The sequence below is a fragment of the Paraburkholderia ultramafica genome, assembly GCF_902859915.1.
GTDB lineage: Bacteria > Pseudomonadota > Gammaproteobacteria > Burkholderiales > Burkholderiaceae > Paraburkholderia > Paraburkholderia ultramafica.
The window spans coordinates 1-57,671 of sequence record NZ_CADIKK010000005.1 but is presented as its reverse complement, the minus strand read 5'-3'; the positions used below and the strand labels follow the sequence as shown (position 1 = coordinate 57,671).

The 57,671-nt window shown below is 64.3% G+C and carries 48 protein-coding genes and 3 pseudogenes (1 of these 51 running past the window's edge); 34 read left to right on the top strand and 17 right to left on the bottom strand.

Features of this window, described 5'->3' with window-relative positions:
- The 6 genes from HV744_RS06835 to HV744_RS06810 all read right to left on the bottom strand — a co-directional run.
- Positions 1-57: the beginning of a DUF2795 domain-containing protein gene (locus HV744_RS06835; RefSeq protein ID WP_175148780.1), read on the bottom strand. Its footprint begins 174 nt before the window's first position; 57 of the gene's 231 nt are visible here — the first part of the coding sequence; it begins with the start codon at positions 55-57; its stop codon lies beyond the left edge, outside the window.
- Between the two features lie 100 nt (positions 58-157).
- Positions 158-412: a hypothetical protein gene (locus HV744_RS06830; protein ID WP_175148961.1), complete on the bottom strand. Its 255-nt coding sequence runs from the start codon at positions 410-412 to the stop codon at positions 158-160.
- A gap of 285 nt (positions 413-697) precedes the next feature.
- Entirely contained in the window at positions 698-2,035 is a 1,338-nt protein-coding gene (locus tag HV744_RS06825; protein ID WP_175148779.1) for a C45 family autoproteolytic acyltransferase/hydrolase, read from the bottom strand.
- Positions 2,036-2,191: 156 nt separating this feature from the next.
- Entirely contained in the window at positions 2,192-3,925 is a 1,734-nt protein-coding gene (locus HV744_RS06820; protein ID WP_175148960.1) for a ClcB-like voltage-gated chloride channel protein, read from the bottom strand.
- Positions 3,926-4,037: 112 nt separating this feature from the next.
- Entirely contained in the window at positions 4,038-4,775 is a 738-nt protein-coding gene (locus HV744_RS06815; RefSeq protein WP_175148778.1) for a glutathione S-transferase, read from the bottom strand.
- 195 nt (positions 4,776-4,970) lie between these two features.
- A complete protein-coding gene (locus tag HV744_RS06810) occupies positions 4,971-6,071 on the bottom strand; it encodes a YeiH family protein (RefSeq protein WP_175148777.1) in 1,101 nt (366 codons plus the stop codon).
- Positions 6,072-6,188: 117 nt separating this feature from the next.
- Between HV744_RS06810 and HV744_RS06805 the strand changes: the two genes are divergently transcribed.
- The 8 genes from HV744_RS06805 to HV744_RS06770 all read left to right on the top strand — a co-directional run bounded on the left by HV744_RS06805 (position 6,189) and on the right by HV744_RS06770 (position 14,110).
- Positions 6,189-7,079: a LysR family transcriptional regulator gene (locus HV744_RS06805; RefSeq protein ID WP_175148776.1), complete on the top strand. Its 891-nt coding sequence runs from the start codon at positions 6,189-6,191 to the stop codon at positions 7,077-7,079.
- A gap of 187 nt (positions 7,080-7,266) precedes the next feature.
- The gene (locus HV744_RS06800) at positions 7,267-8,040 is read left to right on the top strand and encodes a sugar phosphate isomerase/epimerase family protein (RefSeq protein ID WP_175148775.1); all 774 of its coding nucleotides are present in this window, start codon (positions 7,267-7,269) and stop codon (positions 8,038-8,040) included.
- Positions 8,041-8,163: 123 nt separating this feature from the next.
- Complete coding sequence (locus tag HV744_RS06795; RefSeq protein ID WP_175148774.1) at positions 8,164-9,171, top strand: sugar kinase; 1,008 nt, start codon at positions 8,164-8,166, stop codon at positions 9,169-9,171.
- A 170-nt stretch (positions 9,172-9,341) separates the two neighbouring features.
- On the top strand, positions 9,342-10,625 hold the full coding sequence (locus tag HV744_RS06790; RefSeq protein WP_175148773.1) for an MFS transporter: 1,284 nt from the start codon (positions 9,342-9,344) through the stop codon (positions 10,623-10,625).
- A 4-nt stretch (positions 10,626-10,629) separates the two neighbouring features.
- Entirely contained in the window at positions 10,630-11,595 is a 966-nt protein-coding gene (locus HV744_RS06785; RefSeq protein ID WP_175148772.1) for an NAD(P)-dependent oxidoreductase, read from the top strand.
- A gap of 108 nt (positions 11,596-11,703) precedes the next feature.
- Positions 11,704-12,780, top strand: coding sequence for a LacI family DNA-binding transcriptional regulator (locus tag HV744_RS06780; protein ID WP_175148771.1), 1,077 nt, complete (start codon positions 11,704-11,706; stop codon positions 12,778-12,780).
- Between the two features lie 60 nt (positions 12,781-12,840).
- Positions 12,841-13,659, top strand: coding sequence for a YhfC family intramembrane metalloprotease (locus HV744_RS06775; RefSeq protein ID WP_175148770.1), 819 nt, complete (start codon positions 12,841-12,843; stop codon positions 13,657-13,659).
- An 85-nt stretch (positions 13,660-13,744) separates the two neighbouring features.
- A complete protein-coding gene (locus HV744_RS06770) occupies positions 13,745-14,110 on the top strand; it encodes a DUF3022 domain-containing protein (RefSeq protein WP_175148769.1) in 366 nt (121 codons plus the stop codon).
- Between the two features lie 6 nt (positions 14,111-14,116).
- Here the strand turns inward: HV744_RS06770 and HV744_RS06765 are convergent, their stop codons facing one another.
- Complete coding sequence (locus HV744_RS06765) at positions 14,117-14,554, bottom strand: PGDYG domain-containing protein (RefSeq protein WP_175148768.1); 438 nt, start codon at positions 14,552-14,554, stop codon at positions 14,117-14,119.
- A 311-nt stretch (positions 14,555-14,865) separates the two neighbouring features.
- Positions 14,866-15,375, bottom strand: coding sequence for a Spy/CpxP family protein refolding chaperone (locus HV744_RS06760; protein ID WP_175148767.1), 510 nt, complete (start codon positions 15,373-15,375; stop codon positions 14,866-14,868).
- A gap of 203 nt (positions 15,376-15,578) precedes the next feature.
- On the opposite strand from HV744_RS06760, the pseudogene HV744_RS06755 reads away from it, so the two are divergent.
- From HV744_RS06755 to HV744_RS06745, 3 genes and pseudogenes are all read left to right on the top strand, one after another.
- Positions 15,579-15,743: pseudogene (locus HV744_RS06755) on the top strand (LysR substrate-binding domain-containing protein); the annotation flags it as partial.
- Between the two features lie 118 nt (positions 15,744-15,861).
- Positions 15,862-16,320: an Lrp/AsnC family transcriptional regulator gene (locus HV744_RS06750; RefSeq protein WP_175148766.1), complete on the top strand. Its 459-nt coding sequence runs from the start codon at positions 15,862-15,864 to the stop codon at positions 16,318-16,320.
- A gap of 290 nt (positions 16,321-16,610) precedes the next feature.
- A complete protein-coding gene (locus tag HV744_RS06745) occupies positions 16,611-17,708 on the top strand; it encodes a saccharopine dehydrogenase family protein (protein WP_175148765.1) in 1,098 nt (365 codons plus the stop codon).
- Positions 17,709-17,850: 142 nt separating this feature from the next.
- Here HV744_RS06745 and HV744_RS06740 read toward each other — a convergent pair whose 3' ends face one another.
- Both HV744_RS06740 and cydX read right to left on the bottom strand, forming a co-directional pair.
- The gene (locus HV744_RS06740) at positions 17,851-18,471 is read right to left on the bottom strand and encodes a P-loop nucleotide/nucleoside kinase family protein (protein WP_175148764.1); all 621 of its coding nucleotides are present in this window, start codon (positions 18,469-18,471) and stop codon (positions 17,851-17,853) included.
- Entirely contained in the window at positions 18,468-18,617 is a 150-nt protein-coding gene (gene cydX / locus HV744_RS06735; RefSeq protein WP_175148763.1) for a cytochrome bd-I oxidase subunit CydX, read from the bottom strand. The genes HV744_RS06740 and cydX overlap by 4 nt, the downstream gene beginning before the upstream one ends.
- Before the next feature lie 559 nt (positions 18,618-19,176).
- Here cydX and corA point away from each other — a divergent pair.
- The 13 genes from corA to HV744_RS06670 all read left to right on the top strand — a co-directional run bounded on the left by corA (position 19,177) and on the right by HV744_RS06670 (position 38,822).
- Positions 19,177-20,154 carry a magnesium/cobalt transporter CorA gene (gene corA / locus HV744_RS06730; protein ID WP_175148959.1) on the top strand — a complete coding sequence of 326 codons (978 nt, stop codon included), beginning with the start codon at positions 19,177-19,179 and terminating at the stop codon, positions 20,152-20,154.
- A gap of 440 nt (positions 20,155-20,594) precedes the next feature.
- On the top strand, positions 20,595-21,557 hold the full coding sequence (locus tag HV744_RS06725; RefSeq protein ID WP_175148762.1) for a sugar ABC transporter substrate-binding protein: 963 nt from the start codon (positions 20,595-20,597) through the stop codon (positions 21,555-21,557).
- 324 nt (positions 21,558-21,881) lie between these two features.
- On the top strand, positions 21,882-23,477 hold the full coding sequence (locus HV744_RS06720) for a sugar ABC transporter ATP-binding protein (protein ID WP_175148761.1): 1,596 nt from the start codon (positions 21,882-21,884) through the stop codon (positions 23,475-23,477).
- Positions 23,474-24,541, top strand: coding sequence for an ABC transporter permease (locus HV744_RS06715; protein WP_175148760.1), 1,068 nt, complete (start codon positions 23,474-23,476; stop codon positions 24,539-24,541). Before HV744_RS06720 ends, HV744_RS06715 begins: the two co-directional genes overlap by 4 nt.
- Before the next feature lie 158 nt (positions 24,542-24,699).
- Entirely contained in the window at positions 24,700-25,740 is a 1,041-nt protein-coding gene (locus HV744_RS06710; RefSeq protein ID WP_175148759.1) for a LacI family DNA-binding transcriptional regulator, read from the top strand.
- An 84-nt stretch (positions 25,741-25,824) separates the two neighbouring features.
- Positions 25,825-26,754, top strand: coding sequence for a ribokinase (gene rbsK / locus HV744_RS06705; protein ID WP_175148758.1), 930 nt, complete (start codon positions 25,825-25,827; stop codon positions 26,752-26,754).
- Positions 26,755-27,211: 457 nt separating this feature from the next.
- Complete coding sequence (locus HV744_RS06700; protein WP_175148757.1) at positions 27,212-28,975, top strand: methyl-accepting chemotaxis protein; 1,764 nt, start codon at positions 27,212-27,214, stop codon at positions 28,973-28,975.
- 364 nt (positions 28,976-29,339) lie between these two features.
- Entirely contained in the window at positions 29,340-30,101 is a 762-nt protein-coding gene (locus tag HV744_RS06695) for a hydratase (RefSeq protein WP_175148756.1), read from the top strand.
- 809 nt (positions 30,102-30,910) lie between these two features.
- Positions 30,911-32,833, top strand: a complete 1,923-nt coding sequence (locus tag HV744_RS06690) for a PrkA family serine protein kinase (RefSeq protein WP_175148755.1) — start codon at positions 30,911-30,913, stop codon at positions 32,831-32,833.
- Between the two features lie 311 nt (positions 32,834-33,144).
- On the top strand, positions 33,145-34,416 hold the full coding sequence (locus HV744_RS06685; RefSeq protein WP_175148754.1) for a YeaH/YhbH family protein: 1,272 nt from the start codon (positions 33,145-33,147) through the stop codon (positions 34,414-34,416).
- On the top strand, positions 34,413-36,128 hold the full coding sequence (locus HV744_RS06680; protein ID WP_175148753.1) for a SpoVR family protein: 1,716 nt from the start codon (positions 34,413-34,415) through the stop codon (positions 36,126-36,128). Before HV744_RS06685 ends, HV744_RS06680 begins: the two co-directional genes overlap by 4 nt.
- Before the next feature lie 93 nt (positions 36,129-36,221).
- Entirely contained in the window at positions 36,222-37,379 is a 1,158-nt protein-coding gene (locus tag HV744_RS06675; RefSeq protein WP_246278967.1) for a GSU2403 family nucleotidyltransferase fold protein, read from the top strand.
- Positions 37,380-37,517: 138 nt separating this feature from the next.
- Positions 37,518-38,822 carry an MFS family transporter gene (locus tag HV744_RS06670; protein ID WP_175148752.1) on the top strand — a complete coding sequence of 435 codons (1,305 nt, stop codon included), beginning with the start codon at positions 37,518-37,520 and terminating at the stop codon, positions 38,820-38,822.
- A 139-nt stretch (positions 38,823-38,961) separates the two neighbouring features.
- Here the strand turns inward: HV744_RS06670 and HV744_RS06665 are convergent, their stop codons facing one another.
- The 3 genes from HV744_RS06665 to HV744_RS06655 all read right to left on the bottom strand — a co-directional run bounded on the left by HV744_RS06665 (position 38,962) and on the right by HV744_RS06655 (position 40,982).
- Positions 38,962-39,183, bottom strand: coding sequence for a hypothetical protein (locus HV744_RS06665; protein ID WP_175148751.1), 222 nt, complete (start codon positions 39,181-39,183; stop codon positions 38,962-38,964).
- Between the two features lie 327 nt (positions 39,184-39,510).
- On the bottom strand, positions 39,511-40,590 hold the full coding sequence (locus tag HV744_RS06660; RefSeq protein ID WP_175148750.1) for a glycosyltransferase family 2 protein: 1,080 nt from the start codon (positions 40,588-40,590) through the stop codon (positions 39,511-39,513).
- Positions 40,591-40,802: 212 nt separating this feature from the next.
- Positions 40,803-40,982 (bottom strand): hypothetical protein, encoded by a 180-nt coding sequence (locus HV744_RS06655; protein ID WP_175148957.1) that lies wholly within the window; start codon positions 40,980-40,982, stop codon positions 40,803-40,805.
- A gap of 320 nt (positions 40,983-41,302) precedes the next feature.
- Between HV744_RS06655 and HV744_RS06650 the strand changes: the two genes are divergently transcribed.
- Positions 41,303-41,554 carry a DUF1488 family protein gene (locus HV744_RS06650; RefSeq protein WP_175148749.1) on the top strand — a complete coding sequence of 84 codons (252 nt, stop codon included), beginning with the start codon at positions 41,303-41,305 and terminating at the stop codon, positions 41,552-41,554.
- Positions 41,555-41,558: 4 nt separating this feature from the next.
- On the opposite strand, the gene HV744_RS06645 is transcribed toward HV744_RS06650, so the two are convergent.
- Entirely contained in the window at positions 41,559-42,488 is a 930-nt protein-coding gene (locus HV744_RS06645) for a LysR family transcriptional regulator (protein ID WP_175148748.1), read from the bottom strand.
- 250 nt (positions 42,489-42,738) lie between these two features.
- Between HV744_RS06645 and HV744_RS06640 the strand changes: the two genes are divergently transcribed.
- Positions 42,739-43,323: an SDR family NAD(P)-dependent oxidoreductase gene (locus tag HV744_RS06640; RefSeq protein WP_175148747.1), complete on the top strand. Its 585-nt coding sequence runs from the start codon at positions 42,739-42,741 to the stop codon at positions 43,321-43,323.
- A 2-nt stretch (positions 43,324-43,325) separates the two neighbouring features.
- Here the strand turns inward: HV744_RS06640 and HV744_RS06635 are convergent, their stop codons facing one another.
- Positions 43,326-44,726: a DHA2 family efflux MFS transporter permease subunit gene (locus HV744_RS06635; RefSeq protein ID WP_175148746.1), complete on the bottom strand. Its 1,401-nt coding sequence runs from the start codon at positions 44,724-44,726 to the stop codon at positions 43,326-43,328.
- 150 nt (positions 44,727-44,876) lie between these two features.
- On the opposite strand from HV744_RS06635, the gene HV744_RS06630 reads away from it, so the two are divergent.
- A complete protein-coding gene (locus HV744_RS06630; RefSeq protein WP_175148745.1) occupies positions 44,877-45,737 on the top strand; it encodes a LysR family transcriptional regulator in 861 nt (286 codons plus the stop codon).
- 70 nt (positions 45,738-45,807) lie between these two features.
- On the opposite strand, the gene HV744_RS06625 is transcribed toward HV744_RS06630, so the two are convergent.
- A complete protein-coding gene (locus HV744_RS06625; RefSeq protein WP_175148744.1) occupies positions 45,808-46,245 on the bottom strand; it encodes a carboxymuconolactone decarboxylase family protein in 438 nt (145 codons plus the stop codon).
- 242 nt (positions 46,246-46,487) lie between these two features.
- Here HV744_RS06625 and HV744_RS06620 point away from each other — a divergent pair, with 242 nt between their 5' ends.
- The 3 genes and pseudogenes from HV744_RS06620 (at position 46,488) to HV744_RS06610 (ending at position 50,667) form a co-directional block, all read left to right on the top strand.
- Positions 46,488-47,537: an NAD(P)/FAD-dependent oxidoreductase gene (locus HV744_RS06620; RefSeq protein WP_175148743.1), complete on the top strand. Its 1,050-nt coding sequence runs from the start codon at positions 46,488-46,490 to the stop codon at positions 47,535-47,537.
- Between the two features lie 378 nt (positions 47,538-47,915).
- Positions 47,916-49,889, top strand: coding sequence for a PAS domain-containing hybrid sensor histidine kinase/response regulator (locus tag HV744_RS06615; protein ID WP_175148742.1), 1,974 nt, complete (start codon positions 47,916-47,918; stop codon positions 49,887-49,889).
- A 289-nt stretch (positions 49,890-50,178) separates the two neighbouring features.
- A pseudogene (locus tag HV744_RS06610) lies at positions 50,179-50,667 on the top strand (DUF421 domain-containing protein).
- 69 nt (positions 50,668-50,736) lie between these two features.
- Here the strand turns inward: HV744_RS06610 and HV744_RS06605 are convergent.
- Positions 50,737-52,134, bottom strand: a complete 1,398-nt coding sequence (locus HV744_RS06605; protein WP_175148740.1) for an MFS transporter — start codon at positions 52,132-52,134, stop codon at positions 50,737-50,739.
- 226 nt (positions 52,135-52,360) lie between these two features.
- Between HV744_RS06605 and HV744_RS06600 the strand changes: the two genes are divergently transcribed.
- The 4 genes and pseudogenes from HV744_RS06600 to HV744_RS06585 form a co-directional block, all read left to right on the top strand.
- Positions 52,361-52,510: a hypothetical protein gene (locus tag HV744_RS06600; RefSeq protein ID WP_175148739.1), complete on the top strand. Its 150-nt coding sequence runs from the start codon at positions 52,361-52,363 to the stop codon at positions 52,508-52,510.
- A 749-nt stretch (positions 52,511-53,259) separates the two neighbouring features.
- Positions 53,260-55,812, top strand: a complete 2,553-nt coding sequence (gene mprF, locus HV744_RS06595) for a bifunctional lysylphosphatidylglycerol flippase/synthetase MprF (RefSeq protein WP_246278975.1) — start codon at positions 53,260-53,262, stop codon at positions 55,810-55,812.
- On the top strand, positions 55,809-57,074 hold the full coding sequence (locus HV744_RS06590; protein WP_175148737.1) for a virulence factor family protein: 1,266 nt from the start codon (positions 55,809-55,811) through the stop codon (positions 57,072-57,074). The genes mprF and HV744_RS06590 overlap by 4 nt, the downstream gene beginning before the upstream one ends.
- Positions 57,075-57,494: 420 nt before the next feature.
- Positions 57,495-57,671: pseudogene (locus tag HV744_RS06585) on the top strand (threonine ammonia-lyase, biosynthetic); the annotation flags it as partial.

The following is a 57,671-nucleotide window of genomic DNA, read 5'->3' as shown; positions in this document are numbered from 1 at the left end:
GAGAAGGTCGGCGATCTGCAGGTCAATCGATTCGCCGGGAATAGCCGATGCAGTCATGCAAATGCTCCAGTGGGTACGCGGTTGGAATCAGTTGCTGGCGTTGACGGGGCAAGGCAAACGCACAAGCCAGCACACCACCGCCGGGACGTCACCGCCGTCAGGTCTGCAAATGCTCGTTCTTTCCCATGACGCTGCGCTCGAGATGTCGCGACTTCGGCAGCGCAATGTGCTGCCATTGTTCCGGCCGATTATCGTCGGTGGCGGCGACGTCCGGCGCCGCGGGGGCAACCGGTGCGGCATTGGCGCGTTCAGCGAGGAGGCTGGCATTCGTGCCGTCCTGCGCGGTGTGTACCGGTGCGGCAAAACACGAGGCGGACAGCGTCACCATGGTCAACAGTGTCGAGGTTTTCATCACCCGACCTCCTATGCTCATGCGGCGCTGACAGTAGAGCAAACGCTGTGCCGTCCCCGCGTCGAAAGGAAGGCCCAAGCTACACGCCGCATTGCGATGCGCGACCTGCACGCATCTACCATCTTAGATGGCAAATACTGCAGCGCGCGCACATTTGCGACAAAACGGCATTGTAGATTTCAGATGATGGCACGAAAGCGGTGACGGTGGCGCAACTCCTGCGCAGACCGTCGTGCGGGGCACGCTGATACGGTGCGGTGCGGCGCGGCGCGGCAGGCGTGCGCGCTAGCGCAGCACGTCGAAGCGCGTCCACGGCCACGACGGCCGGTCGCGCATATAGCCGTTCAGCCAGTTCCACTGCGGGTGCCGCTTCATGAACGCCTGGGCGTCGAACGGCCGGCCGCACGGATGGCCCCAGCGCGCGGTGAACGCCATCGCGCGCGCCATTTCGCTGTCGACCACCTTGCCGTCGTTGGCCCCCCACGGATTGAACGGCCCCTGATCGGTGCCGCCGAAGCGCGCGTCGTCCAGTTCCAGATGGCCGCAGATGGTGCGCGAGCACGGGTTGTCGTTGCGGTCGAGATAGACGTCGTGATGGTCGGCGATCATTTCCTTGGCTAGCTCCACGTCGATCTTGCCGCGATGCGTTTCTTCGAGCTGCATGAAGCGCAGGCGCCGCGCGCCGTTCTTGCGCACGTCCGTGTAGTCCTCGCCTTCGCCGACGCATTCCTGATTGCGAATCTTCAGATCGGTCGCGGTGTTGTAGCCGCTGTAGAAACCATCCTTCGTGGTCTCGAAGCCGGAATAGTGCAGCCCCAGCTCGTAACGCGCGATCTCGCCGGTCTTGGCGTCGCCGAGCAGCCAGCTGTTCGCATAGCCGCCGTTGTTGGCGTGCGCGAACATCTCGCACCATTCGCCGATGCTGTTCGCATACTGCGACGCGCGCCGCGAGCGATAGAACTCGGGCGCCCCGGCCGCGTTGTAGCCGACGAAGTTGGAGATGGTGGTTTCGGTGACCATCAGCCCGGCTGCGGTGACCCAGAAATCGGTGAGACTGGAGATGCAGCCCGGCAAGCCCTGCATCAGGATGCGGTTGCCGCGATCGGGCACGATGTCGAACACCACGTTGAACGCGTCGCCGGCGGCGTAGCGGTCCCACGAGTTGTGCGCCATCACGATGCGGCCGTCGCGGGTGGCGTTGCCGGTGGCGATGAACGCACTGCAATGGTGTCCGCGCCGGCCGCGCCATGGCTTCGTGGCGAGGTGCGGCTGCTGCTGCGCCACGTGACTCGGCCACCAGCTTTGCAGCAGATCCATGTAGCCGTTCCACGCCAGCACTTCGGCGAATGGCAGCTTCGCGCCGTCGGCGATGCCCTGGATTTCGTCGGCGAATTCGGTGTTGAGCTTGTTGGCAAACTGGGTGACCGCGGCGTCGACGAAGGTGTCGAACTCTTCGCCCGTATCCCACTTCGCGAGGTAGCGGGCGGTGTGGATCGCGTTCTGGATTTCGGTGGCGAGCAACTGGCCGTGCTGCTCGCCGCGATCGTACGGTTCGCCTTCGATATGCAGGAAAATCCAGCCTGCCTGATCGCGGCGCACGGCATCGAGGGACGGTTCGCTCATCTTCGCTCCGATCGAACGGCGGGCGCCTCGACGCGCCCGTCCTGGCGTAACGCGCGCTGCCGGGTTGGTGTGCTGTTTTTTGCCGGGAGCGGTCTTCCCATTGTAGAGAATCTGCGGCGCTTTGCACGGCGCCGCGGGAGCCACGGATGCCACCGCCTAGGGCGTCGGATTCATGCGGAAATAGGCGTCGAGCAGCGAGGTTTTGTAGACCACGCCCGTGAGCTTCGGTTGCGCGGCGCTTTCCACCACCGGCAGACGCTCGCCCTGAAACGCGAGGAAGTGTTGCAACGCGACGGCGAGCGACATGTCCGGCGTGAGCACATCGAAATGCGGCTGCAGATAATCCGCCGCGGTTTTCGTCGACGTATCGCTCTTGTCGAGCAGATCGGAGGTGATGTCCTTGAGCGCGACCACGCCGAGAAACGCGCCGGACTCGTTGGCGACGTACAGGTACTTCACCGGATATTCGAGGAACACACGCGTCATGTCCTGTACGGTCGCGTTCGGCGGCACGACGGTTTCGGCGGGACGGATCAGCTCGCGCATCTGGGTGGCGCGCAGGCGCATGCGCTCCTGCTCCTCGCGATTGCGGTGCAACGTGATTTCGTACATCGACCGCTTGCCGACCGCGCGCGCGATGAAATAGGCGACCACGCACGACAGGATCAGCGGCAGCACGACCTGGTAGCTGAGGGTCATCTCGAAGATCATCAGGAACGCCATCAGCGGCGCCTGGGTCGCGCCGGCAAGGAACGCGCCCATGCCGACCATCGCATACGCGTACGGCTCGGACGTCGCATAGGGCCACAGCGCGTGCATGCCCTGGCCGAACAGCGAACCGACCGCCGCGCCGACGAACAGCGTCGGCGTGAAGACCCCGCCGACCGCGCCGGAACCCGCGGTGGCCGCGGTCGCGGCGAGCTTGAACACCAGTACGAGGACGAGCGCGGTCCATGTCCACGGCGAATGCAGGATCGAGTTGACGACGCTATAGCCGTTGCCCCACACCTCGGGCGTCCAGATCGACAGAATACCGACCACGAAACCGCCGAGCGCGAGCCTCGCGGGCAGCGGCACCGGCAGCTTGCGAAAGGCGGCCTTCGACGCGTCGAGCAGCCGCAGAAACTGCGGCGCGGCCAGCCCGCACAGTACGCCGAGCGCGACGAACAGCAGCACCTCGACACCGGTCACCGCCGGAAACACCGGCATCTCGTACGGCGGCTTGTAGCCGGCGAATTCGCGCATCGTGATATTGGCGACCACCGCCGACACCACCACCGGCCCGAAGCTTTCCATCGCAATCGAGCCGAGCACGATCTCGGTGACAAAAAACGCGCCCGCGATCGGCGCGCTGTACGCGGACGTAATCCCGGCCGCCGCGCCGCAGGCGACCAGCAGGCGCAGCCGCGACGGATCGAAATGCACCCAGCGTCCGATCAGCGACGCGCACAGCGCCGCCAGTTGCACCATCGGTCCTTCGCGGCCGATCGAGCCGCCGCTCGCGATCGTGAACAGCGACGACACGGTGCGCCACAAGCTCAGCCTGACCGGCACCACGCCGTCGCCGATCGCGACCGCTTCCATGTAGTCGACGTGATTGGCCTTGTCGGCGTAACGCTGCGCGATCAGCAGGAAGCAGCCGGCGATCAGACCGCCGGCGGCGGGCAGCCAGATCCGCACGGTCCACGGCAAGCTGCGCGCCATTTCGACGAAGCTGCCGGAGCGGCCGGCCACCGCCAGTTGCAGCAGCGCGATGGCCTCGCGAAACAGGATCGTCGCGAACGCGCCGGCAATGCCGACCACCACCGACCAGCCCAGCATCGTGTGGGCTTCGGAGAGACGGAACAGGTGTTGGGCGCGGGTGCGCAGCTTCAGCAGGAATGAAAGCACGTCGACGGGACAGGGCGTGAGGGCGGGTTCAGGAACGCGCACGGCAACAGCAGCGCGCCCGCTGCGGACGGCGGGCGCGCTGCTGTGGGTGAGCGAAGGAGGGCGGCGCGGCTCAAGCCGCCGCCTTGTCGAGTTCCGGGTAGTGCCGGAAGATGCAGGCCTCGTTATGTTCGATGCGCCGCCCGGATTGCAAGTACGCGGCGATGTTCGGCCGCTCGATCACCGCGTCGTGCAACGCCGCGAGCCGCGGATAATGTTCGCCGAAACGCTTGAGCGCGCGCGGAAACGCGTACAGCAGGCCGTCGATCAGCTGGAACATCGACAGGTCCACGTAGGTCAGCGCGTCGCCGACCATGAAGGTGTCGCCGGCCGGATTCTGCTTCAGCACGCGCTCGAAATACGACATGAACTTCGGAATCCGGTTGTCGATGAAGTCGTGCGCGCGCACTTTGGCGGCGTCTTTCTGGTCTTCGTAGTAGAGGGCGCTGGCGAGCGGATGGTGCGTGTCGTGCGCTTCCGTGACCACGTCGGCGATCGTCAGTTGCAGGCCGTTGGCGACGTAGCGCAGGCTCTCGACCGACGGTGCGAGCTTCAGCCGCGGGCCAAGGTAGAACAGGATATTGGCGGTCTGCGCGATCACCAGATCGCCGTCTTTCAGAAACGGCGGCGCGAACGGCGGATACGGTTCGTCGCGGCTCTTCATCACCGCGATCATCGCACCGGTGCCGAACCCTTCCGATGGCTCGCCGCGCGCCACTTCCACGTAGTCGGCGCCGGCTTCTTCCAGCGCGAGCCGCACGAATTCGCCGCGGCCCTGGAGGCCGTCCCAATAGTAAAGTTCCAGGCTCATCGATCGATCCTCATTCCGGTCGCTCAGCCGTGCTGCATGAGCGGGTTGCTTGAGTGGGCTGCATGCGTGGACTGCACGAGTGGCGTGCATGAGCGGATGACGCAGCACGCAGTATGCCGCGCGAACCAGCCGGATGGTGCTCCAGAATGCGCAAAACCCCGCACGCGGCGGGGTGGTTTCGAAGGCGGGGGCGGCTTAGCCCAACAGGTGCTGGACAGTCCATGTAATTCCCAGACCGCCGGCAATCAGCCACACGTACAGGATCAAGCCGGCGGTCAGCGCACGGGGGCCGGCCTGGCGGATCTGCGCAATGCGCGTTTCGATGCCGAGCGCCGTCATGGCCATGGTCAGCGCAAAGGTGTCGAGCATGTTGAGCGTGCTGGTCGTGGCTTCCGGCAACACGTGCAGCGAGTTGATCACGACGCAGGCGAGAAAGCCAAACGCGAACCAGGGAATCGCCAGCTTGCGCGGTGCTTCGCTCTGGGCGCTGTCCTGCGAGCCCGCCGACGCCGCAGCTTTGCGCGCCGAGCGGTTCACCCAGATGCCGACCACCAGCAGCACCGGCACCAGCAGCATCACGCGGGTCATCTTGACGATGGTCGCGATGTGCGTCGTTTCCGGGCTCACGTTGCTGGCCGCGCCGACCACCTGCGCCACCTCGTGGATCGTGCCGCCGAAGAACAGGCCCGCACCGACCGTGTCGAGATGCAGCCAGCCGGCGTTGAACAGAACCGGGTAGAGGAACATCGACAGCGTGCCGAACAGCACCACGCTGCCGACGGCCATCGCGCTCTTGTGCGGCTTCGATTGCAGCGTCGACTCGAACGCGAGCACCGCGGCGGCGCCGCAGATCGCGCTGCCGGCGGCGGTCAGCAGCGCCGTATCGCGGTCGAGCTTCATGATTTTCATGCCGGCCCACGTGCCGATGACGAGCGTGCTCACCACGATCAGCACGGATTCCGCGAGGCCGGGCAGGCCGACCTGCGCGATTTCCTGCAGGCTCACGCGCAGTCCGAAGAACGCGACCGCGATGCGCAGCAGCTTGCGCGCCGAAAAATTGACGCCGGCCGCCCAGCTTGCGGGCATGCCGTCGCGCAGCGCGTTGCCGTAGATGGCGCCGGCCACGATGCCGACGATCAGCGGGCTCAGGCCGAGGCCGGCGATCGCCGGAATCGACGCGATCCGGGTCACGGCGGCGGCGAACAGCGCGACAAACAGAATGCCGTTGAGTTGCCCGCGGGTGGAATGCCCGGCGGGAGTGGCTACGGCGGTAAGCGGAACAGGAGTAGTGGACATGGCGCGGTACTCGGGGACTGACTGGATTCGATGGGGCCAATCCTAAATTAGATATATCGATATGAAAAATCGTGATTTAGGATGTAAAGTATCGATTCAACCGATACTTTGATTGCCATGACTGCGGATCAGCTTATAACGTTCGCCGCCGTTGCCGAGCATCGCAACATCAGCCGGGCGGCTGTGGCGCTGCATTTGTCGCAGCCCGCGGTCTCCGGACAACTGCGGCAGTTGCAGGACGAGTTCGGCGAGCCGCTTTATCAGCGCGACGGCCGCGGCGTGCGTCTGACGCCCGCCGGCGAGCAGCTGGCGAGCTATGCGACGCGGCTGCGCGACACCTGGCGGCAGGCCCATGCGTACCGTGACGCTTTGCGCGGCCTCGAGCAGGGCACGCTGCGGATCGGCGCGAGTACGACGCCGGCGAGTTATCTGCTGCCATACCTGATCGCCGATTTTCATCGCCGCTATCCAGACGTGACCGTGCATACCGCCAATGGCAACACCACGGAGATCGTCGGCACGCTCGGCTCGGTGGACATCGCGATGATCGAAGGGCCGGTCGGTGCCGATCTGCCGCCGGACACCGCCGTGCACGCATGGCGCGAGGACGAGATCGTCGCGATCGTGCCGCGCTCGCATCCGTTGGCGCAGGCGGGCGAAGGCGGCAGCGCGGAGCTGGCGGACTTTGGCGCGCATCCGCTGGTGTTGCGCGAGGCCGGCTCGGGCGTGCGGCAAATCGTCGAGCGCGCGTTCGCTCGGGCGGGCGTGCCGATGCGCGTGGCGCTGGAGATTGCCGGCGTCGAAGGCGTGAAGGAGGCGGTGCGGGCCGGCATGGGCATCGGCTTCGTCTCCGCAATGTCGATGCGGCATGAGAACGGCGCGTTGTGCCTGTTGTCGCTGCGCCCGGAGCCGCTGACGCGCCGGCTGTCGATCCTCGTGCCGTATGCAAGCGCGCCGTCGCGGGTGGTGGAGCAGTTTCTCGTGCTGTGTCTCGCCGATGAGGCCTGAGCGGCGCGGCGCTGCCGTGCCCGCCGTGTCCGATGTGCCTGGGGATTTCCTCTATGGTGCGTGCTGGAGGTCTCGGCGCACTATCCGGACATCGCAAGCGCTTCGGCGCTTTTTTTCGAGGTGGAGTTGGAACCGGTTCCAGACGGTTCCAAATGACGCTGACGACACGGGATTGAGCAAATTAGACATGGCTGACGCAGTTGACGTGGTGATCGTCGCAAGCGCATTCGGGATGGATGCGGTGCGCACGGGCGGTCATCTGAAGTGGGCGGAGGCGAGCAAGCGGACCGGCGCGGCGGGTTTCGAAGTGCGGCGCGAACTGTTCGCCGGCGAGGCCGAGGTCGCGCCGCAGCGTCTGCGCGCGCTCGGCGCGGCGATTGCCGAACTGGGTTTGTGGATGGTGTTTTCGACGCCGGCTTCGCTGTACGCGGCGGACGGTCGGCTCGACACCGCCGCACTGCGTCTCGCGCTCGACGAAGCGGCGGCGCTCGGCGCGCGCTTCGTCAAGCTGCAACTCGGCGGGTTTGTCCATGACGCGGATGGCGTGGCGATCGCGGAGCAGATGCGTGGCTCGAACTTGCGGCTGGTCGTTGAAAATGGGCAACTGGCAGAAGGCGGCTCGCTTGCGCAATTCGTCGGCCTGTTCGACGCGTTGGCGCGCGAAGGCCGCGCCGATGTGCTCGGCATGACTTTCGACATCGGCAACTGGGCATGGCGCGAGGTCGCGCCGCTCGATGCCGCCAGGCTGCTGGCGCCGCACGTCGAATATATCCATTGCAAGACCACGGTTGGCGAGGGCGCGCGGCGTTTTCCCGCCGCTCCGGCCGCCGACGACGCTCGCTTCATTGAGGTGCTCGACGGCTTGCCGCGCGACGTGCCGCGGGGCATCGAATTTCCGTTCGATGCCAGCCGTATCGAGGCGGACGCGGCGCACTACGTTGGGTGGCTGGCCGCTGTGTAAGCGGCGCCTGGAATCTGAGAGAGCCGTACCCGGAACAACAGCGGCGTGAAGCTCGCGACATAGGGTGAGTGGCACAAGGCAAGCAGCACGACCCGCAGCAAAAGAAACACGCAGGAGCAAAGGATGAGCACCCCAGACGCAGCACTCGATGTCATCACCTACGGCGAAGCGATGGCCATGTTCGTCGCCGCCGAAACCGGCCCGCTCGCGGGCGTCGGGCAATTTACGAAGCGCATCGCCGGCGCCGATCTGAACGTGGCGATCGGTCTGTCCCGGCTGGGCTTCAAGGTCGGCTGGATGAGCCGGGTCGGCAACGATTCGTTCGGCCAGTACGTGCGCGACACGTTGACGAAAGAGGGCATCGACCAACGCTGCGTCAGTACCGACGAGCGCTATCCGACCGGCTTCCAGCTGAAGTCGAAAAACGACGGCGGCAGCGACCCGGCGGTCGAATACTTCCGCAAGGGCTCGGCGGCGAGCCATCTGTCGCTGGCCGACTACGCGGCGGACTACGTGCTGCCGGCGCGTCACCTGCATCTGACTGGCGTCGCGCCCGCGATCTCGGCAAGCTCGCGCGAACTCGCATTCCATCTCGCGCGTGAAATGCGCGCGGCCGGCAAGACGATTTCGTTCGACCCGAATCTGCGCCCGACGCTCTGGCCGTCGCGCGCCGCAATGGTCGAAGGTCTGAACGCGCTCGCCGCGCTGGCCGACTGGGTGCTGCCCGGCATCGGCGAAGGCGAGATACTGACCGGCTACACAGAGCCGCACGACATCGCCGGCTTCTATCTGGAGCGCGGCGCGCGCGGCGTGATCATCAAGCTCGGCGCGCAAGGCGCGTATTTCCGCACCGCCGATGCTGCCGCCGTGATCGCCGGTGATCCGGTCGCGAAGGTGGTGGACACGGTCGGCGCGGGCGACGGTTTCGCGGTCGGCGTGGTCAGCGCGCTGCTCGAAGGCCGGACGCTGCCGCAGGCGGTCGCGCGCGGCAACCGCATCGGCGCGCTGGCGATCCAGGTGATCGGCGATTCGGAAGGCCTGCCGCAGCGCGCCGAACTCGACGCGCTCGAACTGGCCGAGGCCAACGCCAACGCCAACGCCGGCGCAACGCCTATTGCTACCGCAGCCTGAATACGGTCGACAGCTTGGCATGGGATCCGAGTAAGCGCTAAAGCGCTAACTCTGATCGACAGCTTGGCATGGGATCCGAGTAAGCGCTAAAGCGCTAACTCTGATCGACAGCTTTGCATGGGATCAGAGTAAGCGCTAAAGCGCTAACTCTGATCGACAAGGAGACAAACATGAAATCATCGCTTGCAATTCGCCGCTGGTGGACGATCATGCCGATCGTATTCATCACGTACAGCCTCGCTTATCTGGACCGCGCGAACTTCGGCTTCGCGTCGGCGGCCGGCATCAACCAGGATCTCGGCATCAGCAAGGGCCTGTCGTCGCTGATCGGCGCGCTGTTCTTCCTCGGCTATTTCTTTTTCCAGATTCCCGGCGCGATTTACGCGGAACGCCGCAGCGTCAAGAAGCTCGTGTTCTGGAGCCTGATCCTGTGGGGCGGCTGCGCGGCACTCACGGGCATGGTCAGCAATATTCCGTCGCTGATGGTGATCCGCTTCGTGCTCGGGGTCGTCGAAGCCGCCGTGATGCCGGCGATGCTGATTTTCATCAGCAACTGGTTCACCAGGCGCGAGCGCTCGCGTGCCAACACGTTCCTGATTCTCGGCAATCCGGTGACGGTGCTGTGGATGTCGGTGGTGTCGGGCTATCTGGTGCATTCGTTCGGCTGGCGGCAGATGTTCATCGCCGAGGGCGCGCCCGCGATCATCTGGGCCGTGTGCTGGTGGTTCATCGTGCAGGACAAGCCGCAGCAGGTCTCGTGGCTCACCCAGCAACAGAAGGACGATCTCGCCGAAACGCTGCGCGCCGAGCAGGCCGCGATCAAGCCGGTGCGCAATTACGGCGAGGCGTTTCGCACGCCCGCGGTGATCAAGCTGTGCGCGCAATATTTCTGCTGGAGCATCGGCGTGTATGGTTTCGTGCTGTGGCTGCCGTCGATCCTGAAGAACGGCTCGTCGCTCGGCATGGTCGAAACCGGCTGGCTGTCGGCGCTGCCGTATCTGGCCGCGACCATCGCGATGCTTGCAGCTTCGTGGGCATCGGATAAACTCAACCGCCGTAAAGTGTTCGTGTGGCCGTTTCTGCTGGTCGGCGCGGTGGCGTTCGCGGCGTCGTATGCGCTCGGCTCCACGCACTTCTGGCTCTCGTACGCATTGCTGGTGATCGCGGGCGGCGCGATGTACGCGCCTTACGGTCCGTTCTTCGCGATCGTGCCGGAGCTGCTGCCGAAGAACGTCGCGGGCGGCGCGATGGCGCTGATCAACAGCATGGGCGCGCTCGGTTCGTTCGTTGGCTCGTACGTGGTCGGCTATCTGAACGGCGCCACCGGTTCGCCGTCGGCATCGTATGCATTCATGAGCGTGGCGCTGCTCGCCGCGGTAATCCTGACGCTGATCGTCAAGCCGCAGCCGCTGACTCAGGCGCCTCCGCTCGCCACACCATTGCAAGGAAAATAAGCTGATGAAGAAGATTGTCGCCTGGAAGTCGCTGCCGGCAGATGTGCTCGCGTATCTGCAACAGCATGCGCAAGTGGTGCAGGTCGATCCCGCGCAGCACGACGCATTCGTCGCCGCGTTGCGCGATGCCGACGGCGGCATCGGCGCGAGCGTGAAGGTCACGCCGGCGATGCTCGAAGGCGCGAGCCGCCTCAAGGCCTTGTCGACCATCTCGGTGGGCTTCGATCAGTTCGAGGTTGCCGATCTCACGCGCCGCGGCATCGTGCTCGCGCACACGCCGGACGTGCTGACCGAGTCCACCGCCGACACCGTGTTTTCGCTGATCCTCGCCACGGCGCGCCGGGTGGTCGAGCTCGCCGGGTGGGTGAAGGCGGGGCAGTGGCGCGACAGCATCGGAGCGGCTCAGTTCGGCGTCGATGTGCAAGGCAAGACGCTCGGCATCATCGGCATGGGACGGATCGGCGGCGCGGTGGCGCGGCGCGCGGCGCTCGGCTTCAACATGAAGGTGCTGTACACCAACCGCAGCGCGAATCCGCAGGCTGAAAAGACCTATGGCGCGCGGCGCGTCGAGTTGGCGGAACTGCTCGCGAGCGCCGATTTCGTCTGCCTGCAAGTGCCGCTCACGCCCGAGACGAAGCACATGATCGGCGCGGCCGAACTCCGCTCGATGAAGAAGAGTGCGATTCTGATCAATGCTTCGCGCGGCGCGACCGTCGACGAAACGGCGCTGATCGAAGCGCTGCAAAATGGCACGATTCACGGTGCCGGGCTCGATGTGTTCGACACTGAACCATTGCCGGCAAACTCGCCTCTGCTGAAGCTGGCGAACGTGGTCGCACTGCCGCATATCGGCTCGGCGACTCACGAAACCCGTCACGCGATGGCGCGCAATGCGGCGGAGAACCTCGTCGCCGCGCTCGACGGCACGTTGACCAACAACGTCGTCAATCGCGAAGTACTGGCAAAGTGAACCGACGGATGAGCCTGACGAGTGAGCCGACATGACTGAGCGAACAAGCGGGCCGATGGGTGAGTCGACAAGTGAGCCGACTTCGGCGAGTCGACGCGTGAGCAACCGATGAGCACGACGCCCCAGACCACGCCGCGCCGCGCGACGATCACCGACGTCGCGCGCGAAGCCGGCACCGGCAAGACCAGCATCTCGCGCTATCTGAACGGCGAGCTGAGCGTGCTATCGCCTGAACTGCGCGCGCGCATCGAAGCCGCGATCGCCCGGCTCGACTATCAGCCGAACCAGATGGCGCGTGGTCTCAAGCGCGGCCGCAACCGGCTGATCGGCATGCTGCTCGCCGACCTGACGAATCCCTACACGGTCGAAGTGCTGCAAGGCGTGGAAGCGGCCTGCCACGTGCTCGGTCTGATGCCGCTGATCTGCCATGCGGCGAACGAAGTGGAGATGGAGCGGCGCTACCTGCAACTGCTGACCACGTATCGGGTGGAAGGGGTGATCGTCAACGCGCTCGGCGTGCGCGAGGAAACGCTGCGGCCAGTGGGCGGCGGCGGGATTCCGGCGGTGCTGGTCGACCGCTCGGTGGACGGGCTCGTCGCCGATATGGTCGGCCTCGACAACCGGGCCGCCGCCGAACTCGGCACGCGGCATCTGCTGGACCAGGGTTTCGACGACATCTGGTTCGTGGTCCAGCCGTTTGAGCAGGTCAGTTCGCGGCAACTGCGCGAGCTCGCGTTTCGTGACGCGATGCGCGCTCAGGGCGCCGCATGCGGGCATACGCTGGTGCTGAATCTCGCGGATCCGGGCGAGGCCGAGCGCAGCCTGGCCGCAATGGACCACGCGATCGATGCGGCCGGCAGCGATCGTGTCACGGGCAAAGCCGGCAACCCAGGCAACCCCGCCCGCGTCGCGCTGTTCGCGGCGAACGCCCCAGTCGCGCTGCGTCTCGCCCTGCATCTGAAAGCGCGTTACGGCGCCGGCTGGCAGACCCGCGTCGCGCTCCTTTCCATCGACGACCCCGAGTGGGCCGAACTGGCCGGCATCACGACGATCCGTCAGCCGACCTACGAGATCGGCTATCGAGCGGTCGAGTTTCTGCACGAACGCATCGAAGGCGTTCAGACCACCGCGCGCGACTGCCTTCTGCCGGGCGAGCTGATCGTTCGCGCGTCAACTTCGCGCTGATCTGCGATCATGCGGGCTGCGGCGCGCAGCGGGTGCGCGCCGGTCATCGCAAGGAAACTCATGGTTGTTGCACCGCTTACCCTCTCGAGCCTCGCAGTCGCGACGCTGTTCGTCGCCGCGTTACCGTTCCTGATCTACCGCCGACTGCGCCGGCCGCTCGCGTTGAAGCCGCGCGACGCGATCATCGGCATCGCGATTTTCGCGCTGTTCGCGATGGTGATCGAGCGTGCGCTAAACGACTACGTGCTGCACCGGAACGAGGCGACGGCCACCTTCCTGTCGAATCCGCTGGCCTTCGTCGTGTACGGCGCGTTGGCCGCGGGCATCTGCGAGGAGGTGGGGCGTTTCATCGGCATGCGGCTGCTGCTCAAGCGCGCCGCGGCGAAGTCTGGCGCTGATGCGAACGCGCTGCGCGCGGACGACGGCACCGCACTGACCTACGGTCTCGGCCACGGCGGCGCGGAAGTCTGGCTGGTCGGCGTGCTGGTGCAGATTCAATGGATCCTGTTCGCGGTGTTCGAAAACCGCGGCCAGCTGGACAGCTATCTGAGCAATCTGCCGGCCGATTCGCTGATGCGCATCCACCTGATTCTCGCCAGCCTGACGCCGCAGATGGCCGGCATTTTCGCGCTCGAACGCGTGGCCGCGCTGGTGTTCCAGATTGGTCTGTCGGTGCTGATGTGGCGCGGCGTGCGGGCGGGCTGGCGCGGTATCCTGCCGCTCGCGATCGCTCTGCATGCGCTGGTCGACGTGCCCGCCGCGTTGTTTCAGGCGCAGCTCGTGCCGCTCGCGGCGGTGGACGCCGTGTATGCGCTGGGGGCGGTGATGGTCGCGGGTCTGCTGTTCCGGACCTTCAGGCGTCCCGCGCTGGCTGCGTGATTCGGGCTCTCGCTAAAGCACCGGACTTTTTCTAAAATCGGTTCCCTTTGCGGAACCCCCTTCAGGACCCCGTCCGGCAGACCCCATGGAAGCTTACCAATACGACTGCGCCAATCCCGAGTTCGAGGAACTGGCGCGCGTCATCAGCGATCTGTTTCCCGAGCAGACGCAGTTCATCCAGCGCGCGGCGGAAGACGGCACCCCCACGCTGGCGATTCACTGGGTGGCGATGCGTTTCGGCGCAACCGCGCGCCGCATCGTGATGACGGTGATGATCGCGCCGGCGGCGCTGGCGCGTTATCGCGCGTTGCCGGCGCGGCTGCGCGGCCGCAGTTTCGCGGTGTTGCGCGCGTATGTCGAAGCGAGCCTAGGCTCGCTCGAAGAGCAGTATGCGAACGGCGAAGCGGTGCCGCGCGACGTCACCGTGGATCTCGGCGACGAGTTCGCCTGATACGGATCAGTCCGCGCGCCGATAGACCTTCGCGAAGCGCGCGGCCTGGACCACGCCATAGTCGCCGGGCGCGTACTGCATGATCCAGTCGCCGGCGGCGCCGCGCAGCACATCGCCGCCGTCCGCGGAACGGGCCAGCGAGAACGCTTCGTTCATCTGTCTGGCGAGCACGACGGCGGGGCGATTGCGGTACGCGCCGGCTTCGCCATGCGCGAGGGCGGCGTCGGCGGGAACGTATTTGGCGTCGAAGCGCTCGCGCGACACGACCCAGCGGTTTCCCGTCGATCCGGTGATCAGCGCATCGCCGCGCACATAACGGTTCGGGCCTTCGAGGCTCATCAATTCGCCTTCGGCGGCGGCAAATTCGACGTTCACCGTTTCGTCTTTGACGACGCGTTGGGCGTGGGGGTCTTGGCGCAGATCGAGATTCGTGAGTTCGGTCATGAAGCGGGCAGGGGTGGAAATGTTGACGGCGGCGCGTCGACTTTGCGTCGAGGCTGAGCATCGGGACGTCACGTCCTGATGCCGCGCACCCGCATCATGCCAGATGCATCTGGCGACCGGACTCTTTTGCAATAGACAGCATGGATCGCCCGCTTTCAGCGAGCGGGCATGCAGACGACGAAGTTGCCGCGTGACCGATACGTCAAGCGACGCGTCAGGCAAGGCGCGACGCGCGCCGGCGCATGCTGCCGTCCATTGCGAACGAGCCGGACGCGCAGCGCAAAAAACCGCGCTGCGCATCAGCGGACTTCTTACCCCTTCACAGTCTCGTCGCTCGCGCGCGTGCCCGCCTTGCCCTTGCCATGGTGGTGACGATGGCCGCCGTCGACGGCGCCCGGCTGATGGAACGTCGCATCGGCCAGCTTCTTCTGCTCCGGCGACAGGCTGCTATACAGCGGATCGAACGTATCGACCAGCTTCTTCATGCCGTCCGCATGCGCTTGCGCGATCGTCGCGTACTGCTTCATGTCGTCGAGCGCGGTCACGTTGGTGGCAGCCTTGCGTTGCTGGAACAACTGGCCCATCGTTTCGCCGTTGCTGCGCATCACGTCGGCAAACGCATTCCATTGCGTTTCCTGCGCCGGGGTGATCTTCAATTGCGCGTGCAGATAGGCAATGCGGTCTTCGACGTTGCGCTCGTGGCCAGCCTTGCCCGCGGGCGCCGAAGCGGCGCTCGTCGGTGCCGAAGCCGGCGCGGAAGTTTGTGCGAACGCGCCGCTCATGGAAACGGCGGTAGCCAGCATTACAAGTGCTTTTTTCATCGAAACTCCTGATGTCTATTCGAATTGGGACAAGGCGTGTGGCGAGCGGCCCGGCATGCGTCAGCCATCGTGACGCACGGTGGCCGGCTACCCCATTTCGCCGTCGCCGCTATTAGTATCACGATATCCCTGCAATGCGGCTCTTATGCGACAAACGCTTACAACCGAAACGAAAGGGAAATAGCCGGTGGACAAATTCGTCAGAGGCGCTGCTCGCGCGCGAGATTGCCAGCGGCGAACTGGTGTCGGTGCTGGAGGACTATCTGCCCGATGGCGCGCCGGTGCATCTGATCTATCCGCGCGATCGCCGCGCCACGCCCAAGCTGACCAGCTTCATCGATTTCGTGATCGAGCGGTTCGGGGCATGAGCGGCGCAGTCATCGCCAAGTGGTCGCCACCGCCATAACCACTGTCACCGCCACCGCCACCGCACGCTGAAGACGCGCGATAATCCGCTCCACCGTTGACCAACTTCCTCCGCCCTCGATGAGACCTCCGCGCCTCGACCAGCTCGACGACCTCGACCGCAACCTCGTTGCGCTGCTGCAAGCCAACGCCCGCGAAAGCGTCGCCAATCTCGCCCGCCAGCTCGACGTGGCGCGCACCACGGTGATCTCGAGAATCGCGCGGCTGGAGCGCAGCAACGTGATCGCCGGCTATAGCGTGCGGCTCGGCCAGGACGTGCTCGACTCGAGCATCGTCGCCTATGTCGGCATGATCATCGCGCCGAAGCACGGGCCGGCCGTGCAGAAGCGTCTCGGCAAGATGCCGGAGGTGCAGTTGCTGTGCGCAGTGAGCGGCGAGTTCGACTATGTCGCGTGGCTGCGCGCCGACTCGCCCGATCGGCTGAACGATCTGCTCGACCAGATCGGCGGCATGGAAGGCGTGGAACGGACCACGACCTCGATCATCCTCGCGCGCAAGATCGACCGCGGGATGGTGTGAACATGCGCGCGGCGCTTGCGGGCGCTGATGGATGCTCATGGCGTTTACGCGTTTTTAACACCATTTCGACATATCGACTGCCACGTTCGTCAAAACGTCGAACTTGATGGTCATAACGCAGCATTTTGCGCGTATGAACTGTTTTTGCTTCTCCCTAAACTGTTGCTCAAGGGTTCAGCCCGCCGGGCGCCGCGCACCACGCGCAGCGCACTTCCCAAGCTGGAGACAGCAGACAGATGGGATCGGAGTAGGCACTAAAGCGCTAACTCCGATCGACAAAGGAGAATCGCATGAAAGTAGCCATTGTTGGTGCCGGTCTGATCGGTCACACCATCGCGCATATGTTGCGCGAAACCGGCGACTACGACGTCGTCGCACTCGACCGCGATCAGCATGCGCTCGACAAGCTCGCCGCCCAGGGCATTCCGACACGCCGCGTCGATTCCGCCGATGCCGCAGCGCTGCGCGCCGCGGTGCAGGGCTTCGACGCAATGGTCAACGCACTGCCGTATTACCTTGCGGTGAACGTGGCGGCGGCGGCCAAGGGCGCGGGCGTGCATTACTTCGATCTGACCGAGGACGTGCGCGCCACCCACGCGATCCGCGCGATCGCCGAAGACGCCGAGCATGCGTTCATGCCGCAGTGCGGTCTCGCGCCGGGCTTCATCGGGATTGCCGCGCATGAGCTGGCGAACCGCTTTACCGAAATCCGCGACGTCAAGATGCGCGTCGGCGCGCTGCCGGAGTTTCCGACCAACGCGCTGAAGTACAACCTGACCTGGAGCGTCGACGGTCTGATCAACGAGTACTGCCAGCCTTGCGAAGCGATCCGCGACAGCCGCACGCAGTGGGTGCAGCCGCTCGAAGGCCTCGAACATTTTTCGCTCGACGGCACCGAGTACGAAGCCTTCAATACGTCCGGCGGCCTCGGCACGCTGTGCGAGACGCTGGCGGGCCGGGTCGAATCGCTCGACTACAAGTCGGTGCGCTATCCGGGCCACCGTAATCTGATGCAGTTCCTGCTCGAAGACCTGCGTCTTTCCAGCGATCGTGACACGCTGAAGACCATCATGCGCCGTTCGGTGCCGTCGACCGCGCAAGACGTCGTGCTGGTGTTCATCACGGTCAGCGGCATGCGCGACGGTCAGCTGGTGCAGGAGGTGTTTACCCGCAAGATCTTCGCGAAGACAGTGTGCGGAATGGCGATGAGCGCGATCCAGATCACCACGGCCGGCGCGATGTGCGCGGTGCTCGATCTGTTCCGCGAACAGAAGCTGCCGCAAAAAGGCTTCGTGCGTCAGGAGCAGGTGTCGCTGCGCGACTTCCTCGCGAACCGCTTCGGCCAGTTGTATGAAGGGCAGTCGCTGGATGCGATGGCGATCGCATAACGCGCAGTCATGGTTGTAGAGCCGGCAATCGAGGGCCGTGCAACGAAAGTCGCAGCGTGCGCTGCGACTAGTAACGAAGGCCCCGCAGAGGGCCACGGAAATGCCCCGTCTAGCGGGGCATTTCTGTTTCTGGCCGCGGCGGCTACACCGGCACCGGCGGCATCATCGTGGACGCCGCGCGCGGCTCGCCGACGATGCGCGCCAGCAAGGCCTCATAGTCCGCCGACGTGGGCGCGGTAGTGTCGAACATCAACAGATCGTCGCAAATCTCGCCGCTGGGCATGAAGCGGCGCTGCCGGTACTCGTCCCAGTGCGCGAGCTTGTACGCGTCGTTCGGATTCGCGCGCTCGACGATCCGCTGCCGCGCCAGCTCTTCCGACGTATAGACCCACACGACCCGCAGCGCCACCTGCGCACCGACACCCAGCCATGCGCGATCGAACAGGCGCCGCTCGCGCACTTCGCGTGAAAGCGGCCCGACCACCAGCGCGCCGATGCCGAGTTCGAGATTGTCGCGGGCGGTGTCGAGCAGGCCACGATACTCGGGGTCGCGCAGATGCTGCAGGAAAAGCGGGCTGTCGCGGTCGTTCGGGTCGCCGGTCAGCATGGCCATCGCGGCCGCGCTATAGCCGCCGTACAGCGTGTCTTTATCGAGCAGGCAAAAAGGGGAGCCGCTCGCTTTCATCAGCGGGCCGATCAGCTTCCTGGCGACCGTGGTCTTGCCGGTGCCTGCGTGACCGCAAAAGAAAACCAGATGCGTCACGAAGGCTTGCTCTCGGGAGGGGCGGACGGCGTGTCGGCGGGCTGCGGGTCACGCGCGAACTTGCCGTTGGTCTCCAGCCACATCACGTTGATGACGCCGAAGCCCAATGCCACGCCGACGCCGAGAATCCAGGTGAAATACCACATAGCAGTCTCCTTGATCGTAGGTCCGGCGCCGCGGACGGCGAAGCCAGCAGGCCGGCCAAATAGCGCGGCATGCGATCGAACCGGGGGTAAATCCGCAATGCGAAGCGTGTACGGAACGTGCTCTTTGCAGCGATCATGAAGAAGAACGCGATGCCATGCAAGGGGGCGCGTTTGGCCATTCGGCCAGGCTGGCGGAGCGTTCGCGCGTTGCGATCATGGCTGGCAACGGCTGGGCGGGAGCAATCAGGATCGCCAGGTATCGCGCCAGCCCTCATCAGACGCTGGAAAAAGCTTGACCACAATCAACTAACCGAACCGCGCGCGGGTCAGGTTCAATGAAGATCATCACATCGAGCTGCACAGGGTGGCCCGCAAGCAACGGGAGGCAGACGCGGGCTCAAGGTCATTGCCCACAAGGTTTAACAATTGGATACGTGGCGTTTTCGCGTACGCACTTAACATGGCGGCTAATATTTATTCGTCAACGCGGACCTGACACGTGGCTTACGCACAGGGCGAGGCCGGCCGGTCCGTTTCCGTTTTAAAGGGTAATCCGAACATGCTGATCAATTGCGCCGCCTACCAGGACGGTCGGAAGCTGGCTGACATCGACATCGATAGCATCAGCGACTACGTGGCGCGGCCCGAGTGCTTCGTCTGGGTCGCGCTGAAAGAGCCGGGGCCCGACGAGCTGGCCGTGATGAAACATGAGTTCGGCCTGCACGAGCTCGCGATCGAGGACGCCCAAAACGGCCACCAGCGTCCCAAGATCGAGGAATACGGCGAGTCGCTGTTCGCCGTGATGCATACGGTCGAAATGGACGACGACGGCGAATTGCTGATTGGCGAAGTCGATGTGTTCGTCGGGCACAACTATGTGCTGTCGGTGCGCCGCGGCACCCGCGTCGGTTTTCAGAGCGTGCGCGCGCGTTGCGAGCGCGAGCCGCGCTTGCTCAAGGAAGGCGCGGCATTCGTGCTGTACGCGTTGCTCGACGACGTCGTCGATCGCTATTTCCCGATCATCGAGGCGATGAGCACCGAGATCGAAGAACTCGAAGACCGCATTTTCGACCGCAACAATTCGGCGGCGTCGCGCGCGATCATTCAGGACCTTTACTCGTTGAAGCGGCGTCTCGTGACCCTGCAGCACCATATCGTTCCGCTGCAGGAAGCGGTCAGCAAATTGACCGGCGGCCGCATTCCGAGTGCCTGTCAGGGGATGCAGGCTTACTTTCGCGATGTCTACGACCATCTCGAGCGGATCGTCAGAACCATCGAAGGGCGGCGTGAAATTGTCGTCACCGCGGTGCAGGTCAATCTCGGCATGATTTCGCTTGCCGAGAACGAGGTGACCAAGCGGCTCGGTTCGTTTGCGGCGCTGTTTGCGGTGCCGACCATGATCGCCGGCATCTACGGGATGAATTTTCAAAACATCCCCGAGCTGCATTTCAGGTTCGGTTATCCGATGTGTCTGGCGATCATGCTGACGGTCGACCTCGTGTTGTATCGGCGCTTTCGCCGGGCGGGCTGGCTCTAAGCCGGTCTGCGCGGCGTCACGAACTGGCGCGCGGCGGCCGCGTTCGCGTGGGGTCCGCATCGGCCTGGCCGCCCGTTTACTCCCGCTCGCACGTCGAGCCCATCTCGCGCGCCCCGTGTTGTCCCCGCTTGCATCGCGCGCAATAAAAGGCCAGCATAGGCGGCCCATCGGTTGCCCAGCTTGCAGCCGATGGCAAAACCACCATGCACGGACCGAGCGAGGGACCCTTGCCACACGCTGCCTGCCGACACGCTTACCCCGCGTGCCGGCCTGAATCGATCGGGTGCCCGGCAGCGCCGCAGATTCTGCGCGCCGGTGCACCACACCACCGCGGATCGTTGACATTTCTTAAGGATTGCGCTGAGAATAGCCGTCGCAAACGTTTGCGCGCCACTAAAAATACGGCTCGATCCCGAGCCTGAATAACTTTGGAGATACGCATGAGCCATCGTATTCGCCGTCGCATCGTCGCCGCCGCAATCCTCGCCACCGCTAGCGCCGCGTTGCCGTTTTCCGCCGCGTATGCGCAAAACGCCCCGGCCCATAAGCCGAAAATCGCGCTGGTGATGAAGTCGCTGGCCAACGAGTTCTTCCTGACCATGGAAACCGGCGCGAAGGACTACCAGAAACACAATTCCGGCCAGTTCGACCTGATCACCAACGGCATCAAGGACGAGACCGACACCGCGAACCAGATCCGCATCGTCGAGCAGATGATCGTCTCCAAGGTCGACGCGATCGTGCTGGCCCCAGCCGATTCGAAGGCGCTCGTGCCGGTCGTGAAGAAGGCGATGGACGCGGGCATCATCGTCGTGAACATCGACAACCGACTCGACCCGGACGTGCTCAAGTCGAAAGACCTGAATGTGCCGTTCGTCGGCCCGGATAACCGCAAGGGTGCGCTGATGGTCGGCGATTTCCTTGCCGGGCGGCTGAAGGCGGGTGACGAGGTCGGCATTCTCGAAGGTGTGTCGACCACCACCAATGCGCAGCAGCGCACCGCGGGCTTCAAGGACGCGATGCAGAGCGTCGGCGCGAAGGTCGTCTCGGTGCAGTCGGGCGAATGGGAAATCGACAAGGGCAACGCGGTGGCATCGGCCATGCTCAATGAATATCCGAATCTGAAGGCGCTGCTCGCCGGCAACGACAACATGGCGATCGGCGCCGTTTCGGCGGTGCGCGCGGCGGGCAAGCAGGGCAAGGTGCTGGTGGTCGGCTACGACAACATCAACGCGATCAGGCCGATGTTGAAGGACGGCCGCGTGCTCGCCACCGCGGATCAATACGCGGCCAAGCAGGCGGTGTTCGGTATCGACACCGCGCTGAAGGCGCTCAGCGAGCACAAGAAGCAGTCGGAGTTGTCGGGCGTGGTGGAAACGCCGGTCAGTCTGGTGACCAAATAAAGGCGTGCGCCCGGCGCTGGAGTCAGCCCCGGGCGGGCGGGTTCGCGCCGGCGCCGCTGCATGCCGCCTTGCAGCAACAACGCGCGAATCCGGGTTTATTCAATAAACGCTCACCATGCGTTCAATAAACGCTCAAGAAACCTGCCGCGCCGCCGTTAAATCCAGAGGTAAGCGTCATGACGGTGGCTGCGCGGTGGGAGGAGGCGCGGCCGTTAGCACCTGCGCATTCCGCGCATTGGGCCGGCATGACACGTGGCGGCTGTTAGCGGCTTTATTCGAGTGAATCGCATGAGGCCGCGCGGCCGCCATGGAACCGGGATCGCGATGGATTCAACCGACCACGACGCCTTGCCTGCCGTACTGTCCGTCAGCGGTATCGGCAAGACCTATGCCGAGCCGGTGCTCGCCGATGTCTCGCTGTCGCTGCGAGCCGGCGAGGTCTTGGCGCTGACCGGCGAGAACGGAGCCGGCAAGAGTACGCTGTCCAAAATTATCGGTGGGCTCGTCGAGCCGAGCGCCGGCACCATGCGCCTCGGCGGCGAGCCTTATGCGCCGGCGAGCCGCACCGAAGCCGAGGCGCTCGGCATACGGATGGTGATGCAGGAGCTGAATCTGCTGCCGACCTTGTCGGTGGCCGAGAACCTGTTCCTGAACCGCCTGCCGCGCGTGGGCGCGTTCAGCTTCGGCTGGATCGACCGCCGCAAGCTGCGCGATGACGCGCGGCAGGCGATGGCGCAAGTCGGCCTCGACGCGATCGATCCCGACACGCTGGTCGGCGAACTCGGCATCGGTCATCAGCAGATGGTGGAGATCGCGCGCAACCTGATCGACGACTGCCGTGTGCTGATCCTCGACGAGCCGACCGCGATGCTCACCGCGCGCGAAGTCGATCTGCTGTTCGAACAGATCGGCCGGTTGAAGTCGCGCGGCGTCGCGCTGGTCTATATCTCGCACCGGCTCGAGGAGCTGGCGCGGGTGGCCGAGCGGATCGCGGTGCTGCGCGACGGCCGGCTGGTGCATGTCGACACGATGGCCGACCTGACGAGCGAGCAGATCGTCACGTGGATGGTGGGCCGCGAACTCGGCGAGCGGATCGACCTGGGCGTGCGCAACATCGGCGCGCCGCTGCTGAAGGTGGACCGGCTCGCGCGCGGCAAGGTGGTGCGCGACGTGTCGTTCGACGTGCGCGCAGGTGAGATCTTCGGCATCAGCGGCCTGATCGGCGCGGGCCGCACCGAACTGATGCGGCTGATCTACGGCGCCGATTCGAGAGACAGCGGCACGGTGGCGCTGGCCGCGACGCCGGGCGCGCCGCCCACGCCGGTGCGGATCGATTCGCCGGCGGACGCGGTGCGCGCCGGCATCGCGCTGATTACCGAGGACCGCAAAGGCGAAGGCCTGCTGCTGCCGCAGCCGATCGCGGCCAACGTGTCGCTCGGCAATATCGGCAGCGTCGCGCGGCACGGCATCGTCGATGCGAAACGCGAGAACGCGCTGGCGAAGCAGCAGATCGACGCGATGCGGATTCGCAGCTCGGGCCCGGCGCAGATTGTCGGCGAGCTGTCGGGCGGCAACCAGCAGAAGGTCGTGATCGGCCGCTGGCTGGCGCGCGACTGCCGCGTGCTGTTATTCGACGAACCTACGCGCGGCATCGACGTCGGCGCGAAGTTCGATATTTATGGCCTGATGGGTGCGCTGGCTCGCGAAGGGCGCGCGCTCGTCGTGGTGTCGAGCGATCTGCGTGAGCTGATGCTGATCTGCGACCGGATCGGCGTGATGTCCGCGGGCAGCATGACGGGTGTGTTCGAGCGCGCCAGCTGGACGCAGGACGCGTTGCTGGCCGCCGCGTTCGCCGGCTACCGCAGCCGCGAAGCGTTGCTGCACGCCCGCGACACCAACGAAGCAGGGAGTCTGTCATGACCGATCAATCGTTGCGCGAAGGGTCGAGCGGCAAGCCGGGCGCGGCCGGCGCCAACGGACATGCACACGCCAATGTGACGCCGCCGGCCGACCCGTCGGCGCCGCTCGCGAGCGGCAAACCGGCTGGCACGCGGCTCGGCTTTTCGAACTACCTGGGTGTGGCCGGCGCGTTGCTGGCGATGATCGTGCTGTTCTCGCTGCTGAGTTCGCACTTCCTGACCTACGACACGTTCAGCACGATCGCCAACCAGATTCCGGATCTGGTGGTGATGTCGGTCGGGATGACCTTCGTGCTGATCATCGCCGGGATCGATCTGTCGGTGGGCTCGGTGCTGGCGCTGGGGGCGTCGGTGGTGAGCGTGGCCGCGTTGAAGTGGGGCTGGGGGCCGTTGCCGTCGGCGCTGCTCGGCGTCGCCGCGGCGGCGCTGACCGGCACCATCACCGGCGCGGTCACGGTGGGCTGGCGGATTCCGTCGTTCATCGTGTCGCTCGGCGTGCTTGAAGCCGCGCGCGGCATGGCGTATCAGATGACCAATTCGCGCACCGCCTATATCGGCGACGCATTCGACTTCCTGTCGAACCCGATCGCGCTCGGCATTTCGCCGGCGTTCCTGATCGCGGTCGCGGTGATGGTGATTGCGCAACTGGTGCTCACGCGCACGGTGTTCGGCCGCTACCTGGTCGGCATCGGCACGAACGAGGAAGCGGTGCGGCTCGCGGGCGTCAATCCACGGCCGTACAAGGTCGTCGTATTCGCGCTGATGGGCGCGCTCGCCGGGCTCGCCGCGCTGTTCCAGATTTCGCGTCTGGAAGCGGCCGATCCGAACGCGGGCGTCGGCGTGGAACTGCAGGTGATCGCGGCGGTGGTGATCGGTGGCACGAGTCTGATGGGCGGGCGCGGCTCGGTGATCAGCACGTTTTTCGGCGTGCTGATCATTTCGGTGCTGGCGGCCGGGCTCGCGCAGATCGGCGCGAACGAGCCGACCAAGCGCATGATCACCGGCGCGGTGATCGTGGTGGCGGTGGTGCTGGACACGTACCGGAGCCGGCGCAAGCGCGCCTGAGCCGCGAGTCGTCGAACCGCGCGCAACCAACAGCAGTGGCAGCCTGATTAGCGGTACAGCATAGGTATTCATGGGTTGGGTCTGTCTTCGAGGAAGACGTCCGGTGGGTCGCCAGGTGGCGCGGCCGGCGGGAAAAACAGGCAGGAGAGCAACAGGTTATGGCGACGATCAAGGATGTGGCGGCCGTGGCAGGCGTGTCGTTCACGACGGTATCGCACGTGGTGAACAACTCGCGGCCGGTGTCGGCCGATGTGCGCGCGAAGGTCGAACACGCGATCCGTCAACTGCACTACGTGCCGTCGGCGGTGGCGCGCTCGCTGAAGGCGCGCGCGACGGCGACGATCGGGCTGGTGGTGCCGAACAGCACGAATCCGTATTTCGCGGAGCTGGCGCGCGGCATCGAGGACGGCTGCGCGCGCAACGGCTACTGCGTGTTCTTCTGCAATTCCGACGACGACCCGGCCAAGCAGCGTAACTATCTGCGCGTGCTGCAGGAAAAGCGCATCGACGGGCTGATCGTCGCGTCGGCCGGCGACGACGCGGTGCTCGCGCAAACGCTCGCCGACTCGCACGAACCGCTGGTGATCGTGGACCGCAACATCGAAGGGCTGAACGCGGACCTGGTGCAGATCGACCACGAAAAGGGCGCGTATCTCGCCACCCGTCATCTGCTCGAACTGGGGCATGTGCGGATCGGCTGCATTACCGGGCCGGTGCAGACGGCAGTCAGCGCGATGCGGGTACATGGCTTCATCCGCGCAATGACCGAACGCGGCATCGAGATTCCGCCGGATGCGATTGTCGAGAGCGATTTCTCGGGCACCGGCGGCCACCGTGCGGCCGGGCAATTGTTCGACACGGTCAAGCCGTCGGCGATTTTCGCCGGCAACGACATGATGGGCATCGGTGCGCTGCGCGCCGCGGCGGAACGCAATATCAGCGTGCCGCGCGACTGTTCGATCATCGGTTTCGACGACATCGAACTGGGGCGCTTCACTTATCCGGCGCTGTCGACGGTCGGGCAGTCGGTGCGCGCGCTCGGCGATATGGCCGCGCAGACGCTGATCGAACGCATTGCCGGGACATCGTCGGGCAATGTGCGTGCGCCGGGCCGCCGGCGCGTGGTGTCGCCGCGGCTGATCGTGCGCGAGTCCACCGCGACGTGGGCCGGCGCGGCACAACACGATCTGGCCGCGTGATGTGGTCGTATGGTGTGGCCGCATGAGGTGGCCGCGTGCTTTGCAACACGCACGGACCCGCTGCGCGCAATCGAGGAGGCCGGAGTGGCAAGTAACGCAACGCGCTCACGCGTGACGGTGGTCGGCAGTCTGAACATGGACCTCGTGGCGCGCGCGCCGCGTCTGCCGCATCCCGGCGAAACGCTGGCCGGCCGCACGTTTGCGCAGGTCGCGGGCGGCAAGGGCGGCAACCAGGCGGTCGCGGCCGCGCGGCTCGGCGCACAGGTGTCGATGCTGGGCTGCGTCGGCGCAGATGCCAACGGCGCGCAACTGCGAGCCGGGCTTGAAGCGGAAGGCATCGACTGCGCGGCGCTCGAAACCGGCAACGAAGCGACCGGGGTCGCGCTGATCGTCGTCGACGATGCGAGTCAGAACGCGATCGTGATCGTCGCGGGCAGCAATGGCGAAGTCACGCCCGAGACGATGGCCCGTCACGAGGCGGTGCTGGCCGCCGCCGACGTCGTGATCTGCCAGCTCGAAACCCCGCCTGCCACGGTGCGCGCGGCGCTGGCCGCGGCGCGGCGGCTCGGCAAGACGGTGATCCTGAATCCCGCGCCGGCCACCGGGCCGTTGCCCGCCGACTGGCTGCCGCTGATCGATTACCTGATTCCGAACGAGCTGGAAGCCGCGGCGCTGAGCGGCTTGCCGGTCGAGACACCCGAGGACGCGGCCAAAGCCGCCGCCGCGCTGCGCGCGGCCGGCGCGCGCAATGTGCTGGTGACGCTCGGTGCGCGCGGCGTGCATGCGACGCTCGACGGCGCGGCCGCCACGCTGCACGACGCGCCGCGGGTAAAGGCCGTCGATACGACGGCGGCGGGCGATACCTTCATCGGCGGATTCGCGGCGCAGCTCGCGCAGGGCGCGAGCGTCGATGTGGCGATCCGTTTTGCGCAGCGCGCCGCGGCGCTGTCGGTGACGCGTGCTGGCGCGCAGCCTTCGATTCCGACTCGCGCTGAACTGGACGCTTCGATCTGATTTCAGGAAGCGGCGTCACGCGCGACATGGGAATGCGCGCGCGGCGGCGCTTCATCTCCGCGCCGCTTGCGTTTTACTCCAGCCTCGCCTCGGCTTTTCCCTCATTAGTCGCCGCATCCCCTGCCGCGCGCGCATTCGCCCCCCCCGAGTCAAAAAACCCCGCGCGACGGCACTAATACGGGGTCTGAGCGCCCGTTCCCACACTCCGACGCCAATCCGGACGAGTCCAACAAGTCCATCCAGGCAGCCCGCAACTTCAGCGCCCGTCAGTATTTTGTAATTTCTTCCAGGTGCTTACAACGCCTTTCTTCATACCATATAAATTCTTCAAGTATGCGGTTTGCGCGCCGTAAACGAGAGTATTAGAGCGCTTGCTCAAAAAGTGCCAGAACGCAGACGCCACACCTTACTTCGCGCTGCGTATGCAGCCTCTCATTTGCCACGCACAGGAACAGGCATGTTGAACAAAGGCATTACGATCAAGGCGCGGATTGGCCTCACGATGGCTTTTCTCGCCGCGCTGCTGGTCGCCATTGGCGTGTTCGGTTTGTTCGGCATGAGCCGTGCGAACAGTTCGTATAAGGACACCTTCACGAACGCGATGCCAAGCGCGGTCAATATCGGCAACGCGGAGCTGTACGCGGCGCGCGAGCGCCTCGCGCTCGACCGGGCCGCGTTCATGGCCGGCACGCCGGAAGCGGCGCCGACGCTGGAGCGCGCGCGTCTGATGCGCACCACGTCCGACATGTGGTGGAAAAAATATCTCGGCATGCCGCGCGACGCCGATGAAGACCGCGTCGCGCAGGACGTCGTCGCCAAACGGGACACGCTGCATCAGCAGATGGACGTCTTTGCGGCAATCGTCGCGGCGAACGACCAGTCCAAACTGATCGACGGCGCCAAGCGCCTGCAAGTGACCTATAACGAACTCGCCAACGCCGACGACGCGCTGCGCAAAGTCCAGTTCGAACAGGCGAAGCAGGGTTACGACGCCGCGCAGGGCAGTTTCGACGTGTTCCGCATGGTCAGCCTGGCTGCGTTGCTCGTCGGCGTGCTGGCTGCGGCGCTGTCCTACCTGACGCTGAGCCGCGCGATCGCCCGGCCGCTCGACGACGCCCTCGGCCATTTCGACGCGATCGCCGCGGGCGATCTGCGCCGTCCGGTCGTCGTGACTTCGCGCGACGAAATGGGGCAACTGCTCGACGGAATCGCCAAAATGCAGCGCAGCCTCACCGAAACGGTGCGTAGCGTACGCAGCGGCAGCGAATCGATTGCGACCGCGACGCGTCAGATCGCAGCCGGCAATATCGATCTGTCGTCGCGGACCGAACAGCAGGCCTCGGCGCTGCAGGAGACCGCGTCGAGCATGGAAGAGCTGACCGGCACGGTCAGGCAGAATGCCGACAACGCCCGCCAGGCGAGCGCGCTCGCGGCCAACGCATCGGAGATCGCCAACAAGGGCAGCGCGGTGGTCGGCCAGGTGGTCGGCACGATGGGCGACATCAACCAGAGCTCGGCGAGGATCGCGGACATCATTTCGATCATCGAAGGGATCGCGTTCCAGACCAATATCCTGGCGCTGAATGCGGCCGTCGAAGCGGCGCGGGCCGGTGAAGAAGGGCGCGGTTTCGCGGTGGTGGCGGGCGAGGTGCGCAGCCTCGCGCAGCGCTCGTCGGCGGCGGCCAAGGAAATCAAGGAACTGATCGACACCTCGGTCGAGCGGGTCCAGTCGGGCTCGGCGCTGGTCGACGAAGCCGGGCGCACGATGACCGAAATCATCGCCGCGGTGCAGCGCGTGACCGACATCATGGGCGAGATCGCGGCGGCGTCGGAAGAGCAGAGCGGCGGTATCGATCAGGTGGCGCGCGCCGTTACGCAGATGGACGAAGTCACCCAGCAGAACGCGGCGCTGGTCGAAGAAGCTGCCGCCGCCGCGTCTTCGCTCGAAGACCAGGCTGGCAAGCTGCGTACCGCGGTGGCGGTGTTTCAGCTCGAAGAAGGCGGCTACAACGCGCCGGTGAACACGGCGCCGAAGCACGCGGCCAGGCCGGTGCACTCGCTGGCCGCGCGCAAGGTTTCGTCCGCAGGCTCGCGGCAAGCGTCAGCGGCGAAGCCGCTGACGGCCCCGGTCGCAACGCAAGCCGCTACGCCCGCCCGCACGCCCGCCAAAGCCATGACGACGGCGAGCGCCGGCGGCGCTCAGGATTGGGAGACGTTCTAACCGGCTTCAGGCGGTTCCGGACGAGCACCTCACAACGCAACATTCATTCCCGCCGACGCGTCAGCGCATCGCAGGCCGCCGCGGATGAGCGCCTTCTCTCGAAAGACCGCGATTGCGTTGGCATCCGCGGTCTTTTTTCATGGTGTGCGCACTATGTAACGTTTGCAGTGACAGTCCGCTCCCTGGCGGACGTCGTGATCCGGTACATTGACGGGCGCGGCCATCGCTTGTCGCGGCGGCATCGCTGACGCTGATCGTCGATTCGAGACGCGTGGGCGCCTGCCTTCAGTCGCTGCAATGCCAGGCTTCCCCCAACCCGCACGCCATAGTGAACCGCCCCATGCGCCAGCCAGAAAGGACCGACATGACGCCACACGACCTCGCGCTCCGCCTCGTCGAAGCACGCCGGCAGCATCGCCCGATCGATGTGCCCGCACCCGACAGCCTGCCGCCCGACGCGGCAACCGCGTATGCGATCCAGCAGGCGGTGATCGCAGGCCTCGGCGACTCGACCGGCGCGTGGAAGATCGGCGCGAGGGCGCCGGGCGCCGCCGCCGCGGGTGCGCCGATTCCGGCCTCGCTGGTGCTGCCATCGCCAGCGCGCGTCGCGCATGGCGGATTTTTCCGGGTGCTGCTGGAGCTCGAGATCGCCTTCCGTTTCGCCGAGGCGATCGAGCCGCGCGGCCGTGCGTATGCGCGCGACGAGGTGCTCTCGAAGGTCGGCGTGGTGCTGCCCGCGATCGAGATCGTCGATAGCCGCTTCAGCGAATGGCCGAATGTCGCGCCACTCGCGCAACTGGCCGACGCGCAGAACAACGGCGCGTTGATCACCGGGCATCCGGTCGCCTACGCGGGGCTCGCGCGCGGCTTCGATTTCGTTTCACCCGAACTGGAGCTGAGCTTCGACGGCGGCTCGCTGGTGCCGGAGGCCACCGGCAACCCGGCGGGCGACCCGCGCGAACTGCTGGTATGGTTCGTCAACCATTGCGCCGCCATGGGCATCACCATCGAGCCGGACTGGACGCTCACCACCGGTTCGTACGTCGGCGCACACAAGGTGGACAAGCCGGGCATCGCGCGCGGCCATATCGACGGCCTCGGGGAAGTGGAGATTGAACTGACCTGAACGGATCACGGCGCGGCCGGTGTCGGCGTGCCTGGTATAGCGCGCTTGTGCTTGTTACAGTGCATTACGAAGCTTCATTCAAACGGCTGCCCAGGGCGGCCGTTTTGCCTTTGCCGCATCTGCGAAAGCGGCGTTGCCGTATACACCTATGAAAACCATCCGCTGCGTCGCCGTGATTCAGTCATCCACGCGGCGACCCTGCCGACGCCGCGGTTAATCCAGATAGTGAAGCGCTCGTGGTTCGCGCAATGATTCATTGTGTGGGTTCGCTGAATGAAGCGGAACCAAAACCCGCCGCGCGTTGACGAACCGCCTGACGATACGTGAGTGAAGATGTAACAGATGCATGCGCATGTAGACCGATGGCATGCGCCGCGCGTTGATGAAAAAGTGACCGGGCATGAAAAGCGCATGACGTCCGTGCGTTCAATAAAAAAGTGTGCGTGCGCAGACAGCATGTCCGATACCGCAGCGAGATCGTTCGATAACGACGAGTGGCGCAGTGCAATGGAGTCGTGCAGGAGCACTGAGCAGCAGTGCGGTACCGAGATGCCGTCTCGTGACGACGGCGGGATGAAGGCAACGATGGGCAGCAACGTGAGGCCGCAATTGCTGCGATGTGAGTGCAAAATTGTAGGTGGTCGAAACTATGTTTCCAAGTGATGAATGTCGGGAGGCGGGTACGGCGCGATTTTCGCAACGTAGTTCGTGAAAAAAAATTTAAAAGGGTTTAGGATGAATTCGAGCGATGTCGTTTCCGAATAGCGCGCCGCGCACGACATCGGTCTAGACTTCGGCGAGGAGGTAGCATGGATATCTACAGCAGTTTCGCGACCCGCTTCGAGAAAACGCGAGAAGATGAGCTCTCGCTCGAGGAGTATCTCGCGCTCTGCAAAGACAATCCCGCCGCGTACGCCACCGCTGGCGAACGCATGTTGACGGCAATCGGAGAACCGGAACAGATCGACACTCGCAACGATCCGCGCATGTCGCGCATCTTCGCGAACAAGGTCATCAAGGTATACCCCGCATTCCGTGAGTTCTACGGAATGGAAGAGGTGATCGAGCAGGTGGTCGCCTACTTCCGGCACTCGGCCCAGGGGCTCGAAGAAAAGAAGCAGATCCTGTATCTGTTGGGCCCGGTCGGCGGCGGTAAATCGTCGATCGCGGAACGTCTCAAGCAGCTCATGGAACGCGTGCCGTTTTACGCGATCAAGGGCTCGCCGGTGAACGAGTCGCCGCTCGGTCTGTTCGACTACGAGGAAGACGGCCCGATTCTCGAAGAACAATATGGCATTCCACGCCGCTACCTGAAAAACATCCTCAGCCCGTGGGCGGTCAAACGCCTGCACGAATTCAATGGCGACATCCGCAAGTTCCGCGTGGTGCGCCGCTACCCGTCGATCCTTCGCCAGATCGGCATCGCCAAGACCGAGCCGGGCGACGAGAACAATCAGGACATCTCGTCGCTGGTCGGTAAGGTCGACATCCGCAAGCTCGAGCAGTACGCGCAAGACGACGCCGACGCATACAGCTATTCCGGTGGCCTGTGTCTGGCCAATCAGGGGCTGCTCGAGTTCGTCGAAATGTTCAAGGCGCCGATCAAGGTCCTGCACCCGCTGCTCACCGCGACCCAGGAAGGCAACTTCAAAGGCACGGAAGGCTTCGGCGCGATTCCGTTCGACGGCGTGATCCTCGCGCACTCGAACGAGTCGGAATGGAAGGCGTTCCGCAACAACCGCAACAACGAAGCACTGCTCGACCGGATCTTCGTCGTGAAGGTGCCGTACTGCCTGCGCTACGGTGAAGAGATCAAGATCTACGAGAAGCTGCTGCGCAATTCGTCGCTGGCGAATGCGGTGTGCGCGCCGGGCACGTTGAAGATGATGGCGCAGATGTCGGTGCTCACGCGTCTGCAGGAGCCGGAGAACTCCAGCCTGTTCTCGAAGATGCAGGTCTACGACGGCGAGAATCTGAAGGACACCGATCCGAAGGCCAAGTCGTATCAGGAGTATCGCGACTTCGCGGGCGTCGATGAAGGGATGACCGGCGTGTCGACCCGCTTCTCGTTCAAGATCCTGTCGCGCGTGTTCAACTTCGATTCGACCGAAGTCGCGGCCAATCCGGTGCACCTGATGTACGTGCTCGAACAGCAGATCGAACGCGAGCAGTTCCCGCCGGAGACCGAGCAGAAGTATCTGTCGTTCGTCAAGGACGTGCTCGCGTCGCGCTATGCAGAGTTCATCGGCAAGGAGATTCAGACCGCGTATCTGGAGTCGTATTCCGAGTACGGTCAGAACATTTTCGATCGCTACGTGACGTACGCGGACTTCTGGATTCAGGATCAGGAGTTCCGCGACCACGACACCGGCGAGAGTTTCGACCGCGCGGCGCTGAACGCCGAACTGGAGAAGATCGAGAAACCCGCGGGCATCAGCAACCCGAAGGACTTCCGCAACGAGATCGTGAACTTCGTGCTGCGTGCGCGTGCTGCCAATGCGGGGAAGAATCCTGCGTGGATCAGCTACGAGAAGCTGCGCGTCGTAATCGAAAAGAAGATGTTCTCGAACACGGAAGAATTGCTGCCGGTGATTTCGTTCAACGCGAAGGGCTCGGCGGAAGAGCAGCGCAAGCACGAAGACTTCGTCAATCGCATGGTGACGAAGGGCTATACGCCGAAGCAGGTGCGCTTGCTGTGTGACTGGTATCTGCGGGTGCGCAAGTCGTCATGATGCGCATGGCGTGCCGCCCGCGCGGTTGGACCGTGCGGGCACCCTGCGAGGCGCAAGCATTGCATTAAGCGGTGTGCGTCTCGCGCACCCGAAATTAGCGCAACTGCATGGGATCGGAGTAAGTGCTAAAGCGTAAGCTCAGACCGACATACGAGTGCATGGGGTCTGAGTAAGCACTAAAGCGCTAACTCAGACCGACAGCGTTGCATGGGATCGGAGTAAGCGCTAAAGCGCTAACTCCGACCGACAGCGTTGCATGGGATCGGAGTAAGCGCTAAAGCGCTAACTCCGACCGACACGGGAGACCGGGCGTGCTTCATCAAATCATCGACCGCAGGTTAGCAGGCAAGAACAAGAGCATTGCCAATCGCGAGCGTTTTTTGCGTCGCGTCAAGAACTATATTCGCCGCGCCGTTTCGGAGGCGGTGCGCGACCGTAGCATCAAAGATATCCAGAACACCCAAAGCATCACGATCCCGCGCAAGGATATTGCGGAGCCGTCGTTCCGCCACGGCCCCGGCGGCAAGCGCGAAATGGTGCATCCGGGCAACTCGGACTACATCCGCGGCGACAAGATCCAGCGCCCGCAAGGGGGTGGCGGAGGCGGCGGGGGCAATCAGGCCAGCAACGAGGGCGAGGGTCAGGACGACTTCGTGTTCGAGCTGAGCCGCGAAGAATTCATGCAGTATTTCTTCGACGATCTCGAGCTGCCGCGTCTCGTCAAAACGCATCTGCTGGCCGTGCCCACGTGGAAGAGCATCCGCGCGGGCTGGTCCGCCGAAGGCACGCCGAACAACATCGACGTGGTCCGTTCGCTGCGCAGCGCGCTCGGCCGGCGCATCGCGCTCGGCGCGCCGCTCGTCAACCAGCTGCACGAAATGGAGCGGCAGCTCGACGTGATGAAGGCCGATCCCGCGGATCGCCGTGAAGAGATCAAGCTGCTCGAAGAGGAGATCCATCATTTGCGCGGCCGCATCTGGCGGATTCCATTCATTGATCCGTTCGATCTGCGCTACGTGAATCGCGTGAAGCAGCCCACGCCGTCCAGCCAGGCGGTGATGTTCTGTCTGATGGATGTGTCGGGTTCGATGGACGAGCAGCGCAAGGATCTCGCCAAGCGTTTCTTCATCCTGCTGTATCTGTTTCTCAAGCGTAATTACGAGCGCATCGAGGTGGTGTTCATTCGCCACCATACGCGCGCCGAGGAAGTCGACGAGGACACGTTCTTCCATTCGACCGAAAGCGGCGGCACGGTGGTGTCGAGCGCGCTCGAACTGATGCAGAAGGTGATGGAAGAACGCTACTCGCCGACTGAATGGAACATTTACGGGGCGCAGGCCTCGGACGGCGACAACTGGACCGACGACTCGCCCAAGTGCCGCAAGATACTGGCGGGTGACATCCTGGAGAAGGTGCGGTATTTTGCGTATATTCAGGTCACGCCCGAAGAGCAGAACCTGTGGCTCGAATATGCGCAGCTGGCGCTGAGCCAGCCGCACATGGCGATGAAGAAGGTCGAAACCGCGGCCGACATTTATCCGGTGTTTCGTGAGCTGTTTGAAAAGCAGGTGGCGTCTTCATGACGGACAAGCACTTGCACAACGAAGCGCGCGGCTATCAGCCGGAGCGCGGAAAAGGCGTGCCGCAGCAAAAGTCGGGGCATGCCGAGACCGGGGCGGAACATGCTGGCGCCGCCGCAGCCGGAGCAGTCGACACTGCTGCAGCACGGGGACACACCGGAACGCCCATTGAGGGGCAAAGGGAAGTCCGTATGAACGTAGCCGATAGACGGCCTTTGCCGTGCCCGTCCGACTGGACCTTCGAATTGATCGAGGAGTACGACTCGCATATTGCCCTTGTTGCGGAGCAATATGAACTCGACGTGTATCCGATCCAGCTCGAACTCATCAGTGCCGAACAGATGATGGATGCGTACGCGTCCGTCGGTATGCCGGTGAACTACCGTCACTGGTCGTTCGGCAAACACTTTCTCTCCACCGAAAAAAGCTACCGCCGCGGGCAGATGGGGCTGGCGTACGAGATCGTCATCAATTCCAACCCCTGCATCGCGTATCTGATGGAAGAGAACACGATGACGATGCAGGCTCTCGTCGTCGCGCATGCGGCTTACGGGCATAACTCGTTCTTCAAGGGCAACTATCTGTTCCGGCTGTGGACTGATGCGCACGCGATCATCGACTACCTCGTCTACGCGAAGAACTACATCGCGGAGTGCGAGGAGCGCTTCGGGCTCGACCGGGTCGAAGAACTGCTCGATTCGTGCCACGCGCTGATGAATTACGGCGTGGACCGTTACAAGCGTCCGCAGAAGCTGTCGCTCGAAAAGGAGTTCGCCGCGCGCCGTGAGCGCGAGGCCTATCTGCAATCGCAGGTGAACGAACTATGGCGCACGCTGCCGACCCGGCATACGCCGTTGCCGGAGGAAATCGAGGAGCGTTATCCGCCGGAGCCGCAGGAAAATCTGCTGTATTTCGCGGAGAAGAACGCGCCGCTGCTGGAGCCGTGGGAGCGCGAGGTGATCCGCATCGTGCGCAAGGTCGGCCAGTATTTCTATCCGCAACGGCAGACCCAGGTGATGAACGAAGGCTGGGCGACGTTCTGGCACTACACGTTGCTCAACACGATGTACAACCAGGGCAAGCTGGAAGACGGCTTCATGATGGAGTTTCTCCATTCGCACAGCAATGTGGTCTATCAGCCGCCGGTGACGAAGCCGTACTACAGCGGCATCAATCCGTATGCGCTCGGATTTTCGATGATGAGCGACATCCGCCGGATTTGCGAAACGCCGACGGAGGAAGACCGCAAGTGGTTCCCGGAACTGGCGGGCAGTCCGTGGCTGCCGGCGATGCACTACGCGATGCGCAATTTCAAGGACGAAAGTTTCGTCGCGCAGTATCTGTCGCCGCATCTGATCCGGGAAATGCGTCTGTTCTCGGTGCTCGACGACGACATGCGCGATGCGCTCGAAGTGTCGGCGATTCATGACGATAGCGGATATCAGTACGTGCGTCAGGCGTTGTCACGGCAGTACGACATGCATCATCGGGAGCCGAACATTCAGGTGTGGGCGGTGAATACGCGCGGCGACCGGAGCCTGACGCTGCGGCACTTCATGAGCGACAACCGGCATCTGTCGTCGGATAGCGATGAAGTGCTCAAACACATGGCGCGCTTGTGGCAGTTCGACGTGTATCTGGAAAGCGTCGATGAGAACGGCACGGTTCGCAAGCGCTATGAGTGCCGGTATGTGCCGCCCGCGGTGAGGGTGTGAAGCACGTCGGATCGGCGGTTGGTTGAAACCCAGTTTGGATCTGTTCGAAGCCCCTGGCGGTCGTGAGACCGGCAGGGGCTTTTTTGTGTGGGCATGGCACCGGGCGTAGACAATTTTTCAGTAGTTTTGGAAAAAGTGCTGAAAACAAGGCCGTCATCCGATTTTTCAGTAAAATTAGAAAAACTACTGAAAAACTCCATGTCACCGTTCCCCCTTTACGAGCAGCACGAGTTGGCCTATTGCTCTCAGTTTGCCAACGTCGCACAGGCAGCCGCTACGCAGGACAAAGTGCTGATGGGAGCGCCTGGCACCGTGATCGAGCATAAGCGCGGCGGGGCGGCGTACTATGCGCGCCAGTACATGGGGCCGGAGGGACGCAGACAGCAAGAGAATCTGGGTGGCCCGAAGGGCGACCCCGAGGTGGACGCCCGGGTCGAGCACGTGCTGCAACGCATTGATTTGAGTAAGGATCTCATTTCGAGAATCCGGGATTTGAGCAAGCTGGGCTTTCAACTGGCGGACAACAAGACCTATGCGACAGTTGGCGTTCTATACAACTACGGACTGTTCGAAGCCGGGGCGGTACTGGTTGGCTCACACGCTTACGCCGTCATTTTGAATTCGCTTGGCATCAAGGCCATCTCCTACGAGACCGAAGATATCGACATCGCGCGTCGGCATCAGCTTGCGCTCACCAACATCCCAAAGGGAGGTTTGCTCGCCATGCTCAAGGAAACCGGCATCCACTTCGTATCCGTTCCTTCAATGAAACGCGGTGAGCCGTCGACGTCATTTACCGAAGCCGGTAAGTCGCGCTTTCACGTCGATCTGCTGGTTCCGTCGCGTGATGACACATTCTCGACCGTGCCTGTGACTGAGCTCAATGCCCACGCCACGGCTTTGCCTTACCTCGCGTACGTGCTGGCGAACGCGCAAACGGGCACGCTTATCTCGCGACATGGCGCGGTGCCGGTGCGCGTACCCGAACCGTCGAGGTTTGCGATCCACAAGCTTCTGGTGTCCCGGCTGCGGACCAATACGCTCGTGAAGTCGCAGAAGGATGTGCGGCAGGCTTCGGTGTTATTGGCGATGCTGGGCGAACATCGGAGTGGCGACATCGAGGACGCCTGCGCTGCGCTTCCACGATCGGCGCGAGTGTTGGTGCGGCGCACGTTGCCGGAGGTCGAAGCGCTGATGCGCGACGCACACGAGGCCGGGTTCGAGGAGTTGCAGACGAGTCTTGCGTCATAAGATTGCCTGACAAACCCCCATCCACCCCTTGCAATTCTGTAAAATTCGCGCACGCTCGCGGCGAGCACTTCGACGCGCGCGCTGTGAAGGCGGCGCCACGGCCGCCATCTTCGTTAAAAGACAAGGACAGACACCAGCATGACCGACCTAACCGACCAATCCGTGGCCTCGGCTCACGACACACGCCGCCGCATCTTCGCGATCGTTGGCGCTTCATCGGGCAATCTCGTCGAGTGGTTCGACTTTTACGTCTATTCGTTCACCGCGCTGTATTTCGCGCCGGCGTTCTTCCCGAGCGGCAACACCACCACGCAGTTGCTCAATACCGCGGGCGTGTTCGCCGCGGGCTTCCTGATGCGTCCGATCGGCGGCTGGTTCTTCGGCCGCCTCGCCGACAAGCATGGCCGGCGCACCGCGATGATGATCTCGGTATTCATGATGTGCGGCGGCTCGCTGGTGATCGCCGTGCTTCCCACGTACGCGCAGATCGGCGCGCTGGCGCCGGCGCTGCTGCTGGTCGCGCGGCTGTTCCAGGGCTTGTCGGTGGGCGGCGAATACGGCACCAGCGCGACCTACATGAGTGAAGTCGCGCTCAAGGGCCGGCGCGGTTTCTTCGCGTCGTTCCAGTACGTGACGCTGATCGGCGGCCAGTTGTGCGCGCTGCTGGTGATCGTGATCCTGCAACAGACGCTCTCCACCGCGGAACTCAAGGAGTGGGGCTGGCGCGTGCCGTTCGTGATCGGCGCGGGGGCGGCATTGATCGCGCTGTATCTGCGTAGATCGCTCGACGAGACCACCACCGCCGCGACGCGTCAGCGCAAGGAAGCCGGCACGCTGCGCGGGCTGTGGGTGCATAAGGCCGCGTTCATGACGGTGCTCGGCTTCACGGCCGGCGGCTCGCTGATTTTCTACACCTTCACGACCTACATGCAGAAGTACCTGGTCAACACGGCGGGCATGCAAACGAAGACGGCCAGCACGGTGATGACCGCGGCCTTGTTCCTCTATATGGTGATGCAGCCGGCGTTCGGCGCGCTGTCGGACCGGATCGGCCGCCGTCGTTCGATGTTGTGCTTCGGTTTCTTCGCGACGATCGGCACCGTGCCGCTGCTGCATGCGTTGAAAGACGTGACGAGCCCGTACGCGGCGTTCGGCCTGGTCGTGCTGGCGCTCGTGATCGTCAGTTTCTACACGTCGATCAGCGGTTTGATCAAGGCGGAAATGTTCCCGCCGGAAGTGCGCGCGCTCGGCGTGGGCCTGTCGTACGCGGTGGCCAACGCGGTCTTCGGCGGCTCCGCGGAATACGTGGCGTTGTGGCTGAAGTCGATCGGCGTCGAGTCGATGTTCTTCTGGTACGTCACGGTGATGTGCGCGATCGCCGGCATCGTGTCGCTGCGTATGCGCGATCCGTCGACGGAAGGGTATCTGCGTCACGAGCCCTGAGCGTTAGCGGGAGGCTCGAACCGCGCACCTGGGGTGCGGGTTGAGAACGGCGGCCTGGGGCGACCTGGCCGCCGTTTCATATTGTGTGGACGACGTGATGCGAGACGACGCGCGATGCGCGCGAGGGTAGCTTGCGCGCTCAACTCACCACGATCTCGGTTCCCCACGCATGCAGCAGATCGCGCAGCGCCTCGGCCTGCGCCATCTTCGCGTCGCGGCGCAAATGAATCTGCAGCGCGCGGCCCGCGATGCCGTCGACGGGATGCGCCAGCCACAACTCCACCGCGAGCCCCAATCCTTCCGGCTGGTTGACGACCACAGGCTCGATCACACGCGGCTTGAAACAGGCACTGTCGGACATCGCGAATCACCTCCGGGCTGATGACGGTTCGTGTTCATCGTAGTCAGCGCCGTGCGCCGGACCAAGCGACAAATACGCGTTTGCCAAGCAGAGGATGCTTAGCAGGAAAGGCGCTTAGGGAGGCGGTTGGAAGCGCGGCTAGAAACGCGCTGAGAACGCGATGAGAACGTGATGAGAACGTGATGAGAAGCGCGCTGAAGAACATACCTGCCGCGCGCGTCTTGCAGCGCTGCCGCGATGGCGGTGCCAAAGCTCGCTGCAACTGTCGCCTGGCGCCGATCACTTAACGCCGAACGCCCGAAGCCCGAGACACGACACCGCCCAACATCACACCTGCTCGGCCCCGTCCGTCATGAGTTCCTTCACCACGGCGGCCGGATCCGTTGCAACCGCGGGCGCCGCAGCGACGGCGGCAACCGCAGCCGCCGCGACGGCCTGTTGTCGTACGGTCAGCGCCGCGCGCGCGAGCATCAGAAGATGGTAGTAGAGCCGCACACTGAACCCATAGTTGTACGCGAACGGATGCGTGAGCACGATCTTGAGACCCATGAGCGCCTGCCGGTTCCTCGCATGAACCGAGGCGACGATCGGCGCGAGACGCCGCAACGCAAGCCTGCGCGACGGCTCCAGTTGCGGCGGCAGTTGCAATGCCTTCACGAACGCATACGCGCTGACCGTCGCCGCGACCGCCGTGCCGCGCGTGCTGTGCGAGATCGAGCTCGCTGTCTTGCGATACACCGAGACATAGTCGTGCAGATAGAACACCTCGCGCGCCGCGAGACAGAGTTCGGTGCCGAACACGAAATCGCAGCACATGCCGTACTGGTCCTTGTAGCCGATCCGCTTCACGAGCCGCGCATCGGCCATCCAGCCGTTGTTCGGGAACATCTGGATCAGACCGGTTCTGCCTGCCAGCGGCTGCAGGCCTTCGGCGTCCCTGGTGCGGCGGAACGCCGAGTTCAGCCGCGTGCTCGCGTCGAAGTCGACGGCGCCGTTGTGATCGGCCTCGTACTGGTCGCCGAAGGCCGCATCGAGTTGCGGATGACGCGTCCACAGCGACAGGAGTTTTTCGACGCCGTCGGTGGTGAGCAGATCGTCGTCGTGGATCAGCAGGATCTTGTCGCCGCTTGCGCGTTCGAACAGGCTCGCGACGTTGCGCGCCTGGCCGAGCGGCGGTTGATTCAGCGTGTAGCGTACCCGCGGCTCCTGTCCATAGCGGGCCGCGATCAACTGCTGGGTGCGGGTGTCCTTCGAATCGTCGCCGATCACGATTTCCACGTTGCCGTAGGTCTGCGCGAGGCACGAATCGATGCACTGCGCGATCAATTCGGGACGATTGCAGGTAGGCAGGCAGATGGAGACTTTGGCGAGATGAGGGCAGGTTGGGGAGTTTGAGAAGATGGACATGGGCGTCGCCTTTTTTATCGATTAAGGGGCGGCAGCCGGTTCGCTTGGCGCGCACATCGCTGCAAGCAGCAAAATAGTCCATCGTGCGAAAAAAATAATCGGTAAAAATCAGGAAGAAATGTTTGGCTTCCGAAAGCAGATCGAAGGGGAAAAATTCTGCGGATTCGCTGCTCAAACGCAGCAAACCCGCTCGACGACTCGCGCTTATTTTTTCAACCGACTGACGGCTCACCGTCGCCGGGTTTCTTGCCGGGACGGTCCGCGGGCGACTGCTTGCGGCCTTCGTCGTGGCGTTCGGGCAGCTTGCTTTTTTCGTTATCGCTATGCTGGACTGGCTGCGGGTGTTCGATGTCGGCCGGTCTGTCCTTCGGGTGTTCCTTTGTTTCGCTCATCGCTGCTCTCCTGGGTGGAAGACATCTTGTGTGCAGCAAGGCGCAGACCCGATGCCGCGCTGAGATGCTTTGCGTGTTGGCAGGCAGCGCCAAAAACGCGTCCATCATGCGCCCGCGCGGCCCGCCATGCTTCGCGCGAGCGCTGTTAGCGCAGCGCCGGGAAACCAGTCCGCTGCGGATGATGGAAAACTCGCTCGACAACTCGCACTTCAACCGCTGGCGTGCGGATCGAACGGCCCGCACAATTACAAACAAGCGCTTGACCGCGCCCTTCATTCAGCGCAACGTGGAAAAGGAAACCGATCCTGCGGGAGTCCGAAATGTCCCTCAACTTCCCGAACCCGAGCCGCAGCTATGACGCGTATCACCATTGCGTCAACTTCTGGGGCTACGACAATGCGCGCGAAATAGCCTTCACCGTCAACCATTCGGTGATTTCGAATCTGAGCCCGAATACGGGTTCCGACGAACCGGCGGTGCTGGCGGCGTTCGACGAGCATCGCGAACAGATTCTCACGCTCGCGCGCGGCATCTACGTCGCCGGCCCGCAAAACCGCTATACGATCGGTTGATGCTTCAGGCGGCCGTTTCGCGCGGTGCGCCGCCTGTCAGCGAAACGATGAACTCGAAGAACGCCCGCACCTTGGCCGGCGGATGATGCCGCGACGGGTACAGCGCATACAGCGGATACACTTCGTCGCCCCACTCGGGGAACAGCTCGACCAGTTTGCCGCTAGCCAGCAACGACTCCGCGCCGAGCGACAGAATCTGCGCGACGCCCTGGCCCGCCGCGCAAGCACTATGCAAGGTGCCCACGTCGTTGACGGTCAGACGGCCTTGCGGCGTAATCACGAGCTTCTTGCGGCCGCGATGAAATTCCCAGCTAAACGGATAGCCGGTCAGCGGATCGCGAAACTTGATGCACACATGCTGACCGCCTTCGAGTTCGCCCGGGTTGGCCGGATGTCCATGCTTCTTCAGATACGAAGGCGCCGCCACCGTCAGAATGCGCGTATCCAGCAGCTTGCGGGCGATCAGCGTCGACACCGGCGGATCGCCGAAGCGGATCGCGAGATCGAAACCGTCGGCAACCATATCGCCCAACTGGTCCCGCGTGATCAGTTCGAGCTGCAGATCGGGATGCTTGTCGATGAAGCCGCCGAGCCTCGGCCCCAGCACGAGGCGCGAAAAGAACGGGTCCATGTTGACGCGCAAGCGTCCGCGCACGGCGGTCGCCCCTTGGGCGGCGGACGCCGCGGCTTCTTCGAGACCGCCCAGCAGCGGCACGATCTGTTCGTAGAAGCGCCGGCCTTCGTCGGTCAGCGTGACCGAGCGCGTGGTGCGGTCGAATAGCCGGATGCCCAGGCGCGTTTCGAGCCGCGCGACCGAACGGCTGACCCCGGATTGCGACATGTCGAGCGCTTCGCCGGCCGCCGCAAAACTGCCGCAATCGACGATCGCCGTGAGCACGCCCATGCCGTTCAGCATGCGCTCGTCAAATGGCATGTGAGGTTCCTTTGTTATTCGTTAATGCCCCACATGCTAACTCGAAAGTCTGTTGGAATTCACGTGTTGACGTAGCGACGTGACACCTGTCAAGACGAATCGATGATTGTGTGTCATGAGTGCAATGACAGTCACGCTGTCGCGTCAGACACGCCGCTGCCGTTAACCTATGCGAACTCGCCTGACGTACGGTGGAATGCGGTTCTCTTATGTATCGGGCATATTTGGACTCGTCAACGGAGAACGCATCATGTCGGGTGTTTTTATTACCGGTTCCGCCGATGGCCTCGGCCAGATGGCGGCACGTCTGCTCGTCGACGCCGGACATCAGGTGGTGCTGCATGCGCGCAGCGCCGCGCGCGCCGAACAGGCGTTGCGGGCGGTGCCGCAAGCGCAGGCCGCGCTGATCGACAAGCCGCAGCGGCTCGTCTATCTAAGCTCAGGCCTGCATCGCAGCGGCGACGCGAGCCTCGACGATCTGGCGTGGGAACGGCGACCGTGGCAAGGTACGGGCGCGTATTCGGACTCGAAGCTGCATGACGCGTTGCTCGCGTTTGCGATCGCGCGCCGCTGGCCGGGGGTGTTGTCGAATGCGTTGGAGCCAGGTTGGGTCGCGACGAAAATGGGTGGTGCAGGCGCGCCGGACGATTTGCAGGCAGCGCCGAAAACCCAGGTGTGGCTCGCCGTCAGCGATGAGCCGGCGGCCACCGTTAGCGGCGCGTACTTCTATCACATGAAACCGCGCGAGACGCATCCGGCGCTGCACGACGTCGCCGTGCAGGAGCGTTTGATTCAGGCGTGCGAGGTTTTTTCGGGGATACGTCTGCCGGATTGAGATCAGCGGCCCGCACTTTGTGCCGCCTGCCCGCGCACCACGCGTGTGCCGGACGGGTCGTCGAGATGACGGAACACCCACGCCGACAGCAGCGTAATCACGCCGACGCACACGAAGCTCAGCCGGAACCCCAGCGCCGCCGAGCCCGATTGCGCCGAGAACAGATTCACCAGCCCGCCGCCGATCGACACGCCCAGGCCGATCGCCAGCATCTGCACCATCGAAAAGAGGCTGTTGCCGCTGCCCGCGTCTTCGTGCGAGAGATCCTTCAGCGTGACGCTGTTCATCGCCGCGAACTGCATCGAGTTGGCCGCGCCGAACACGGCCAGAATCGCGACCTCGATCACGAGCGGCGTGCCGCGCGAGATCAACGAGAACGCGACGATCGCCGAGCCCACGATCAGCGTATTGACGAGCAGGAAGGTGTCATAGCCGTAGCGGCGCACGAGCGGCGCGATCCAGCGTTTGGCGAGCGTGCCGGCGAGCGCGGCGGGCAGCATCATCAGACCTGAGTGCAGTGGCGAATAGCCCAATTGCAATTGCAGCAGCAAGGGCACGAGGAACGGCACCGCGCTCGAACCGACGCGGCACACCAGGTTGCCGATCAGCCCGACGCTGAAATTCGGCTCGCCGAATAGCGACAGCTTGAAGAGCGGATCACGCCGGTATCTGGCGTACGGAATGTACGCGAGCGCGCTGGCGACGGCGAGCGCGAACAGCCCCGCCGACCAGGCCGCGCGATGCGAGGCGACCGGCGCGTCGATCGCGAGCGAAAACGCGATCATGCACAGCGACAGCAGCGCGCAGCCGATGAAGTCGAACGGCGGCGCCTGGATGGTGTCGTGCGATGGCAAAAACCGCTGCACTGCGTACAGACCCACCGCGCCGATCGGCACATTGATCAGAAAAATCCAGTGCCACGTGATCGCCTGCACGAACCAGCCGCCGAGCGTCGGTCCGGCGATCGGTCCGAGCTGGCCGGCAATCGAAATGAACGCGAGCGCCGACACGTATTGCTCGCCGGACACGCTGCGCAACACCGCGAGCCGGCCGATCGGCAGCAGCATCGAGCCGCCCAGGCCTTGCAGCACCCGCGCAATGACCAGTTGGCCGAGCGTGTGCGCGCCGGCGCAGCAGATCGAGCCGAGCACGAACACGAGGATCGCCACGAAGTAGACGCGCCGCGTGCCGAAGCGGTCGGCGAGCCAGCCGGACGCGGGCGTGAGCATCGCCATCGTCAGCGTGTACGCGACGACGACAGGCTGCATCGCGAGCGGCGCGACGTGCAGGCTGTTGGCGATCGACGGCAACGCGGTGTTGACGATCGTCGTGTCGAGCGACTGCATGAAAAAGCCGGCGGCGACGATCCATAGCAGCGCGGTCTGGGAGGAATCCTTGGTCATCTTTTACAGGGGCGGGGCGGCTTGACTGGGGCCCGCGCGGAGCAATCATGGGGGAGTTACGTCATCATATTGACATCGTCGTCAATCGGGAACCCCACTAAGGACGCTGACTGTTATCGACTTTGCCGATAAGCAGCGCGACAATGCCGCATGCTCAATCCCATCTGGCTCAAGACCTTCGCGACCGTCGCCGCCTGCCACAGCTTTACCGAGGCGGGGCGTCGGCTCAACCTGACGCAGTCGAGCGTCAGCGAACACATCCGGCGGCTCGAAGAGAGCGTGGGCCGGCGGCTGTTCGTGCGCGACACCCATTCACTGGCGATGACGCCGGACGGCGAGGCGATGCTCGCGCACGCCAGCGTGATTCTGCAGGCGCTCGCGCGGGCCGAGTCGCAGTTTCGCGCGCCGCGCCTGAAAGGGCGGGTGCGCCTCGGCTCCTCGGACGACGTCGCGCTCGGACCGCTGCCCGCGGTGCTGGCGGCGTTCCGTGACGCGCATCCCGATGTCGAGCTGGAGATCACCATCGGCATGACCGGCAAGCTGTACGAGTTGCTGGACGCGGGGTCGATCGATCTGCTGGTCGGCAAACGGCGGCTCGGCGACCGGCGCGGCGTGCCGTTGTTCACCGGGCGGCTGGAGTGGCTGGCGCGCGCCGGCACGCTGGTCGATCTGAGCCAGCCGCTGCCGCTGATTCTGGTCGCCGAGCCGAGCGTGACGCGGGCCGTCGTGCTCGACGCGCTCGCCGAGGCAGGCTTCAGCTGGCAGGTGGTGTGCACGAGCAGCAGCCACTCGGGCTGCATCGCGGCCGCGCGCGGCGGGCTTGGCATTACTGTGCGGCCGCAGTACCTCGCCGCGCGAGGGCTCGCGCCACCGCTGAACGCGGCCGGGCTGCCGACGCTGCCGTCGGTGGAGTTCATCGCGCTGGCGGCGAAACGGCTCAGCCGCCCGGCCGGCACGCTGCTGCAACTGCTGCATGACAGCGATCTGCGCGGTTCGTGGATCGGCGAATGACGCGTCCGTCAAGCAGCGGTGTTCAGGCCGGCTGGCAGATCGATCTTCCAGCCGACCTTCAGGGCGACCCTCAGGCCGGCATCGTGCGAAACGAAATCGCAAAGCGGTTCCACGCGTTGATCGCCGAGACCAGCAGCGTCAGGTCGACCAGTTCCTCGTCGCTGAAGTGCGGGCGCACCGCGTTCCATACCGCGTCGGGCACATGCTCGTGCGACACCAGCGTCAGCGCTTCGGTCCATTCGAGCGCGGCGCGTTCGCGGTCCGTGAAGAACGGCGTTTCGCGCCACACCACCACGGTCGCGAGGCGCCGCTCGGTTTCGCCACCCTTGCGGGCGTCGCTGCTGTGCATGTCGACGCAGTACGCGCAGCCGTTGATCTGCGACGCGCGCAGGCGAACCAGTTCGGTCAGCGATTTTTCGAGCGCCGATTTGCCGATGCGCTCTTCGACGCCCATCAGTGCCTTGATCGCGGTGGGATTGGCTTTGTAGAAGTTCAGACGTGCTTCCATGATTCACTCCTGAGTCGGGTTGGACGCATTCCGTGATGCGATGGGTCAAGCTTAGTCACATGGCTGGATTCGTAAAATGACCGATTCCAGCTATTTTCAGGTAACCACTTTCGGGTCCTGACTCAGGTCGTGACAACCAGCGCCGGCGGCCCGCCGAGCGCCCTTACCGCCTGTAATGGCATCGTTGCCGGACTTCCGGCGATTCGGTATGGTGGGTCATCGCCTATTCGAAGAGACCGCCCATGACGCCCGCCGCTGACCCACTTGCGCCGCCCATCCGTTCCGACGTCCTGATCGTCGGCGCCGGCCCTGTCGGTCTTTTTGCGGCGTTCGAGGCGGGCGTGATCGGCCTGTCGTGCCAGATCGTCGATGCGCTCGACAAGGTCGGCGGGCAGTGCGCCGAACTCTATCCCGACAAGCCGATTTACGATATCCCCGCGATTGTGTCCTGCACCGCGCGCGAACTGGTCGAGCGTTTGATGATGCAATGCAAACCGTTCGACGTGCCGATCCATCTCGAGCAGCGGGTCGCGTCGGTCGAGCAGCGCGGCGACGGACGCTGGACCGTCTGCACCGGTCGCGGCCTCGTGTTCGACGTCGCGGCGATCCTGCTCGCGGCCGGCAACGGTGCATTCGTGCCGCAAAAGCTGACCCTGCCCGAAGCCGCGCCGCTGGAGTCGCGCCACGTGCACTACAGCGTGCCGCGTGTCGCGGATTTCGCCGGCAAGACCGTGGTCGTGGCCGGCGGCGGCGATTCCGCGCTCGATTGGGCGCTCGCGTTGCGCAAGGTCGCGCGGCGCGTGACGCTGGTACATCGGCGCAGCGGTTTCAGCGCGGCCGATTCGAGCGTCGCGTCGATGCGGCGCGCGGTCGAGGCGGGCGAGATGGACTTCATCGTCGGCGCGATTGCGGGGTTGACTGTTGAAGGCGATGCGCTGAAGTCGCTGACGTTGCGGCATATCGAAGGCGAGACGCAGCTCGAGACCGAACACCTCGTCGCGCTGTATGGACTGGTCGCGGATCTCGGGCCGATCGCGCAGTGGGGGCTGACGATTCACGGCGGGCGTGTCGATGTCGATACATCCAACTATGAGAGTTCGCGGCCAGGCATCTTCGCGGTCGGCGACATCGCCAACTATCCGAACAAGCAGAAGCTGATACTGTCGGGTTTTCACGAGGCGTCGCTGGCGCTGCGCAAGGCATATTCGTACGCGTATCCCGAGAAGAAACGCGTACACGTCCATTCCAGTTACGACGCGAAGCTGGCGGAGAAGGTCGCGGCGGCCGGCTAAGCAGATTGCCGGGAGGCCGACGTCCAGTGTGATTTTGCGGGTCGTCCGAACCAGCTGGTCGTGATCGACACGTCACGACCGGCTTTTTTTATCTGGTGGCCAGGTCCGATTTTCCGGCGGGTTGGCTGGCGACTGCTGCGGCGCTTGCGGCCTTGTTCTTATTCTTCGCTTCGTGATGGCCGATCGACATGTGCGAGCAATGCAGCAATCGATACAGCAATCGACGTAGCAAGCGCGGGGCCCGGCGTCATCGCTTCCCCTTCATGCGGCAACACAGCGGCGTGTCCGCCGCCAATGTCCTCATCAGGTGAAACCATAGGCAAAGCAGCAGGCTATGCCCGGTGTATCCTTTGGCCAGAACCCCGATACTTGCGCGCCATGAACCAGCTCGATGTGACTTCCGCCCGCGACAACGGCGAGCCTGACCGAGGGCAGGCCGGGACTCGCCCGAGTCCGATTGCCGGCGTCGATTACTGGACGCTCGTGCAAGCGATCGAGGACTACGCAATCTTCCTGCTCGATGCAAGCGGGCGCGTCGTCAGCTGGAACGCCGGCGCTCAGAAGCTGAACGGCTACACGGAGCAGGAGATCGTCGGCCAGCACTTCTCCCGTTTCTATACCGCCGAAGCCCTGGCGCAAGGCTGGCCCGCCTATGAGTTGCAGCAGGCGTCGCTGACCGGCCGCTTCGAAGACGAAGGCTGGCGTGTGCGCAAGGACGGCACCGCGTTCTGGTCGAACGTCGTGATTACCGCGGTCCGCAACGAGGCGGGCATCCTTACCGGCTTCGCCAAGATCACGCGCGACCTGACCGCGCAACGCGAGTATGTGGAAGCGTTGCGGCAAAGCGAGGAGCGCTTCCGTCTGCTGGTCGATTGCGTCAAGGATTACGCGATATTCATGCTCGATCCGCAAGGCTATGTGGTGAGCTGGAATGCGGGCGCGGCGCGCATCAAAGGCTATACGCGCGACGAAATCGTCGGCCGGCATTTCTCGCTGTTCTACTTGCCGGAAGATGCCGCCGCGGGCAAACCGGCGCGCGAGCTGACCATCGCGCGGCAGATCGGTCACGTCGAAGACGAAGGCTGGCGCGTGCGCAAGGACGGCACGACCTTCTGGGCCAACGTCAACATCACGGCGGTGCATGACGAGTCGAACCGGTTGCGCGGCTTCGCCAAGGTTACGCGCGATCTGACCGAGCGGCGTCAGCGCGAAGAACTGGAGCGCTCGGGCGAGCGCATGCGCGAGTTTCTCGCGACCCTCGCGCATGAATTGCGCAATCCGCTCGCGCCGGTGCGCAACGCTGTCGGCGTGATGCAGCTCGAGACCGGGCTGAGCCCCGCCATGGCGCGTTCGCGCGATCTGATCGATCGTCAGGTCACCCATCTCACACGGCTGGTCGATGATCTGCTCGACGTCGGCCGGATCATGTCGGACAAGGTCGAGTTGCGCCTCGCGCGTGTCGATCTGAGCGAGCTGGTGACGCGCGCGATCGAAGCGGCGCGGCCCTTCACCGATGCTCACGAGCAGCACGTCGTGCCGCATCTGCCCTACGATCCGGTGTCGATTCGCGGCGATATGACCCGTCTCGTCCAGGTGCTGCAAAACCTGCTGCACAATGCGTCGAAGTTCTCGCCGGCGGGTAGCCGTATCGACATCACGGGCCGCATCGACTATCGGATGGCGGTGGTCGAAGTGCGCGACTCGGGATGCGGCATTCCGGTGCGCTCGCTCGACAAGATCTTCGAATTGTTCGCGCAGGAAAAGGAAGGCCAGAATTCGGGCGAAGGCGGCCTCGGCATCGGCCTCACGTTGTGCAAGTCGCTGGTCGAAATGCACGGCGGCAGCATCATCGCGAGCAGCGAGGGGCCGGGATGCGGCAGTACGTTCACGCTGAGTTTGCCGCTTGCCGCCACGCTGTCCGACGCCCCGGCTGGCGAGGCGAACGCGGTCACGCCCGAGGTCGCGCCGCTGCGGATTCTGCTGGTCGACGACAATCACGACTCGGCCGACAGTCTCGCGATGCTGCTCGAACTCAAAGGCCACGAGGTGCGCATCGCCTACGAAGGCGAGCAGGCGTTGCAGATCGCGCCGCGCTTCGTGCCTCACCTTGCGGTGATCGACATTGCGATGCCGAAGATGGACGGTTACGCGACGCTCGCGGCACTACGCGAGATGCCCGAGGTGGCCGATACGATGTACGCCGCGATGACCGGCTTCGGCCACGCAAGCGATCGCGAGCGGACTCGCGATGCCGGGTTTCACGCGCATCTGGTGAAACCGGTGGAACTGGCGCTGTTCGATGCGTTGCTCGCGCAGGTGGAAGCGCGGCGTGATAGCGGCGGTGCCGGCTGAACGTCGAAGCGGCGGCGTTTCCCTGTCATGCCAGCACGGTGCGGAGGCTTGCGCACCTCGACTTTCCTGAAAGACCACGGCGAGGCCCGGCGTTGAGCGCCTGCGGCACGTGGCTTGGTGTCTGTCTGCATATGCGGCGGCTATCGAACGTCCGCGCACGGCAGATCGAACGGTTTCAGGAAGGCACGATGCTCGATACGCGCGACCATGCAGCTGGCGTCAATGCACGTCGCTCACGAATTTGATTCGGATAGCAGAAGATCAAGACGGCGGCTGCGAGGAGGGCGACATGGCGAACGCGATCTTCGTTCTGTTCGGCGAAGGCAGAAACCTCGACCCATTGCAGATGGCCATGCGCTCGATCGCCGTGTTCCTGATCGCGCTCGTGCTGATCAGAGTGTCGGGCCGGCGCTCGTTCGGGCAACGCTTGCCGTTCGATTCGGTGTTGGTGATTCTGCTCGGTGCAACGCTGAGCCGGGCGATTGTCGGCGCGTCGCCGTTTGTCGCGACGCTCGTCGCATCGTTCGCGATCGTCGCGTGCTGGCGTGGGCCTGCATGCGCTCGCGCGGGTTCGAGCGGCTGGTGGGCGGCGTCGAACGCGAGGTGTTCAGCAACGGTGGGTGCGTTCAACGCGCGCGAAATGGATGCCCCGCTGATTACGCGCACCGATGTTCACGAAAGCGTCCGGCAGAAAACCGGCTCACGCTCGCTGGACAACGTGACCGCGGCGATTCTCGAACGCAATGGCGACGTGAGCGTGATCCGCGAGAACGCGTGACGAGTGGGTAAGAAGCGGATAAGAAGCCGGTGAGAAGCCGGTGAGAAGCCGGTGAGAAGCGCGCGGCGCTCAGCCCCGGCCGCCGCGCGAGATTTCTTCGCCGGCGCCGCGCGGCATGCGCAGCGTGACCGGAATCGAAGCGAACGAGCACAGACCGACCACCAGAAACGCGGGCCAGAAATCCGACCACGTGATGCTCGGATGCCCATGCAGCACCCGCGAAATCTGCAGCACGATACCGCCGACCGTCACGCCGAGCCCGAGCGACATCTGTTGCACGACGCTGCCGAGACTCGTCGCGCGCCCCACGTCGCGGCTGGCGATCTCCGCATAGGTCAGCGAATTCAAACTCGTGAATTGCAGCGCGGGGAAGAAGCCGCCGAGCAGCACGACCACCCAGATGATCCACGTCGGCGTGCTGGGGAAAAACAGCCCGCATGCCGCGATCGAAAGCCCCGACAGCGCGGCGTTGACCACCAGCACCGAACGAAAGCCGAAGCTGCGCAGCACGCCCGACGCGATCGTGCGCATGAACATGCCGCCGACCGCGGACGCGCAGGTGATCAGGCCGGATTGGAACGCGCTCATGCCGTGGCCTTCCTGCAGCATCAGCGGCAGCAGAAACGGCAACGCGCCAAGGCCGATCCGAAACAGCGAGCCGCCGAGCACGCTGGCCTGGAACGTCGGCACCTTGAAAAAACGCAGGTCCAGCAGCGGGAGTTTGACGCGCTGCGCGTAGGCGACGTAGATCACCAGCAGAACGGCGCCGCTCGCGCACATGCCGAACGCGTCGGCGTTGGAAATCAGTTCGCCGCCCACCAGCGACAACCCGAGCAGAAGCAGCACCGCGCCCGCCGCCGACAGCAAGAAGCCGATCCAGTCGAGCGGCCCCGGGTCCGGCTCGCGCGTGTTGGCGATGTACTTGTTGGTCAGATAGATGCCGAGGATGCCGATCGGCACGTTGATGAAGAAGATCAGGCGCCAGTGCAGATAGGTGGTGATGAAGCCGCCGAGCAGCGGGCCGGCCGCGGGGCCAAGCATCGCGGGGACGCTCAGATAGTTCATCGCGCGGATGAAGTCGGCTTTGTCGACCACGCGAAAGATGATGATCCGCCCGACCGGCACCATCATCGCGCCGCCGACGCCTTGTACGAAGCGCGCGAGCGTGAAGGTGGCGAGCGAATTGGACGCGGCGCACAGCAGCGAGCCCGCCACGAAGATGCCGATCGCGGTGCGGAAGATCGTGCGCGCGCCGAAGCGGTCGGCCAGCCAGCCGCACACCGGGATGAACACGCCGAGCCCCAGCACGTAGCTCGTCACGGCGATTTTCAGCGTGACCGGATCGCGCCCGAAGTCGCGCGCCATGGCCGGCAGCGCGGTGACGATCACGTTCGCGTCGACGCTTTCCATGAACATCGCGCACGCGACGATAAGGGGCGCAATCAGAGCTTTCTGGGCGACGGTCATGAAGTCGTGCTGCGACGCACTGGTGCAGGCAAAGGGGTCATTATTGCACCTGTACGGTGCAGATTGTTAATAGACGACGTTCCGATGGTGCCCCATTCAGGATTCGCGGCCGCCGGCTGTGACTGCGGCGCAACAGGTCAGGCACATTTTTGATACTTGTTGCGATGCGGCATAAGAAGGCTATAATCGGGCTATTACCTAGGTATAAACCCTAAAGGAGTCCACCATGAACACCGCTCCCGACGCTGCTGCCCGTGCTACCACCGCTGCCAGCACCACGTTGTTCGGCAAGCTGCGCGCGATGGCGCTGCACGCGCTGAACCTGCACCTGCAAAACTGCGCGGTGATCGCAGAAGCTCATCGCCGTCCGCTGTAAGAAGACAGGCGCTGCGCGCCACGCTCGCTGAGAAAGCAGAGCGGGGCGCCGGAATGCGCCGACCTGCCGAGTGCGCGGCTTTCGCGCCTTCTGGTCCGCCTTCTGGTCATTGGTGCCACGCCCAGCCGTGGCCCGCCACAGCCCGCCCGCCTACATGGCGGGCGCTGTGTTATCTGGCGCGGAAATCGCGGCCGGTTGAATCGCCGGCATGACCGCAATTCGCTCTCCACGCCCGCCGTCACCAAATCCTGATCCGCCATCATCATTCCCCTTCAATGACCCCGCTTCACACGGCAAATACGCTACATCTCATCGTGCTATTGCCCTTGACTACGGCACGCGAAGTGACAAGCTCGATGCCGCGAATCAGTTTTTGAAGTGAATCTGGCAAAAATACGCGATCAACGTGGGGGCGAATCTCCATTTGCGGGCGCAATTAGCGTTTAAACTCCAGCCCCTTGTGCGTCGCGGGGTTTCGCCAGCGATCGCAACCCGATCGCAACGCAATCGCAACGCAATCGCAACGCAATCGGCAATATCGACCGCCTTATTTCGACCGCCTCCAACTTAAATCCCGGCGAAATAGCTAACGCTGTCAACCTTTTGCACGCTTTGCCGTTATCCCTTTGTAATCGCCGGAATCAGGCGACGCAGCGATGGACGATCCGTCGGCGCGACAGCTCCACGCAAGGCCCCCCGCATTGACCATGTTCCATCGACATAACAACAAACTCGACCGGCCACGCGCGATGTTCGAGCGTATCTCGAAGCCGCCTGGCAACCCGGGACTCCTCTCGCCCGTGCTCGCGCTCGTGATTTGCGGATTGCTGCTGGTCGTCTTGCAGCATTTGTCGCAAGCGGTCGACTATCGCTCGGTGATGCGTCAGTTGCGTGAACTCACGGCCAGCGAGTGGACCGCCGCGCTCAGCGCCACCGCGCTCAGCTACGTGGCGCTGGTCGGGCGCGACGCCGTCGGCCTGCGCTACCTGGGCGCGGCCGTGCCGCGCGTGGCGCTGTGGATCGGCGCGACCGCGGGCTCCGCGCTCGGCAACGCGACCGGCTTCGGCGCGTTGACGGGCGGCGCCGTGCGCGCGCGCGTCTATGGCGTCGCGAACATCACGCCCGCGCAGATCGGCCGCATGACGGTATTCACCAGCGTGTCGCTGGCGCTCGCCCTGGTGCTGATGACGGCGCTCGGAATGGTCGGGCTGGCCGGCCAGCTCGCACCGATGCTACACCTGCCGCCGCTCACGCTGCGCTGGAGCGGTTTGGTGCTGCTGATCGCCCTCGCGCTCGCGGCCGCCGCGTGCCGCCACGAAACGCGGCCAATCCGCACGCGCTGGCAGTGGCTGTCGTTCGATATTCCGGCGCGCCGCGATCTGCTTGCGCAAGTGGCCCTCGCGGTCCTCGACGTGGTGGCCGCGGGCCTTGCGCTGTGGGCGCTGCTGCCGCATGCGAACGTGAGCTTCGTGACCTTCATCACCGTCTACGCCGCGGCCATGCTGCTCGGCATGATCGGCCACACGCCGGGCGGTGTCGGCGTGTTCGAAGCGGCGATGGTGTTCACGCTGAGCGGCAGCGTGCAAACGCACCAGATGGTTGCCGCGCTGCTCGCCTATCGCGCGATTTATTTCGGTGTCCCGTTGATCGTCTCGGCCGCGCTGCTCGCGGGCTTCGAAGGCCGCGCGCTGAAAGACCGTTTGCCGCTGCTCCAGGCGCAGCGCGCGTCGGAGCTCGCGCCGCTGTTTCTGAGCCTTGTCACCTTCGTGGTCGGCGGCATGCTGGTGATTTCCAGCGCGACGCCCGCGTTCTGGCAACGCATCCACATCTTGCGCGACCTCGTGCCGCTGTGGGTGCTCGAAAGCTCGCAGATGCTGTGCAGTGTGCTCGGCGTGCTGCTGTTGTTCGTCGCGCGCGGTCTGCTGCGCCGTCTGGACGCCGCCTGGTGGATGACGCTGTTGCTCGCGGTGTTGAGTCTCGCGCTGTCGCTGACCAAAGGTCTCGCGTTTGTCGAGGCGGGTGTGCTCGGCATGCTGATCGCGCTGCTGCTGTCCACGCGCCAGCGTTTCAACCGTCATTCGTCGCTGTTCGCCGAGCGCTTTACGGCGGGCTGGCTGGTGTCGGTGGCGATGGTGCTGATGCTGGCCACGTGGGTGATGCTGTTTGCTTTCCGTGACGTGCCGTACACGCGCGACCTGTGGTGGCAATTCGCTTTCGACGATCGCGCGCCGCGCGCGCTGCGCGCGACGCTGGCCGCGAGCCTGTTCGCGGCGACCTTTTCGTTCTGGCAATTGCTGCGTCCGGCGCCGGGCCGCTTCGTCAAACCCGCGCCTGAGGATCTGCACGACGCGGCGCGTATCGTGCGCGCGCAGGAGCGCAGCGACGCCGGTCTCGCGCTGATGGGCGACAAGAGCTTCCTCTTTTCCGAGTCGCGCGAGGCGTTCCTGATGTACGCGAAAAACGGCCGCACGTGGGCCGCGCTGCACGATCCGGTGGGGCCGCGCGAGGAGTGGGCTGGCCTGATCAGCAAGTTCGTCGCGCTCGCGCATGCGCATGGCGGGCGCGCGGCGTTCTATCAGGTTCGCGCCAACGCGTTGCCGCTGTATCTCGACGCCGGCCTCACGCTGATGAAGCTCGGCGAGGAAGCGCACGTGGTGCTCGACGATTTCGACCTCAAGGGCTCGCATCGCGCGCATCTGCGCTATGCGCTCAAGCGCGGCGAGCGCGATGGCTTCACCGTCGAAGTGATCGATCAGGCGAACGTGCCGGCGTCGCTCGAGACGCTGCGCGGGATTTCCGACGGCTGGCTCGACAGCCGCGACGCGCGCGAGAAGAGCTTCTCGGTGGCAGCGTTCACCGACGAATACCTGGCCGCGCAATCAGTGATGCTGGTGCGCCAGAACGGCGAACCGGCCGCGTTCGTCACCTTCATGACGACCGATATGAACACTGAAGCGACAGTCGGCGTGATGCGGCACGTGGAAAGCGCGTCGCCGTACGCAATGGAATATCTGTTCACACAACTGGCGCTGCATCTGAAGCAGGCGGGGTTCCGCTCGCTCAGTCTCGGCATCGCGCCGCTCTCAGGCATGCAGCCGACGCCGCTCGCGTCGCGCTGGCATCGGCTGGCCGGCATCGTGTGGCGCTTCGGCGGCCGCTTCTATAACTTCCGCGGACTGCGTGCTTTCAAGAGCAAGTTCCAGCCGCATTGGGAGCCGCGTTATCTCGCGGCGTCGGGTTCGGTGGGCGTGTTCTTCACGCTCGCAGACCTGTCATTGCTGGCGGGAGGCCGGCGTTCATGACACTGCATTCGATCTTCAGGCTCGCCGTCGTGGCGAGCGTCATGAGCTGCGGCGCGTTCGCGCACGCGGCAACCACCACGGTGCCCGGCGGCCGTTATGGCAACGTCACGGTCACGCAGCCGGCCGGCCCGTTGCGCGGCTTCGTGGTGCTCTACTCGCAAGCCGGCGGCTGGAGCGCGGCTGACCAGCAAAGCGCCGATGCGCTTGCGAAAGCAGGTGCGTTGACTGTCGGTGTGGATACCGCGCGTTATGCGGCCAACCTGAGCGCGAAGAAGGAAACCTGCCATCAACTGATCGGCGACGCCGAAGCGTTGAGCCATCAGCTCGAGCGGCAATCGCAATCGAGCTACTATTTCGCGCCGATCGTCGCGGGCACCGGCCAGGGCGCGACGCTCGCGATGCGCGTGCTCGAACAGGCGCCGTCGAATACGATTGCCGGCGCGGTCTCGGTGGATGCCGAGCGCACGCTCGACGCGCGTTTCCGGCCGTGCCCGCCGGACCCGACAGTGATCCGCGACAAGGTGCCGGGCTTCGTCGAAAAGGCGAGTACAGGTAACGCCGATCGCGCGCGTCTCGTCGCGTTGCTCACGCCGCATCTGCAAGCGGTGTCGACGAGCGATGATGATGTCTCCGATCTGCCGCTGATTGAATTACCGGCCGCTCATCCGAACGGCCTGATGGCGATCGTTATTTCCGGCGACGGCGGCTGGCGCGATCTCGACAAGACGATTGCGCAAGCGTTGCAGAAAGACGGCGTCTCCGTGATCGGCTGGGACAGCCTGCGCTACTTCTGGAGCGAGAAGCCGCCTGCGCAAACGAGCCGCGACCTCGCGCGCGTGATGCAAACCTACGGAGCGCGCTGGCACGCGCAGCACATCGCGCTCGTCGGCTATTCGTTCGGCGCCGATGTGATGCCGTTCGCGTATAACCGCCTGCCACAAGCGCAGCGCGCGAAGGTGTCGTTGATCGCGTTGCTCGGCTTCGCGCCCGACGCCGATTTTCAGATCCGGGTGGGTGGTTGGCTCGGCATGCCAGCCAGTGACAAGGCCTTGAAGGTGCAGCCGGAATTGACGCGCGTGCCGCCTGCGATGGTGCAGTGTTTCTATGGTGCGGACGAGAAGGACACGTTGTGTCCCGCGCTGACCAAGACTGGCATCGAGGTGATTCGCACGTCGGGCGACCATCACTTCGGCGGCGACTACAACGCGCTGGAGAGGCGCATTCTCAGCGCCTTCAAGAAGCAGAGCGGCGTGCAGGATTGATTGCCGCGGTGCGTGACGCGCGCCGCTGGCGGCCCGTGTTGCGATCAGGGCGCGCGTCGCGCAGGCACAGCAGTGTCGAGTGTGGCGTGTGGTTGGCGGCACCGTTTGCGATGTTGTTTGCGGCAGAGGCGGCGATGTGGCGAGCGTGTTTCGCCGCTGCGCAGATGGCAAGCTGAGACGCCCGACGCAGCGAACAAGGATTGACAAAGCACGCCAACTCAACGAAGATCGGACGCATGAACTGCCTCGACATCCGTATTGCGCTGATTATTAGCATCATTCATCGAATGGTGGGTTAGCGCGCGTCGGATCGCAGTGACACATTAACCCGCCCCACGAGGCGGGTTTTTTTATGTCCGCTTGCCTGCCTCCTGGTGAACTCTCTGCTGATTCGTCCCTGCCACACAGGAGCTTGCCTTGCTGCTACACGAACTCGAACTCGAACGCGCTGCCGAAACCGCTGGCAGCGTCGCGCTTCGTCACGACTACCTGAAAAAAATCCTGACCGCGCGCGTCTACGACGTGGCCCGCGAGACCGAACTCGAACGCGCGCCGAATCTGTCGGCACGCCTGCGCAATCCGGTCTATCTGAAGCGC

Excerpts from the sequence above, each read along its gene's own strand:
- HV744_RS06690 (WP_175148755.1), top strand. The coding sequence starts at position 30,911 with ATGGATATCTACAGCAGTTTCGCGACCCGCTTCGAGAAAACGCGAGAA.
- corA (WP_175148959.1), top strand. The coding sequence starts at position 19,177 with ATGCTGATCAATTGCGCCGCCTACCAGGACGGTCGGAAGCTGGCTGAC.
- HV744_RS06695 (WP_175148756.1), top strand. The coding sequence starts at position 29,340 with ATGACGCCACACGACCTCGCGCTCCGCCTCGTCGAAGCACGCCGGCAG.
- HV744_RS06795 (WP_175148774.1), top strand. The coding sequence starts at position 8,164 with ATGAGCACCCCAGACGCAGCACTCGATGTCATCACCTACGGCGAAGCG.
- HV744_RS06650 (WP_175148749.1), top strand. The coding sequence starts at position 41,303 with ATGTCCCTCAACTTCCCGAACCCGAGCCGCAGCTATGACGCGTATCAC.
- HV744_RS06780 (WP_175148771.1), top strand. The coding sequence starts at position 11,704 with ATGAGCACGACGCCCCAGACCACGCCGCGCCGCGCGACGATCACCGAC.
- HV744_RS06800 (WP_175148775.1), top strand. The coding sequence starts at position 7,267 with ATGGCTGACGCAGTTGACGTGGTGATCGTCGCAAGCGCATTCGGGATG.
- HV744_RS06635 (WP_175148746.1), bottom strand. The coding sequence starts at position 44,726 with ATGACCAAGGATTCCTCCCAGACCGCGCTGCTATGGATCGTCGCCGCC.
- HV744_RS06770 (WP_175148769.1), top strand. The coding sequence starts at position 13,745 with ATGGAAGCTTACCAATACGACTGCGCCAATCCCGAGTTCGAGGAACTG.
- HV744_RS06625 (WP_175148744.1), bottom strand. The coding sequence starts at position 46,245 with ATGGAAGCACGTCTGAACTTCTACAAAGCCAATCCCACCGCGATCAAG.
- HV744_RS06600 (WP_175148739.1), top strand. The coding sequence starts at position 52,361 with ATGAACACCGCTCCCGACGCTGCTGCCCGTGCTACCACCGCTGCCAGC.
- HV744_RS06805 (WP_175148776.1), top strand. The coding sequence starts at position 6,189 with ATGACTGCGGATCAGCTTATAACGTTCGCCGCCGTTGCCGAGCATCGC.
- HV744_RS06640 (WP_175148747.1), top strand. The coding sequence starts at position 42,739 with ATGTCGGGTGTTTTTATTACCGGTTCCGCCGATGGCCTCGGCCAGATG.
- HV744_RS06645 (WP_175148748.1), bottom strand. The coding sequence starts at position 42,488 with ATGCCATTTGACGAGCGCATGCTGAACGGCATGGGCGTGCTCACGGCG.
- HV744_RS06660 (WP_175148750.1), bottom strand. The coding sequence starts at position 40,590 with ATGTCCATCTTCTCAAACTCCCCAACCTGCCCTCATCTCGCCAAAGTC.
- HV744_RS06765 (WP_175148768.1), bottom strand. The coding sequence starts at position 14,554 with ATGACCGAACTCACGAATCTCGATCTGCGCCAAGACCCCCACGCCCAA.
- HV744_RS06785 (WP_175148772.1), top strand. The coding sequence starts at position 10,630 with ATGAAGAAGATTGTCGCCTGGAAGTCGCTGCCGGCAGATGTGCTCGCG.
- HV744_RS06720 (WP_175148761.1), top strand. The coding sequence starts at position 21,882 with ATGGATTCAACCGACCACGACGCCTTGCCTGCCGTACTGTCCGTCAGC.
- HV744_RS06590 (WP_175148737.1), top strand. The coding sequence starts at position 55,809 with ATGACACTGCATTCGATCTTCAGGCTCGCCGTCGTGGCGAGCGTCATG.
- HV744_RS06725 (WP_175148762.1), top strand. The coding sequence starts at position 20,595 with ATGAGCCATCGTATTCGCCGTCGCATCGTCGCCGCCGCAATCCTCGCC.
- HV744_RS06670 (WP_175148752.1), top strand. The coding sequence starts at position 37,518 with ATGACCGACCTAACCGACCAATCCGTGGCCTCGGCTCACGACACACGC.
- HV744_RS06665 (WP_175148751.1), bottom strand. The coding sequence starts at position 39,183 with ATGTCCGACAGTGCCTGTTTCAAGCCGCGTGTGATCGAGCCTGTGGTC.
- HV744_RS06750 (WP_175148766.1), top strand. The coding sequence starts at position 15,862 with ATGAGACCTCCGCGCCTCGACCAGCTCGACGACCTCGACCGCAACCTC.
- HV744_RS06745 (WP_175148765.1), top strand. The coding sequence starts at position 16,611 with ATGAAAGTAGCCATTGTTGGTGCCGGTCTGATCGGTCACACCATCGCG.
- HV744_RS06675 (WP_246278967.1), top strand. The coding sequence starts at position 36,222 with ATGGCACCGGGCGTAGACAATTTTTCAGTAGTTTTGGAAAAAGTGCTG.
- HV744_RS06775 (WP_175148770.1), top strand. The coding sequence starts at position 12,841 with ATGGTTGTTGCACCGCTTACCCTCTCGAGCCTCGCAGTCGCGACGCTG.
- HV744_RS06710 (WP_175148759.1), top strand. The coding sequence starts at position 24,700 with ATGGCGACGATCAAGGATGTGGCGGCCGTGGCAGGCGTGTCGTTCACG.
- HV744_RS06700 (WP_175148757.1), top strand. The coding sequence starts at position 27,212 with ATGTTGAACAAAGGCATTACGATCAAGGCGCGGATTGGCCTCACGATG.
- HV744_RS06825 (WP_175148779.1), bottom strand. The coding sequence starts at position 2,035 with ATGAGCGAACCGTCCCTCGATGCCGTGCGCCGCGATCAGGCAGGCTGG.
- HV744_RS06680 (WP_175148753.1), top strand. The coding sequence starts at position 34,413 with ATGACGGACAAGCACTTGCACAACGAAGCGCGCGGCTATCAGCCGGAG.
- HV744_RS06615 (WP_175148742.1), top strand. The coding sequence starts at position 47,916 with ATGAACCAGCTCGATGTGACTTCCGCCCGCGACAACGGCGAGCCTGAC.
- cydX (WP_175148763.1), bottom strand. The coding sequence starts at position 18,617 with ATGTGGTATTTCACCTGGATTCTCGGCGTCGGCGTGGCATTGGGCTTC.
- HV744_RS06620 (WP_175148743.1), top strand. The coding sequence starts at position 46,488 with ATGACGCCCGCCGCTGACCCACTTGCGCCGCCCATCCGTTCCGACGTC.
- HV744_RS06715 (WP_175148760.1), top strand. The coding sequence starts at position 23,474 with ATGACCGATCAATCGTTGCGCGAAGGGTCGAGCGGCAAGCCGGGCGCG.
- HV744_RS06655 (WP_175148957.1), bottom strand. The coding sequence starts at position 40,982 with ATGAGCGAAACAAAGGAACACCCGAAGGACAGACCGGCCGACATCGAA.
- HV744_RS06630 (WP_175148745.1), top strand. The coding sequence starts at position 44,877 with ATGCTCAATCCCATCTGGCTCAAGACCTTCGCGACCGTCGCCGCCTGC.
- HV744_RS06830 (WP_175148961.1), bottom strand. The coding sequence starts at position 412 with ATGAAAACCTCGACACTGTTGACCATGGTGACGCTGTCCGCCTCGTGT.
- HV744_RS06810 (WP_175148777.1), bottom strand. The coding sequence starts at position 6,071 with ATGTCCACTACTCCTGTTCCGCTTACCGCCGTAGCCACTCCCGCCGGG.
- HV744_RS06760 (WP_175148767.1), bottom strand. The coding sequence starts at position 15,375 with ATGAAAAAAGCACTTGTAATGCTGGCTACCGCCGTTTCCATGAGCGGC.
- HV744_RS06815 (WP_175148778.1), bottom strand. The coding sequence starts at position 4,775 with ATGAGCCTGGAACTTTACTATTGGGACGGCCTCCAGGGCCGCGGCGAA.
- HV744_RS06605 (WP_175148740.1), bottom strand. The coding sequence starts at position 52,134 with ATGACCGTCGCCCAGAAAGCTCTGATTGCGCCCCTTATCGTCGCGTGC.
- mprF (WP_246278975.1), top strand. The coding sequence starts at position 53,260 with ATGTTCGAGCGTATCTCGAAGCCGCCTGGCAACCCGGGACTCCTCTCG.
- HV744_RS06790 (WP_175148773.1), top strand. The coding sequence starts at position 9,342 with ATGAAATCATCGCTTGCAATTCGCCGCTGGTGGACGATCATGCCGATC.